At 65.6% G+C, this 56,560-nt stretch carries 49 protein-coding genes (2 of these 49 cut by a window edge); 18 read left to right on the top strand and 31 right to left on the bottom strand.

Features of this window, described 5'->3' with window-relative positions; translation table 11 throughout:
• The 3 genes from ACVWYP_RS22155 to ACVWYP_RS22145 form a co-directional block, all read left to right on the top strand.
• On the top strand, positions 1 to 1,477 hold the 3' portion of the coding sequence (locus ACVWYP_RS22155; protein ID WP_304499803.1) for a DHA2 family efflux MFS transporter permease subunit. Its footprint begins 11 nt before the window's first position; only the last 1,477 of its 1,488 coding nucleotides appear in the window; the start codon falls outside the window, past its left edge; the stop codon is at positions 1,475 to 1,477.
• A gap of 892 nt (positions 1,478 to 2,369) precedes the next feature.
• Entirely contained in the window at positions 2,370 to 2,756 is a 387-nt protein-coding gene (locus ACVWYP_RS22150; RefSeq protein WP_456684137.1) for a phasin, read from the top strand.
• Between the two features lie 121 nt (positions 2,757 to 2,877).
• Positions 2,878 to 3,075, top strand: coding sequence for a hypothetical protein (locus ACVWYP_RS22145; protein WP_304499801.1), 198 nt, complete (start codon positions 2,878 to 2,880; stop codon positions 3,073 to 3,075).
• 26 nt (positions 3,076 to 3,101) lie between these two features.
• Here ACVWYP_RS22145 and ACVWYP_RS22140 read toward each other — a convergent pair whose 3' ends face one another.
• The 3 genes from ACVWYP_RS22140 to ACVWYP_RS22130 all read right to left on the bottom strand — a co-directional run bounded on the left by ACVWYP_RS22140 (position 3,102) and on the right by ACVWYP_RS22130 (position 6,078).
• Positions 3,102 to 3,920 carry a Crp/Fnr family transcriptional regulator gene (locus ACVWYP_RS22140; RefSeq protein WP_304499800.1) on the bottom strand — a complete coding sequence of 273 codons (819 nt, stop codon included), beginning with the start codon at positions 3,918 to 3,920 and terminating at the stop codon, positions 3,102 to 3,104.
• A 247-nt stretch (positions 3,921 to 4,167) separates the two neighbouring features.
• Positions 4,168 to 4,869, bottom strand: a complete 702-nt coding sequence (locus ACVWYP_RS22135) for an RlmE family RNA methyltransferase (protein WP_304499799.1) — start codon at positions 4,867 to 4,869, stop codon at positions 4,168 to 4,170.
• 165 nt (positions 4,870 to 5,034) lie between these two features.
• Positions 5,035 to 6,078: a Ppx/GppA phosphatase family protein gene (locus tag ACVWYP_RS22130; protein WP_439711176.1), complete on the bottom strand. Its 1,044-nt coding sequence runs from the start codon at positions 6,076 to 6,078 to the stop codon at positions 5,035 to 5,037.
• Positions 6,079 to 6,297: 219 nt separating this feature from the next.
• Here ACVWYP_RS22130 and ACVWYP_RS22125 point away from each other — a divergent pair, with 219 nt between their 5' ends.
• Positions 6,298 to 8,670 carry a xanthine dehydrogenase family protein molybdopterin-binding subunit gene (locus tag ACVWYP_RS22125; protein WP_304499797.1) on the top strand — a complete coding sequence of 791 codons (2,373 nt, stop codon included), beginning with the start codon at positions 6,298 to 6,300 and terminating at the stop codon, positions 8,668 to 8,670.
• Positions 8,671 to 8,827: 157 nt separating this feature from the next.
• On the opposite strand, the gene ACVWYP_RS22120 is transcribed toward ACVWYP_RS22125, so the two are convergent.
• Complete coding sequence (locus ACVWYP_RS22120; RefSeq protein ID WP_304499796.1) at positions 8,828 to 9,631, bottom strand: hotdog family protein; 804 nt, start codon at positions 9,629 to 9,631, stop codon at positions 8,828 to 8,830.
• A gap of 135 nt (positions 9,632 to 9,766) precedes the next feature.
• On the opposite strand from ACVWYP_RS22120, the gene ACVWYP_RS22115 reads away from it, so the two are divergent.
• From ACVWYP_RS22115 to ACVWYP_RS22105, 3 genes are all read left to right on the top strand, one after another.
• Entirely contained in the window at positions 9,767 to 10,267 is a 501-nt protein-coding gene (locus ACVWYP_RS22115; protein ID WP_304499795.1) for a YaiI/YqxD family protein, read from the top strand.
• Between the two features lie 4 nt (positions 10,268 to 10,271).
• Positions 10,272 to 12,089: an ABC-F family ATP-binding cassette domain-containing protein gene (locus tag ACVWYP_RS22110; RefSeq protein ID WP_304499794.1), complete on the top strand. Its 1,818-nt coding sequence runs from the start codon at positions 10,272 to 10,274 to the stop codon at positions 12,087 to 12,089.
• A gap of 127 nt (positions 12,090 to 12,216) precedes the next feature.
• The gene (locus ACVWYP_RS22105) at positions 12,217 to 13,296 is read left to right on the top strand and encodes an alanine racemase (RefSeq protein WP_304499793.1); all 1,080 of its coding nucleotides are present in this window, start codon (positions 12,217 to 12,219) and stop codon (positions 13,294 to 13,296) included.
• A 106-nt stretch (positions 13,297 to 13,402) separates the two neighbouring features.
• Here the strand turns inward: ACVWYP_RS22105 and ACVWYP_RS22100 are convergent, their stop codons facing one another.
• Positions 13,403 to 14,305, bottom strand: coding sequence for a LysR family transcriptional regulator (locus ACVWYP_RS22100; RefSeq protein WP_304499792.1), 903 nt, complete (start codon positions 14,303 to 14,305; stop codon positions 13,403 to 13,405).
• Between the two features lie 93 nt (positions 14,306 to 14,398).
• Between ACVWYP_RS22100 and ACVWYP_RS22095 the strand changes: the two genes are divergently transcribed.
• A complete protein-coding gene (locus ACVWYP_RS22095) occupies positions 14,399 to 15,616 on the top strand; it encodes an MFS transporter (protein ID WP_304499791.1) in 1,218 nt (405 codons plus the stop codon).
• 99 nt (positions 15,617 to 15,715) lie between these two features.
• On the opposite strand, the gene ACVWYP_RS22090 is transcribed toward ACVWYP_RS22095, so the two are convergent.
• The 9 genes from ACVWYP_RS22090 to ACVWYP_RS22050 form a co-directional block, all read right to left on the bottom strand.
• Complete coding sequence (locus tag ACVWYP_RS22090) at positions 15,716 to 16,936, bottom strand: BaiN/RdsA family NAD(P)/FAD-dependent oxidoreductase (RefSeq protein WP_304499790.1); 1,221 nt, start codon at positions 16,934 to 16,936, stop codon at positions 15,716 to 15,718.
• A gap of 2 nt (positions 16,937 to 16,938) precedes the next feature.
• Positions 16,939 to 17,856 (bottom strand): SDR family NAD(P)-dependent oxidoreductase, encoded by a 918-nt coding sequence (locus ACVWYP_RS22085; RefSeq protein WP_028344663.1) that lies wholly within the window; start codon positions 17,854 to 17,856, stop codon positions 16,939 to 16,941.
• Positions 17,857 to 18,115: 259 nt separating this feature from the next.
• Positions 18,116 to 18,262, bottom strand: coding sequence for a hypothetical protein (locus ACVWYP_RS22080; RefSeq protein ID WP_225159189.1), 147 nt, complete (start codon positions 18,260 to 18,262; stop codon positions 18,116 to 18,118).
• A gap of 200 nt (positions 18,263 to 18,462) precedes the next feature.
• A complete protein-coding gene (locus tag ACVWYP_RS22075; protein WP_016846543.1) occupies positions 18,463 to 18,942 on the bottom strand; it encodes a MaoC family dehydratase in 480 nt (159 codons plus the stop codon).
• A gap of 13 nt (positions 18,943 to 18,955) precedes the next feature.
• Entirely contained in the window at positions 18,956 to 20,680 is a 1,725-nt protein-coding gene (locus tag ACVWYP_RS22070) for an AMP-binding protein (RefSeq protein ID WP_304499789.1), read from the bottom strand.
• 122 nt (positions 20,681 to 20,802) lie between these two features.
• A complete protein-coding gene (mmsB, locus tag ACVWYP_RS22065) occupies positions 20,803 to 21,690 on the bottom strand; it encodes a 3-hydroxyisobutyrate dehydrogenase (RefSeq protein WP_028344661.1) in 888 nt (295 codons plus the stop codon).
• Positions 21,691 to 21,715: 25 nt separating this feature from the next.
• On the bottom strand, positions 21,716 to 22,798 hold the full coding sequence (locus ACVWYP_RS22060) for an enoyl-CoA hydratase/isomerase family protein (protein ID WP_028344660.1): 1,083 nt from the start codon (positions 22,796 to 22,798) through the stop codon (positions 21,716 to 21,718).
• Positions 22,795 to 23,940, bottom strand: a complete 1,146-nt coding sequence (locus ACVWYP_RS22055; RefSeq protein ID WP_028344659.1) for an isobutyryl-CoA dehydrogenase — start codon at positions 23,938 to 23,940, stop codon at positions 22,795 to 22,797. Before ACVWYP_RS22055 ends, ACVWYP_RS22060 begins: the two co-directional genes overlap by 4 nt.
• A 21-nt stretch (positions 23,941 to 23,961) precedes the next feature.
• Positions 23,962 to 25,458 (bottom strand): CoA-acylating methylmalonate-semialdehyde dehydrogenase, encoded by a 1,497-nt coding sequence (locus ACVWYP_RS22050; RefSeq protein ID WP_304499788.1) that lies wholly within the window; start codon positions 25,456 to 25,458, stop codon positions 23,962 to 23,964.
• Between the two features lie 120 nt (positions 25,459 to 25,578).
• Here ACVWYP_RS22050 and ACVWYP_RS22045 point away from each other — a divergent pair, with 120 nt between their 5' ends.
• The gene (locus tag ACVWYP_RS22045) at positions 25,579 to 26,493 is read left to right on the top strand and encodes a LysR family transcriptional regulator (RefSeq protein ID WP_304499787.1); all 915 of its coding nucleotides are present in this window, start codon (positions 25,579 to 25,581) and stop codon (positions 26,491 to 26,493) included.
• Positions 26,494 to 26,640: 147 nt separating this feature from the next.
• Here ACVWYP_RS22045 and ACVWYP_RS22040 read toward each other — a convergent pair whose 3' ends face one another.
• Together ACVWYP_RS22040 and ACVWYP_RS22035 are read right to left on the bottom strand one after the other, a co-directional pair.
• A complete protein-coding gene (locus ACVWYP_RS22040; RefSeq protein WP_304499786.1) occupies positions 26,641 to 27,255 on the bottom strand; it encodes a TetR/AcrR family transcriptional regulator in 615 nt (204 codons plus the stop codon).
• 60 nt (positions 27,256 to 27,315) lie between these two features.
• A complete protein-coding gene (locus tag ACVWYP_RS22035) occupies positions 27,316 to 27,867 on the bottom strand; it encodes a PaaI family thioesterase (RefSeq protein ID WP_304499785.1) in 552 nt (183 codons plus the stop codon).
• Positions 27,868 to 28,107: 240 nt separating this feature from the next.
• Here ACVWYP_RS22035 and ACVWYP_RS22030 point away from each other — a divergent pair, with 240 nt between their 5' ends.
• Entirely contained in the window at positions 28,108 to 28,878 is a 771-nt protein-coding gene (locus ACVWYP_RS22030) for an enoyl-CoA hydratase (protein WP_304499784.1), read from the top strand.
• Positions 28,879 to 28,888: 10 nt separating this feature from the next.
• On the opposite strand, the gene ACVWYP_RS22025 is transcribed toward ACVWYP_RS22030, so the two are convergent.
• From ACVWYP_RS22025 to ACVWYP_RS22015, 3 genes are all read right to left on the bottom strand, one after another.
• Positions 28,889 to 30,301 (bottom strand): sensor histidine kinase, encoded by a 1,413-nt coding sequence (locus tag ACVWYP_RS22025; protein ID WP_304499783.1) that lies wholly within the window; start codon positions 30,299 to 30,301, stop codon positions 28,889 to 28,891.
• A gap of 141 nt (positions 30,302 to 30,442) precedes the next feature.
• Positions 30,443 to 31,699, bottom strand: a complete 1,257-nt coding sequence (locus ACVWYP_RS22020) for an MFS transporter (RefSeq protein ID WP_304499782.1) — start codon at positions 31,697 to 31,699, stop codon at positions 30,443 to 30,445.
• 229 nt (positions 31,700 to 31,928) lie between these two features.
• Entirely contained in the window at positions 31,929 to 32,573 is a 645-nt protein-coding gene (locus ACVWYP_RS22015; protein WP_304499781.1) for a hypothetical protein, read from the bottom strand.
• A 194-nt stretch (positions 32,574 to 32,767) separates the two neighbouring features.
• Between ACVWYP_RS22015 and ACVWYP_RS22010 the strand changes: the two genes are divergently transcribed.
• From ACVWYP_RS22010 to ACVWYP_RS22000, 3 genes are all read left to right on the top strand, one after another.
• A complete protein-coding gene (locus ACVWYP_RS22010) occupies positions 32,768 to 32,935 on the top strand; it encodes a hypothetical protein (RefSeq protein ID WP_162832415.1) in 168 nt (55 codons plus the stop codon).
• Between the two features lie 636 nt (positions 32,936 to 33,571).
• Positions 33,572 to 34,768 carry an acetyl-CoA C-acyltransferase gene (locus ACVWYP_RS22005; protein ID WP_304499780.1) on the top strand — a complete coding sequence of 399 codons (1,197 nt, stop codon included), beginning with the start codon at positions 33,572 to 33,574 and terminating at the stop codon, positions 34,766 to 34,768.
• A gap of 216 nt (positions 34,769 to 34,984) precedes the next feature.
• Positions 34,985 to 36,289 (top strand): MFS transporter, encoded by a 1,305-nt coding sequence (locus ACVWYP_RS22000; protein WP_304499779.1) that lies wholly within the window; start codon positions 34,985 to 34,987, stop codon positions 36,287 to 36,289.
• Between the two features lie 27 nt (positions 36,290 to 36,316).
• On the opposite strand, the gene ACVWYP_RS21995 is transcribed toward ACVWYP_RS22000, so the two are convergent.
• The 3 genes from ACVWYP_RS21995 to ACVWYP_RS21985 form a co-directional block, all read right to left on the bottom strand.
• Positions 36,317 to 37,633 carry a carbohydrate porin gene (locus ACVWYP_RS21995; protein WP_304500273.1) on the bottom strand — a complete coding sequence of 439 codons (1,317 nt, stop codon included), beginning with the start codon at positions 37,631 to 37,633 and terminating at the stop codon, positions 36,317 to 36,319.
• Between the two features lie 49 nt (positions 37,634 to 37,682).
• A complete protein-coding gene (locus ACVWYP_RS21990) occupies positions 37,683 to 38,702 on the bottom strand; it encodes a transporter (protein WP_304499778.1) in 1,020 nt (339 codons plus the stop codon).
• A gap of 142 nt (positions 38,703 to 38,844) precedes the next feature.
• On the bottom strand, positions 38,845 to 39,630 hold the full coding sequence (locus ACVWYP_RS21985; RefSeq protein ID WP_304499777.1) for an acetoacetate decarboxylase: 786 nt from the start codon (positions 39,628 to 39,630) through the stop codon (positions 38,845 to 38,847).
• 242 nt (positions 39,631 to 39,872) lie between these two features.
• On the opposite strand from ACVWYP_RS21985, the gene ACVWYP_RS21980 reads away from it, so the two are divergent.
• Positions 39,873 to 41,036: a patatin-like phospholipase family protein gene (locus ACVWYP_RS21980; protein ID WP_304499776.1), complete on the top strand. Its 1,164-nt coding sequence runs from the start codon at positions 39,873 to 39,875 to the stop codon at positions 41,034 to 41,036.
• Positions 41,037 to 41,152: 116 nt separating this feature from the next.
• On the opposite strand, the gene ACVWYP_RS21975 is transcribed toward ACVWYP_RS21980, so the two are convergent.
• Together ACVWYP_RS21975 and ACVWYP_RS21970 are read right to left on the bottom strand one after the other, a co-directional pair.
• The gene (locus ACVWYP_RS21975) at positions 41,153 to 42,712 is read right to left on the bottom strand and encodes an acyl-CoA carboxylase subunit beta (RefSeq protein WP_304499775.1); all 1,560 of its coding nucleotides are present in this window, start codon (positions 42,710 to 42,712) and stop codon (positions 41,153 to 41,155) included.
• Complete coding sequence (locus ACVWYP_RS21970) at positions 42,642 to 43,616, bottom strand: IclR family transcriptional regulator (RefSeq protein WP_057019748.1); 975 nt, start codon at positions 43,614 to 43,616, stop codon at positions 42,642 to 42,644. The genes ACVWYP_RS21975 and ACVWYP_RS21970 overlap by 71 nt, the downstream gene beginning before the upstream one ends.
• Positions 43,617 to 43,745: 129 nt before the next feature.
• Between ACVWYP_RS21970 and ACVWYP_RS21965 the strand changes: the two genes are divergently transcribed.
• The 4 genes from ACVWYP_RS21965 (at position 43,746) to glsA (ending at position 49,362) form a co-directional block, all read left to right on the top strand.
• Positions 43,746 to 43,967: an acetyl-CoA carboxylase biotin carboxyl carrier protein subunit gene (locus ACVWYP_RS21965; RefSeq protein WP_304499774.1), complete on the top strand. Its 222-nt coding sequence runs from the start codon at positions 43,746 to 43,748 to the stop codon at positions 43,965 to 43,967.
• Between the two features lie 153 nt (positions 43,968 to 44,120).
• On the top strand, positions 44,121 to 45,284 hold the full coding sequence (locus ACVWYP_RS21960; RefSeq protein ID WP_028344643.1) for a TAXI family TRAP transporter solute-binding subunit: 1,164 nt from the start codon (positions 44,121 to 44,123) through the stop codon (positions 45,282 to 45,284).
• 132 nt (positions 45,285 to 45,416) lie between these two features.
• On the top strand, positions 45,417 to 47,480 hold the full coding sequence (locus ACVWYP_RS21955; RefSeq protein ID WP_304499773.1) for a TRAP transporter permease: 2,064 nt from the start codon (positions 45,417 to 45,419) through the stop codon (positions 47,478 to 47,480).
• Between the two features lie 22 nt (positions 47,481 to 47,502).
• Positions 47,503 to 49,362, top strand: coding sequence for a glutaminase A (gene glsA, locus ACVWYP_RS21950; RefSeq protein ID WP_304499772.1), 1,860 nt, complete (start codon positions 47,503 to 47,505; stop codon positions 49,360 to 49,362).
• A 188-nt stretch (positions 49,363 to 49,550) separates the two neighbouring features.
• On the opposite strand, the gene ACVWYP_RS21945 is transcribed toward glsA, so the two are convergent.
• From ACVWYP_RS21945 to ACVWYP_RS21915, 7 genes are all read right to left on the bottom strand, one after another.
• Complete coding sequence (locus ACVWYP_RS21945; protein WP_038384111.1) at positions 49,551 to 50,078, bottom strand: carboxymuconolactone decarboxylase family protein; 528 nt, start codon at positions 50,076 to 50,078, stop codon at positions 49,551 to 49,553.
• A 580-nt stretch (positions 50,079 to 50,658) separates the two neighbouring features.
• Positions 50,659 to 51,018: a Zn-ribbon domain-containing OB-fold protein gene (locus ACVWYP_RS21940; protein ID WP_304499771.1), complete on the bottom strand. Its 360-nt coding sequence runs from the start codon at positions 51,016 to 51,018 to the stop codon at positions 50,659 to 50,661.
• A complete protein-coding gene (locus ACVWYP_RS21935) occupies positions 51,015 to 52,151 on the bottom strand; it encodes a thiolase family protein (protein WP_304499770.1) in 1,137 nt (378 codons plus the stop codon). Before ACVWYP_RS21935 ends, ACVWYP_RS21940 begins: the two co-directional genes overlap by 4 nt.
• Positions 52,152 to 52,314: 163 nt before the next feature.
• Positions 52,315 to 53,481, bottom strand: a complete 1,167-nt coding sequence (locus ACVWYP_RS21930) for an acyl-CoA dehydrogenase family protein (RefSeq protein ID WP_028344637.1) — start codon at positions 53,479 to 53,481, stop codon at positions 52,315 to 52,317.
• A gap of 11 nt (positions 53,482 to 53,492) precedes the next feature.
• Positions 53,493 to 54,692 (bottom strand): CaiB/BaiF CoA transferase family protein, encoded by a 1,200-nt coding sequence (locus tag ACVWYP_RS21925; RefSeq protein ID WP_304499769.1) that lies wholly within the window; start codon positions 54,690 to 54,692, stop codon positions 53,493 to 53,495.
• A 162-nt stretch (positions 54,693 to 54,854) separates the two neighbouring features.
• Complete coding sequence (locus ACVWYP_RS21920; protein ID WP_016847187.1) at positions 54,855 to 55,064, bottom strand: hypothetical protein; 210 nt, start codon at positions 55,062 to 55,064, stop codon at positions 54,855 to 54,857.
• A 143-nt stretch (positions 55,065 to 55,207) separates the two neighbouring features.
• Positions 55,208 to 56,560, bottom strand: the 3' portion of a protein-coding gene (locus ACVWYP_RS21915; RefSeq protein WP_304499768.1) for a class I adenylate-forming enzyme family protein. It continues 186 nt past the right edge of the window; the window shows 1,353 of its 1,539 coding nt (coding positions 187-1,539); its start codon lies beyond the right edge, outside the window; the stop codon is at positions 55,208 to 55,210.

Below are 56,560 nucleotides of genomic sequence, written 5' to 3'. Positions count from 1 at the left end.
ACGCCTGATCCCGCTCATCGTGGCCACCGCCCTGTTCATGGAGAACATGGACTCCACGGTGATCGCGACCTCGCTGCCCGCGATCGCCGCCGATATCGGCACCAGCCCGCTGACGCTGAAACTGGCGATCACCTCCTACCTGCTGTCGCTCGCGGTGTTCATCCCGGCGAGCGGCTGGACCGCGGACCGCTTCGGCGCCCGCATCGTGTTTGCCGGCGCCGTCGGCGTGTTCATGCTGGGCTCGATCGGCTGCGCACTGTCGTCCTCGGTGACCGATTTCGTGTTCGCCCGCATCCTGCAGGGCCTCGGCGGGGCGATGATGACCCCGGTCGGGCGGCTGGTGCTGCTGCGCTCGGTCGACAAGAGCGCGCTGGTCAACGCGATGGCCTGGGTGACGGTCCCGGCGCTGATCGGCCCGGTGATCGGGCCGCCGCTTGGCGGCTTCATCACCACCTATTTCTCCTGGCACTGGATCTTCCTGATCAACATCCCGATCGGGCTGCTCGGCATCTTCCTGGCGCTGAAATACATCGACCCGATCAAGAGCGAGGATCCCGAGCGCTTCGATCTCGTGGGACTGGTGCTGGCCGGGATCGGCCTCGCCGGCATCGCCTTCGGGCTGTCGGTGGCCGGGCTCAATTTGCTGCCGTGGCCGATCGTCGCCGCGCTGGTCGGGGTCGGCACGGTATCGATGACGCTATACGTCATCCACGCGCGGCGGACCGGTTCGCCGGTGCTCGATTTCGGCTTGCTGCGGCTGCCGACCATGCGCGCGTCGATCGTCGGCGGCTTCATGTTCCGGCTCGGCATCGGCGCGCTGCCGTTCCTGCTGCCGCTGTTGATGCAGGTCGGCTTCGGCCTGTCGCCGTTCCAGTCCGGTCTCGTCACCTTTGCGTCGGCGGTCGGCGCCATGGGGATGAAGACGCTGGCGGCGCGCATCATCCGCGCCTTCGGCTTCCGCAACATGATGACCGTCAACGCGGTGGTCAGTTCGGCCTTCCTCGCCGCCTGCGCCCTGTTCACGATCTCGACGCCGCTGATGCTGATCTTCACGATGCTGGTGGTCGGCGGCTTCTTCCGCTCGCTGCAATTCACCGCGATCAACACCGTGGCCTATGCCGAGGTCGAGGCACCGCAGATGAGCCGGGCCACCACCCTCGTCAGCGTCAACCAGCAGCTCGCGGTGTCCGCCGGCGTCGCGGTCGGCGCGTTCTCGGTTGAGACCACGCTGGCGCTGCATCACCAGACCGAGCTCTCCGCCGACGTGTTCGCGCCGGCCTTCATCGTGGTCTCGCTGATCTCGGCGGCCTCGGCCTGGTTCTTCTGGCAGATGCCGGCTGAGGCCGGCAACGAGATCGCCGGCCGCAAGGCGATCGACATATCGAGCCGCAAGGGCGCCGAGAAGCGCGCCGCGACCGAAGCCGTCAAGGTCGCCACCGAGGACACCCAGAACGCGCGCGATCAGCGGCTCGGCTAGTCGATCGAACGAGCCGTTCCCGAGGCACGGACACCGCGAGCCGTCGTCAGGTCACGACCAGGCCATCAGGGGTGGCCGGTCATTCCGCCTGGCTGTCCTCGATCCGGACGTTCGATAAGTTCGTATGTGGGAACGTGGGTCGCTTCCAGCCACGATTCCAACGCTGCTCCGCAGACCGTGCAGATCGCATCACCCGTATGCGGCACCAAGAACTTCTCTTCGGTGCGTCTGTACTCGGCGCCGCAATTGCATTGAACAATGGTCGCCATGTCAGAAATATGCGCCGACGGTATCCAATTTTCCAGTCCAGCACGAAACGGCCCCGGTGCGCGAAACTGACGCTGCACCAAGGCCGCCAACCCAGTTGGGGTTTTCTCTCCGGTGGGCTTGGGGGGCATTGGCCGGGAGCAACGGAATCGACTCCGGCCGCGCGTCGAGGTTCCAACCGGTCGCGCTGAAATGTCGTTGCTGCGAGCCTTCCGATCCATGATGACACCCGACCACGCACCCTCCTGACGCAAGCGGTCGGGATGTCCAGCCGCACCGGCTGCGCCACCGCCGCGATCGGTGGCTGAACGCCCTGCGGTGGCACGATACGACGGCCGTTTCGCCCCGGAAAAAAATCTCCGCGAGAGTCAGAAAGCGAACGGAAGCTACGCCGCCGATGCTGCATAGTCCGGCTCAAGCGGGCACGCGGTGACCCGGCATTCAGCAAAAAGCCATGTGGAAGGAAGCGCTCCAGGTGCGCTTCCCCAGCGTCCGTGCACCGCGAGGCGCGGATTTTCCTTGATCTGGTTTCGCTTGAAAGGATCAGAGCCAGTGAGTGACGTCCATACGAATGAAGTGAGCGACAATCCGAAAGCCGGCGGCTTTAGCCCCGCCCCTGTTTGCGTTGCCCCAGGCCTTTCAGGGTATCGCCGAACAGAATGCGAGGCGTGCCCGAGAACAGTTCGAGAAGGTCAAGGAAGCTTCGGAGGAAATCTCTGTCCTGCTCAAGGAAGCATACGCGGTCAACGCCAAGGGCGCCGCGGATTACGCAGCCAAAGTGATCGATATCTCGCATATCAACGCCAGTTCGGCCCTCGCTTTCATATCCGAACTCGCCGGCACTAGGTCGCTGTCGGAAGCCATCCAGCTTTCGGCCGATCACGGCCGCAAGGCTTTCGAAGTGACGACCGCGCAGAACAAGGAGCTCTGGGAGATCGCGAGGAAGGTCGCGACCGAGACCTCCGAGCCGATCAAGAAGAGCTTTGCAAAGGCCCTGAAAACACCTTCCTGAGGAGCCGCCCCCCCCCCCCCCGCTCCCAGGCCGGCTGGACCAAGCGTCTCCGATCAGAAGGGGCGCGGTCCAGCCGACGGTGCGCGGGACCAGCAATCCCTGACATTGGAGGAGGACCGAGGTGGGCGTCATCATGATCAAATGCCCGCGGACGGGACGTGCGATCAATACCGGCATGAAATCCGACCGCGAGACGTTCCGGCGCAGCGCCGTGTTCTTTTCGCGCAGCTATTGCACGGGCTGTCGGACCAATCACGAATGGTTCGCCAGGGAGGCGTGGGTCCACGAACCCGAGCAGGAATTGCGCAAGGCGTCCTGACACCTGCGTCTGCGTTGCAACCGCATTCAATGGCTTCGTGATCGCTCAGCACTCGCGCCGCGCGCATGTGCATGAACCTTGTCGCCATTGGTCCACGGCCGGGCGTGCGAACGCGGAGGTCCATGTGGCGGCGCGCCGCGACCGGACGACTTGATCCCTTCCGCGGATACGATGCGGTCGATCCTGCGGCGCATGATCTCGTAGCACTCGCAGGCCGCAGTTTCGAGCCGCGGCCTGTCGACCTCGATCGAGCTCCGCCGGTTGGAGCGGATTGCGCCCGAGGCGCGAAGCTTGTGCACGACGTGGGTCACAGTCGTTCGTCGCACACCCAGCAATTCCGACAGCGTCTCCTGCGTCAGCGGCAGCGTCTCGTCACCGATCTGATCGTGAACCTGCAACAGCCACCGGGCCAGGCGGGCTTCCACGGAATGGAGCGCATTGCACGCCGCGATATGCTGGAACTGGACCAGCAACGACCGCATATGGAGCTGCACCGCACCGGCAAGCGCGTGACTGTGCGCGAGTGCGGCGTGAAATCGTGCCGGCGAAATCTGCCACGTCGTGCCCGCGACGCGAACCACCGCGGTCATCGGCGAGCGTATCGACCTGAGTGTCGACAGGATGCCGACGGCGCCCTCGTTGCCGATCATAGTCGTCGCGACGGCCTGTCCGTTCGGCATGTCCATGACGAACGCGATCAATGACGTGCAGGGGAAATAGATCTGTTCGACGAGGTCGCCCGACCGCACCAGCACTGCGTCGCGTTCGAGCGACACCTTGCGGAGATGAGGCGCAAGCAAATCAAGATCGGCGGGCGGCAAGGCCGCCAAAAGGCGATTACCCATGCTCGACCTGCGTTCCATCACGGAAGAGCTCCGCAAGACGGAGGCGCGGCTCGCTGCACAACCCTGCCGTGGCGCCAGGCCGAAATACGCAACGAACTGACCGCGCCGGAAAGGTAGAATACGCCGTAACGAGAAGAGTTCCAATGGATTCAGGTCAGACCGCGACGCGCTCGCGTACCGGGGCGGCGCTCCCGCCGGCCCCTAATCATGGATTGCCTTCGCGGAGGCTTCGGCGAACGCGTCGTTGCTACTCCCCGCGCGATGACGGCTGTTGCTGTCCGCGGAATCCCGTCGCCAGCACGTAGCGCTCCGACGAATCCTGCCGGCTGGCGGCCGGCTTGACGTGGCGGACGGTGGCGAAATCGCGCTTCAGTTGCCCCACCAGCTCGGCGTCGGCGCCGCTCTGGAACACCTTTGCCAGGAACGTGCCGCCGGGATTGAGCACCTCGCCGGCAAAATGCGCGGCGGTCTCGACCAGGCCGATGATGCGCAGCTGATCGGTCTTGCGATGGCCAGTGGTGTTGGCGGCCATGTCGGACATCACGATATCCGCGCGGCCGCCCATCATCGCGATCAGTTTTTCCGGCGCGTCATGGTCGAGGAAGTCGAGCTGCGCGAAGGTGACGCCGGGGATCTCGCCCATCTCCAGCAGATCGATCGCGACCACCTTGCCCTTGCCGTCGGCGGCACCGGTGCGCTTCGCCGCGATCTGGCTCCAGCCGCCGGGCGCCGCACCAAGATCGACCACCGTCATGCCCGGCTTGAGCAGACGATATTTGTCGTCGATCTCGGTGAGCTTGAACGCCGCGCGCGAGCGGTAGCCCATCGCCTTGGCCTTGGCGACATAGGGATCGTTGAGCTGGCGCTCGAGCCAGAGTTTTGACGACAGCTTGCGCTTGCCGCCGCTCTTGACCGTGACGTGCAGCCGCCCGGTGGTGTCTTTCGCCATACTGCTTCTCTACTCCCTCGCCCCGCTCTTGCGGGGAGAGGGTTGGGGTGAGGGGCTGGTTCCGCAATGAAGGTGAGAGATGCGCTCGTGGAGAGTCCCCTCACCCGGATTGCATTGACATGCAATCCGGCCTCTCCCGGCAAGCGGGGCGAGGCAAGAGAAGCTCTAGCACGCCCGCAGCGCGCCGTCCTCGCGCATCATCTCGACCAGCATGCCCTCGCGCAGGCCGCGATCGGCGACGCGGAGCCGCGGCATCGGGAACGCATTGCGGATCGCATCGAGGATCGCGCAGCCGGCGAGCACCAGATCGGCGCGCTCGACGCTGATGCAGTTGTTGTTGACGCGCGCCTCATAGCTCATGCCGAGCAGCCTCTGGATCGTCGCGGTGACGTCGCAATCGTTCATCCAGATGCCGTCGATGCGGCGGCGGTCATAGCGCGACAGATTGAGGAACACGCCGGCGAGCGTGGTCACGGTACCCGATGTGCCGAGCATGTGCATGTCGCGCAGATCCTTGCCGTGCTCGGCCGCGAACGGCGCGACGTGCCGCGCGACCTCGTCGATCATCTGCGCATACAGATCCCGGGTGACGTTCCTGCCGCCGAAATGTTCGGCCAGCGTGACGACGCCGAGCGGGATCGACATCCACGCCTTGATGCGTGGCGGCGCGTCGGGCGCGTTGGGGTCGCGCTCGATCCGCACCAGCTCGGTCGAGCCGCCGCCGATATCGAACAGGATGGCGCCCCGCCCCTTCGGATCGAGCAGCGGCGAGCAGCCGATCACGGCGAGCGTCGCCTCGGTCTCGCGATCGATCACCTCGAGCTTGATGCCGGTCTCGGCCGCCACCCGCGCGCGAAAGCTCTCGGCGTTGCCGGCGGCGCGGCAGGCCTCGGTTGCGATCAGTCGCAGCCGGCGCGCCTTTCGATAGCGGATCTTGTCGCTGCAGATGGCGAGCGCGGCGATCGCACGCTCGATCGCGGCCTCGCTGATCGAGCCGGTGGCGGCGATGCCCTCGCCGAGCCGGATGATCCGCGAGAAGGAATCGACCACGCGGAACCCGTCGCCGGTGGGACAGGCGATCAACAGCCGGCAATTGTTGGTGCCAAGGTCGAGCGCGGCGTAGACGCCACTTTCCGCCGCTGCCGCAACCAACCCTGGCGGGGCTTCGCTGGCCGGGGGGCCGTCGCAAAGCCGCACATGGTCGTTCATCAAAACTTGTCTTTCCGCAGGACCCCAAGGTGGATCCAGGAGGATCCTTGGGCCCGCCGAATAATTGTCGTTCACGGAAACTTTAGCAGCGTCAAAGCCCTACGCAACTCCGTTCACATTGGGTCCATGCCCAATCGGGCGTTGTCGTTAAGGGGGGCGTGCGTTATCTCCTCAGCGCCCCCAAACTCCAGCAAATCCGGGCATTTCAGGTCATTTTCGATGCAAGATCACACGCCGCCTGCCTCCCTCGAAAACGCTATCGCACTGCAAAAATACGGTGTCGGACAGCCTGTTCGACGAAAGGAGGACGACACCCTGGTGCGCGGCAAGGGCAAATACACCGACGATTTCTCGCTGCCCGGCCAAGCCACTTGCTGGATGGTTCGCTCCTCCCATGCCCATGGACTCATCAAGGGCATCGATACGGCGGCGGCCAAGGCGATGCCGGGCGTGCTCGGGGTTTGGACCGGCGCCGACCTTGCGGCCGCCGGCTACAACCCCTTCACCTGCGGCCTGCCGCTAAAAAACCGTGACGGCTCGCCGCTCAAGCAGACCAACCGCCCCGCGCTCGTGACCGACAAGGTGCGCTTCGTCGGCGATCCCGTGGCCTTCGTGGTCGCGGAGACCGCGGCGCAGGCTCGCGACGCGGCCGAGGCCGTCGAGGTCGATATCGAGCCGCTGCCCGCGGTGACCGACGCGGCCGAAGCCGCCAAGCCGGGCGCGCCGCAGCTCTATGACGACATCCCCGATAACGTCGCGCTCGACTATCACTATGGCGACACCGCCAAGATCGAGGCGGCGTTCGCCGGCGCGGCGCACGTCACCAAGCTCGACATCGTCAACACCCGCGTCGCCGTGGTCTCGATGGAGCCGCGCGTCGCCCTCGCGCATTACGACAAGAAAACCGAACGCTTCACGCTGCAGGTACCGACCCAGGGCGTCTCGGGCAACAAGGCGATCCTGGCGCGCCTGCTCAACGTGCCCGCCGACAAGGTCCGCATCCTCACCGGCAATGTCGGCGGCTCGTTCGGGATGAAGAACCTCAACTATCCCGAATACACCTGCATCGCGCATGCGGCGCGCGAGCTCGGCCGCCCTGTGAAGTGGCTGGATGAGCGCTCGACCAGCTTCCTCTCCGACAGCCAGGGCCGCGCGCAGCTGATCCATGCCGAGCTCGCGCTCGATGCCGACGGCAAGTTCCTGGCGGTGCGGCTGTCCGGCTACGGCAATCTCGGCGCCTACATCACCGGCGTCGCGCCGGGCCCGCTGTCGCTCAACACCGGCAAGAACCTCGCCAGCGTCTATCGCACGCCGCTGCTCGGCGTCGACATCAAGACGGTCCTGACCAACACCACGCTGATGGGCGCCTATCGCGGCGCCGGCCGGCCCGAGGCCAATTACTACATGGAGCGGCTGATCGACGCCGCGGCCGACGAGATGGGCATCAACCGCTTCACGCTGCGCAAGCGCAACTTCATCAAGCCGTCGCAGCTGCCCTTCCCGGCGGCCTCCGGCGTCACCTATGACAGCGGCGATTTCGCCGGCGTGTTCCAGAAGGCGCTGGAGATCTCCGACTACGAGAACTTCGCCAAGCGCAAGAAGGAGAGCAAGAAGAGCGGCAAGCTGCGCGGCATCGCCGTCGGCTCCTATCTCGAAGTCACCGCGCCGCCGAGCGGCGAGCTCGGCAAGATCAGCTTCGAGCCCGACGGCTCGGTGAAGCTCACCACCGGCACGCTCGATTATGGCCAGGGCCACGCCACCCCGTTCGCGCAGGTGCTGTCCGACCAGCTCGGCGTGCCCTTCGAGAAGATCACGCTCGAACAGGGCGACAGCGATCTCGTCCGCTTCGGCAACGGCACCGGCGGCTCGCGCTCGATCACCGCAACCGGCCAGGCGATCGTCGAGGCTTCCGCGCTGGTGGTCGAGAAGGGCAAGAACGCCGCCGCGCATATGCTGGAAGCCTCCGAGGCCGACATCGAATTCGGCGCCGGCCGCTTCACCATCGCGGGCACCGACCGCTCGATCGGCATCATGGAGCTCGCCGAGCGGATGCGCGCCGGCAAGATGCCCGAGGGCACGCCGGAGACGCTCGACGTCGATCACGCCACCAAGGAGACGGCGTCGACCTTCCCGAACGGCTGCCACGTCGCCGAGGTCGAGATCGATCCCGACACCGGCGTGACGCGGATCGTGCGCTACTCCGCGGTCAACGATTTCGGCGTCGTGGTCAATCCGATGATCGTCGCGGGCCAGCTCCACGGCGGCGTCGCGCAGGGCATCGGCCAGGCGCTGATGGAGGAAGTCAGCTACGACGCCTCAGGCCAGCCGATCACCGGCTCGTTCATGGACTACGCGCTGCCGCGTGCCGGCGATGTGCCGTCGATGCTGGTCGGCGATCATCCCTCGCCGGCGAAATCCAACCCGCTCGGCACCAAGGGCTGCGGCGAAGCCGGCTGCGCCGGCAGCCTCGTCTGCATCGTCAACGCCGTGGTCGACGCGCTGTCGGAGTACGGCATCAAGCACATCAATATGCCGCTGACGCCGGAACGCGTCTGGCGCGCGATCCAGGATGCCAAGGCGAAGGCGGCGTAAGGCAACCTGCCACCACCACATCACTGTCATCACCCGCGAAAGCGGGTGATCCAGTATTCCAGAGACGCCAGCGATAGAGCCGAGAGGCCGCAGCGTACTGGATACCCCGCATGCGCGGGGTATGACACCTGTGGCGTGGAGACGACGTGCCCCTTCCCTAGGCCGCAGCCTGCTCGCGCGGCTGGGTGATCGCGATGTGCCAGCAATGTGCGAGCGGCACACCGTTGCCGAGCACCAGCGCATCGAGCTCGACGAAGCGGTGGCCCTTCTTGTCGTAATTGCCGGTCACCTTGGCGCGCGCGGTCAGCTCGTCGCCGATCTTGCCGGCCGACAGCAGCTGCACGCGGGTGCCGACATGGATCCAGGGCCCGAGGACCGCATTGTCGACCAGGACCTTGTTCATCACCCGCGGCAGCAGGCCGGGATGGCCGAGACCTTCGCGTAGATAGATCGGGTCGGTCTCCCTGATATCGGCGAGATACTCCTTCGCGGCATCGCCCGACCAGTCGCGCGGGATGGTGCCGAGCCACTTGCCCTCTTCATAGGACGACGCGCTGACCGGCTTGCGCTCGGCGACCGCGGCAACCTGTTTGTAGTCGTCGAGCACGAATTTCGGCGCGGATGCCGGCAGCGAGGCGGTGCCGGTGGCGCAGAGCTCGCCGCGGCTATGGAGCTCGATCATGAGCCCATTGCCGGTCTCCTGGCCCGTCAATTCCGCGACCTCGCCGTCATAGACCGGCTTCACGAAGCGCGCCTCGATCAGGCCGCGCGCGAGAAAGTCGCGGCCCCACTTCTCGACCGGCAGGTGCATCATGTAGGCCATCACATCGACACCGGGGACCAGCCCGCCGGAAAAACCGAACTTCCGCGCCACCGCGTCGTCGTGGATCTTGTTCTCCGACAGTTTCGAGGTGTTGTACGCCGAGACGCGGTAGGTCAGCGAAGCCGTCTTCGAATCCATGGGGTTTCCCCTTATTTCCGTTGTTTTTCTCAGACAATCGTAGTCGAACCGGGCAGCGTGACAAGCCTCTCGTTTTGCTCGCAATTTTCCGCCCGATGGAGTACACGCAGGCCGCGTCTGCCAACCCTGGAATCGATGACTGAAACCCCTGCCCCCACCCGCATCTATGTCGACGCCGACGCCTGCCCGGTGAAGGACGAGATCTATCGCGTCGCGATCCGGCACGGCGTGCCCGTCAGCGTGGTCGCGGGCAGTTTCATCCGCGTGCCGCAGGATCCGCTGATCGAGCGCATCGCCGCAGGTTCCGGCATGGATGCGGCCGACGACTGGATCGCGGAACGCGCGCGTGAGGGCGACATCGTGATAACAGCCGACATCCCGTTGGCGAGCCGCTGCGTCAAGGCCGGCGCCGACGTGATCGCGCCGAACGGCAAGCCGTTCACCGAACAGTCGATCGGCATGACGCTCGCGGTGCGCAATCTGATGACCGATCTGCGCTCGTCGGGCGAGATCACCGGCGGGCCGAAATCATACTCGCCGCGCGACCGCTCGACCTTCCTGTCGGCGCTCGACCAGACCATCCGCCGCATCCAGCGCCGTCGCGCCGAGCAGGCGCAGGCGAGCCAGCAGGGTTAGCACGATGGCTCCGCCTCCTCTCATCCAGCTCAAGGACATCAGCCTCACCTTCGGCGGCACGCCTCTGTTGACGGGCGTCGAGCTGTCGGTCTCCGCGGGCGAGCGCGTCTGCCTGATCGGCCGCAACGGCTCCGGCAAGTCGACGCTGCTGCGGATCGCGGCCGGCCTGGTCGAGCCGGACGCGGGCAGCCGCTTCGTGCAGCCCGGCGCCACCATCCGCTATCTGCCGCAAGAGCCGGACTTCGGCGACCACAAGACGACGCTGGCCTATGTCGAGGCCGGCCTCGGCCCCGGCGACGACCACTACCAGGCGCGCTATCTGCTCGAACAGCTCGGCCTCAGCGGCGAAGAGGATCCGGCGCATGTCTCCGGCGGCGAGGCGCGCCGTGCGGCGCTGGCCCGGGTGCTGGCGCCCTCGCCCGATATCCTGCTGCTGGACGAGCCGACCAACCATCTCGACCTGCCGACCATCGAATGGCTCGAGGGCGAACTGGAGAGCCGGCGCTGCGCGCTGGTGCTGATCAGCCACGACCGCCGCTTCCTCACCAATTTGTCGCGCGCCACGGCCTGGCTCGACCGCGGCCAGATCAGGCAGATCGAGCGCGGCTTCGGCGCCTTCGAGGCGTGGCGCGACGAGGTGCTGGCGGAGGAAGAGCGCGAGCAGCACAAGCTCGACCGCAAGATCGTCAACGAGGAGCACTGGCTGCGCTACGGCGTCTCCGGTCGCCGCAAGCGCAACGTCAAGCGGCTCGGCAATCTCTTCGCGCTGCGCGACCAGCGCCGCAACTATCGCGGCGCCACCGGCAATGCCACCCTCGCCGCTGCCGAAGCCGAAAAGTCCGGCCGGCTGGTGATCGAGGCCAAGAACATCGTGAAGGCCTATGGCGAGCGCACGATCGTCGACGGCTTCTCGACCCGGATCCAGCGCGGCGACCGGCTCGGCATCGTAGGTCCCAACGGCGCCGGCAAGACCACGCTGGTGCATTTGCTGATCGGCAACGATCCGCCCGACTCCGGTTCGGTGCGGCTCGGCGCCAACATCGAAATGGCAACCCTCGACCAGCATCGCGAAAGCCTCGACCCGAAGCTGACGCTGGCCGAGGCGCTGACCGGCGGCCGCGGCGATCACGTCATGGTCGGCGACAAGTCGAAGCATGTCATCGGCTACATGAAGGACTTCCTGTTCGCGCAGGAGCAGCGCGGCACGCCGCTGGAAGCGCTCTCCGGCGGCGAGCGCGGCCGCCTGATGCTGGCGCGCGCGCTGGCCAAGCCGTCGAACCTTTTGATCCTGGACGAGCCGACCAACGACCTCGACCTCGAAACCCTCGACGTGCTCGAGGACATGCTCGGCGATTACGAGGGCACGGTGATCCTGATCAGCCACGACCGTGATTTCCTCGACCGCGTGGTGACGTCGGTGATCGTGCCCGAAGGCCAGGGCCGCTGGATCGAATATGCCGGCGGCTATTCCGACATGCTGGCGCAGCGCGGCGCCGACGTGAAGCGCGAGACGGTGAAGGCGGAAGCCGCGACCGAAGAGAAGAAGGAAGCCAGGGCCGCGGCGCCCGAAGCGGCACCGAGGCGCCGGCTGAGCTTCAACGAGAAGCACGCATTGGAGACCTTGCCGAAGACCATCGACAAGCTGCACAACGAGATCGCGAAGCAGCAGAAGCTGCTCGACGATCCCGATCTCTATACGAAGGATCGCAAGACATTCGACGCCGCCTCGGCCGCGATCGCAAAGGCGCAGGAGGAGCTCGCCGCCGCCGAGGACCGCTGGCTCGAACTCGAAGTGCTGCGCGAAGAGATCGAACAGGCATGAACACAATGATTCTTGCCGTCATTGCGAGGAGCGGAGCGACGAAGCAATCCATGCATCTGCAAACGCGGGCAGATCGATTGCTTCGCTCCGCTCGCAATGACAGAAATTCTGCAATGGAGCCGCCCCGATGACCACGCCCCTCGCCGCCAAGATCGCCAAGGAATACGGCACGCCCTGCGCCGTGATCGACATGGACCGGGTCGAGCGCAACATCGCGCGCATCCAGAAGGCCTGCGACGAGGCCGGCGTCGCCAACCGTCCGCACATCAAGACCCACAAGAACCCGATGCTGGCGCAGCTGCAGATCAAGGCCGGCGCCAAAGGCATCACCTGCCAGAAGCTCGGCGAGGCCGAGATCATGGCGGACGCTGGCATCGACAACATCCTGATCAGCTACAATCTGCTCGGTGACGAGAAGATGGCACGGCTCGGCGCGCTGCAAGGCAAGGCCAACGTCACTGTCGCGGCCGACAATTCCGTCGTCGTCGGCGACCTGCCGAAGGCCGCAGCCGCCTCCGGCCGTCCGCTCTCGGTCGTGGTCGAATGCGACACCGGCCGCAAGCGCGCCGGTGTCGAGACCCCGGCCGAGGCGATCGCGCTGGCGCGCGAGATCGCGGCCTCCAAGGGCCTCGCCTTCGCGGGCTTCATGCTGTATCCGACCGAGACCGGCTGGGCCGAGGCGCAGAAATTCTACGACGAGGCGCTGGCCGGCGTGCGCGCCCACGGCCTCGACGCGACAATCGTCTCCACCGGCGGCACGCCGAACCTGAAAAATCTCGGCAAGCTGAGGGGCGGCACCGAGCACCGCTTCGGCACCTACATCTACAACGACCGCATGCAGGTCGCGGCCGGCGTTGCGACCTGGGACGATTGCGCGCTGCATATCTATTCCACCGTCGTCAGCCGCGCCGGCCCGGAGCGCGGCATCCTCGACGCCGGCTCCAAGACGCTGACCTCGGACACCGGCGGCCTCGAAGGCCACGGCCTGATCCTCGAACATCCCGAGGCCAGGATCGCGCGCTTCGCCGAGGAGCATGGCTTTCTCGACCTCTCCCGCAGCAACACGCGGCCCAATGTCGGCGACGTGGTGCGGGTCGTGCCCAATCATGTCTGCGTCGTCGTCAACATGATGGACGAGGTCGTGATGGTGCGCGGTGACGAGATCATCGGTGCGCTGCCGGTGACGGCGCGGGGCAAGCTGCGCTAGCCGCATCCCGCGACCTCGTAGGATGGGTAGAGCGCAGCGAAACCCATCATGCTTCCGCGCAGATGAAAGGTGATGGGTTTCGCTTCGCTCTTCCCATCCTACGCATTTACCCGTGCATCAGCGCCTGCAGTTCGCGGTCGAGCGCTGAGCGAAACACCTCGATCGGCCGCGCCAGGCGGCCGGCCGGCGGGCGATGCACGATCCAGGCGCGCACCGCGGGATTAAAATCCGCGATCTTCACGGCCTTGAGCCGGCTGCGGATCGGGCTTCGTTTCAGCGCCACCGGCGTCACGAGGCCGATGCCGAGCCCGCGCGCCACCAGCGACAGGCGCAGCTCGCTGTCGAGAGCCTCGACGGCGATGTTGAACGGCAGATGCGCCGCATCGAAATGGCGCTTCAGCGTCTGGCGGAAGCCGCAGCCGTCCTGGTTGATCACCCATCCGGTCCGCGACAGCCATTCGAGATCGACCGACTTCGGCGTCTTCATGTCGCGCGCGACGACGAACACCACCGGCTGCGCGCCGAGGTCGGAGGCCACGAGATCGTCGGGCGGCGCGGTGCCGTCAGGAAGGCAGATCGCCGCGGCATCGAGCTCGTTGCGGCTGACCCGCTCCATGTGGTTGGGCGACCAGCCCGAGACGACGCGCACCGCCAGCGCCGGAAATTCGCCGCGCACCGCGTCGAGCGGTCCGGTGAGCCCCGCCTCCGATAAAAACGGCGTCAGGCCGAGCCTGAACTCGCCGCGCACCACACCGTCATTGGCGACGCCTGACTTGAGGTCGTCGAGCATGCGCAGCAGCCGGCGGCCTTGCTCATAGGCCTCAATTCCCGCCGCCGTCGGCTTCAGCGGCTTGGAGAGCCGGTCGAGCAGCTGCGCGCCGAGCATCTCCTCGAGATTCTGGATCCGCCGCGTCACGCCGGGCTGGGTCAGGTTCAGCCGCGCCGAGGCCGCGACGATCGATCCGGTCTCGACCACGGCGACGAACGCCACGAGGTCATGGGTGTTCATAACAATCTCGCATATTCTTCATCATCTTATTTGAATTGTAGCATATTAGACCGATCCCTTAAAGGGGGCCTCGCCACTCCATCGCGAGGCCCCATGACCATCTCCGAAGCCACCAAACTCTCCCCGGCGCGCACCGTCGCCGTGCGTCCCCTGATCTGGATCGGGGCCATCACGACCGGCACCGTCGTCACCAATCTCTTTGCGCCGCAAATCCTCGTTGGCCTGATGGGCCGCTCGCTCGGCATGACTGCGCTGCAGGCCGGCCTGATCTCGACGCTGACCCTGCTCGGCTACGCGCTCGGGCTGCTGCTGCTGGTGCCGCTGGTCGACCTCGTCGAGAACAAGCGGCTGATCCTGCGGACGCTGGCCTGCGCCATCGTCGCCGCGATCGGCACCGCGATGGCGCCGACGCCGCTGATCTTGCTGGCCGCCACCTTCATCCTCGGCGCCTCCTGCGCCGCGATCCAGATGGTGGTGCCGCTGGTGGCGTCGATGGTGCCGCCGGAGCGCCGCGGACAGGCGATCGGCGACGTCATGAGCGGCCTGATGATCGGCATCCTGCTGTCGCGGCCGATGGCGAGCCTGATCGCGGACAGCTGGAACTGGCGCGGCTACTATGTCACCTCAGCCGTGCTGATGACGGTGCTCGCCGCAGCACTGGCGCGCACGCTGCCGACGCTGCAGCCGGCGGCGAAGGTCAGCTACGGCGCGCTGCTGCGTTCGTTCCCGACCCTGCTGCGCGAGGAGCCGGTGCTGCGCGTTCGCTCCTGGACCGCGGCGCTGGTGATGGCCTCGTTCACCGCGTTCTGGGCTGCCGTCGCGCTGCGCCTGCCGGATGCGCCGTTCAAGCTCGACGCCAGGGGGATCGCGCTGTTCGCGCTGATCGGCGTTGCCGGCGCTGTCGCGACACCGCTGGCCGGCCGCTGGGGCGACCGTGGCCTGGCACGGCCGATGCTGATCGGCTCGCACCTCCTGATATCGGCATCGCTCGCGCTCTGCGCTTGGGCCGGCGTGATCGAATCCCGAATCGCGGCGCTGGTCGTGCTGAGCCTCGGCACCATCCTGCTCGATCTCGGCATCACCACCGACCAGACACTCGGCCGCCGCGCCGTCAACCTGCTGCGCCCCGAGGCGCGCGGCCGGATCAACGGCCTGTTCGTGGCGCTGTTCTTCATCGGCGGCGCGGTCGGCGCGGCAGCGGCATCCGCGGCGTGGAGCATTGGTGGATGGACCGCGGTGTGTGCGGTGGCTGCGGTGTTCGGCGTGCTCGGCCTAATCACGGACATCGCGACGAAGACGGGATCGGAGTGAGCGGCATCGCGTAGGATGGGTAGAGCGCAGCGAAACCCATCATGTCTCCGCGCGGTAGAAAGTCGATGGGTTTCGCTGCGCTCTACCCATCCTACGAAGCTACGATTTCTGCACGAACCATCGTAACACTCCCTTCCCAGCTGCCACGCCCGTTGCAAACGACGCCTGCAACAGATAGCCGCCGGTCGGCGCTTCCCAATCGAGCATCTCACCGGCGGCGAAAACGCCGGGCAGCCGCCGCAGCATGAACTGCGCGTCGAGTTCGTCCAACCTGATGCCGCCGGCGCTCGAGATCGCGCGTACGATCGGCGCCACGCCTGACACCTTGATCGGCACCGCATTGATCAGCTCGGCCAATTCGGCCGGTGGCACCGCGGCCAGCGAACGGCCGGCGGCGACGGCCGCCTCCTGCAACAGCCCGATGCCGACCGGCGAGAGCTGCGCGGCCTTGCGCAGGAAATTGGACAAGGATTGCTTGCCCTTCGGCGCCGACAGACGCTCGACCAGTTCGTCGCGCGCGGCATCGGGCCGCAACGCCACCGTCAGTGTCGCCGTTCCCTTCGCGAGCACCGCCTCGCGCAATTCCGCCGACAGCGCATAGATGGCGCCGCCCTCGATGCCGGCGCGGGTGACGATCGCCTCGCCGCGCACCGTATCCGGACCAATCGTGAGCGCGACACCCTTGAGCGGCTGGCCCTCGAACCGGTCGCGGAAGATATTCGACCAGGCAACCGTGAAGCCGGAATTGGCTGGCTTGATCGGCGCCACGGCAACGCCCTTTGCGGCGAGGATATTCGCCCAGGCGCCGTCCGAGCCGAGCCGCGGCCAGCTCGCGCCGCCGAGTGCCAGCACGGTCGCATCGGCCTTGACCACGCGCGGGCCGTCCGGCGTCTCGAACAGCAGTGCGCCGCGCGCGTCCCATCCAACCCAGCGATGCCGGAATGCAAATTGCACGCCCGCGGCATCGAGCCGCCGCAGCCAGGCGCGCAGCAGGGGCGATGCCTTGAACGCCACGGGAAACACCCGGCCGCTGCTGCCGACAAATGTCGGCTGCCCCAGCGCCTCGCTCCAGGCCCGCAACGCGTCGGGCGGAAATGCCTCGACCGCAGCCTTCAGACGCGGCAGCGCCTCGCGATAGCGCGCAAGGAAATCCGGCAGCGGTTCGGAGTGGGTGAGATTGAGCCCGCCACGGCCGGCCATCAGGAATTTGCGGCCAGCCGACGGCATCGCGTCGTAGACGGTGACTTGTGCGCCACCTTGCGCGAGCACCTCCGCCGCCATCAGGCCGGCAGGTCCGGCTCCGATGACGGCGACGGTCATGCTCAGAGCTTGATCCCGGCCCGCGCGGCGGCCTGGGCGACATACTTCTGCGTCTGCTCGAACGCGCCCTGCAGCGCCTTCGCGGTCGACATGTCGCTGATCGCGTTGAAGTGCGCGGCGACGCCGTCCGGCGTCCATTCGGACTGCGGCAGGTTGACGCCTTCGGTCTCCAGCACGCGGATCACGGCAAACGAGCCGGCGCCGGCGCCCATGATGGTGCGGGTCGGTGCGTCCTCTGACAGCAGGAATTCGACCGCGGGCGTGATCGCTTCCGGCTTCATCAGCGCCAGCGCCTGCGGCGGCAGCAGTTCCTCGGTCATGCGGGTCGCAGCCGTCGGCGAGATGGTGTTGACCTTGATGTTGTTCTTGCGGCCCTCTTCGGCGAGCACGTTCATCAGGCCGACCATGCCGGCCTTCGCCGCGCCGTAATTGGCCTGGCCGAAATTGCCGAACAGGCCGGACGACGAGGTCGTCAGCACGATGCGGCCGTAATTGCGCTCGCGCATGCCGGCCCACACCGCTTTGCAGCAGTAGAAGGTGCCGGTGAGATGCACGTCGAGCACCTTGGCCCAGTCGGCAACCTCCAGCTTGGTGAACGACTTGTCGCGCAGGATGCCAGCATTGGCGCACAAGAGATCGACGCTGCCCCATTCCTTAGTGGCGCGCTCGACCATCGCGGTGACCTGCTCGAAGTTCGAGACGTCGGCGCCGTCGGCCATTGCGGTGCCGCCGGCTTTCCGGATCTCCTCGACCACGGTCTCGGCCGGCGACAGCGAACCGCCGGTGCCGTCGCGCGCGCCGCCGAAATCGTTGACCACGACCTTGGCGCCGCGGCTGGCGAGCCCCAGCGCATGCGCCCGTCCGAGACCATTGCCCGCGCCGGTGACGATAGCGACGCGTCCGTCAAACCTGATTGCCATGCTTGTCATTCCTGCTCTGACTTCCCTTCTCGCCTTGTGGGAGAAGGTGGCGCGCGCGAGCGCGCCGGATGAGGGGTTCTCTCCACGGATGAGCACGCGGAGAGAGACCCCTCACCCGGCTTCATCTCGCTCCGCTCGATTTCGCCACCCTCTCCCACAAGGGGAGAGGGTACATGCCCGAGCGGCATGAAAAGGTTGGGGACTTTTGAGCAGCGATGGATGGCCGGGTCAAGCCCGGCCGAGACGGCCAGCGGGCGCGCTAGACCGAAGGGGTCATCGACCCGCAGGGTTTCAGGCTTTTGAGCAGATGCCCGCTCCAGCACTCGTGATGCTCTTGAGCGTAGCTAATCGCGCCAATCACAATCAAAGCGACTACGACAATTCCGGCGACGATGTTTTGCACCATGGCTGCCACTCCCGGGACCGCACCGCCTAAAGCGGGCATCATGGACACCAGGGAACACAGCCGTCAATGCGCTACATTGGCCAGAGCAGCGCACCGCGTAAAAAACAGATCGGGGTGGCTCGCCCCACCTCCCCCCGCTTGGCTTGTGGGAGAGGTGGCGCAACCCTTCGCGGTTGCAACACAACCGCGTCTCGTGACCGTTAGCTGAAATAGATCAGGCCGAGCCAGTCGGCGACCAGCGCGGGCTTTTCCTCGCCTTCGATCTCGACCGTGACGTTGGTGCGCGACAACAACTCCTTCGGCTTGCGCAGCGTGGCTTCGGCCAGTACGAAGCGGCCGCGAACGCGTTTTCCGGAGCGCACCGGCGAGATGAAGCGCAGCTTGTCGAAGCCGTAGTTGACACCCATCGCGGTGCCCTCGAGCACCGGCATCACCTCGTAGGACATGATCGACATCAGCGACATCGTCAGGAAGCCATGGGCGATCGTGGTGCCGAAGGCGGTCTCCTTCCTGGCGCGCTCGGGATCGACATGGATGAACTGGTGATCCTCGATCACGTCGGCATAGGTGTCGATGCGGCCCTGATCGAGCAGGTGCCACGAGGACACGCCGATCTCCTTGCCGACCATGCCCTGGTAGGTTTCCAGCGACACCGGCGGCTTCTTCCAGACTTCGTTCATTGGCTAACCTCTGCTAACCGGAGGTCCGCAGCTTCTGCAGCTCCGGAAATTCTTCCTCGCGGAACTCGACACCGCGCAACGCATCGCTTCTGACATCGTCATGTTCGAGCCGGCGCAACTGCACGCGACGGATTTTTCCAGAAATCGTCTTGGGCAATTCGGTGACCAGCTCGATCTTGCGGATGCGTTTAAACGGTGCGAGCCGCGTGTGCAAATGTTGGAAGATCGACAGCGCCGTCTCCGGAGTGCGCTCGACACCCGACACCAGCAGCACATAGGCCTTGGGGACCGCGAGCCGGATCGGGTCCGGGCTCGGCACCACCGCGGCCTCGGCCACCGCGTCATGCTCCAGCAGCACGCTTTCCAGCTCGAACGGCGAGATGCGGTAGTCGGAGGACTTGAACACGTCGTCGGTGCGGCCGACGAAGGTCAGATAACCCTCGTCATCGGTGAACACGACGTCGCCGCTGCGATAGATCTCGCCGTCGGTGCCGATGAGCTTGCCGTCGTCGCCCTGATAGCCCTGCATCAGGCCGGCCGGCCGGGCGGCGCCGAGCAGCAAGGTCACCTCGCCCTCCTTCGCGGGGTGGCCGTCATTGTCGGTGACCTGCACGCGATAGCCCGGCAGCGGCCGGCCCATCGAGCCGACCTTCACCTTCTGTCCCGGCGAGTTGCCGGCCAGCGCGGTGGTTTCGGTCTGGCCGTAGCCGTCGCGGATAGTCAGCCCCCAGGCCGATTTGACCTGGTCGATGATCTCGGGATTGAGCGGCTCGCCGGCGCCGCACACCTCGCGCAGCGAGACCTTGAAGCTCGCGAGGTCTTCCTGGATGAACATCCGCCACACCGTCGGCGGCGCACACAGCGTGGTGACGCCGCAGCGGCCGATGATCGAAAGCAGTCCTTTCGCCTCGAAGCGTGGCTGGTTCGCGATAAAGATCGTTGCGCCGGCATTCCACGGCGCGAAGAAGCAGCTCCAGGCATGCTTGGCCCAGCCGGGCGAGGAGATGTTGAGATGGATGTCGCCGGGCTGCAGGCCGATCCAGTACATGGTCGAGAGATGGCCGACCGGATAGCTGCGCTGGCTGTGCCGCACCAGCTTCGGCTTTGCCGTGGTGCCCGAAGTGAAATAGAGCAGCATCGGGTCGTCGGCGTTGGTCGGGCCATCGGGCGTGAATGCGTCGGACTGCTTGGCGGCATCCTCGAACGGCAACCAGCCGTCCTGCGCCTGCGTCGCGCCGACCACGATGCGAACGAGGTTGTCGCTGCCGAGGCCTGCGAACTTCGCGACCTGATCCTGCGTGGCAACCACCGCCCTCGCCTTACCGCGGTCGAGCCGGTCGCGCAGTTCATCCGCAGTCAAGAGCGTGGTCGCGGGGATCACGACCACGCCGAGCTTCATCGCCGCCAGCATGGTCTCCCACAGCGGCACCACATTGCCGATCAGCAGCAACAGATGATCGCCACGCTTCAGCCCCTGCGCGCGCAGGAAATTTGCAACCTGGTTTGAGCGGCGCGACAGCTCGGCGAAGGAAAGCTTGGTCTCGTTGCCGCTGGCGGCATCGACGATCCACAGCGCCGGCCGGTCGCGGCTGTCGGCATTATCAGCCAGTTCGGCGTCGAACCAGTCGAGTGCCCAGTTGAACGGCACCGGATCGGGCCAGCGAAATCCCTTCACCGCGGCATCGTAGTCGGTGCGGTGCTCGAGCAGAAAGGCGCGTGCGTCCTGAAATGTGGTCATCCGGCTTCACCTGACGTCATCCTGAGGAGCCGCGCGAAGCGCGGCGTCTCGAAGGATGGCCATAGACACCGTCTTTCCATCCTTCGAGGCTCGCTCCGCTCGCACCTCAGGATGACGGCGATTTACTTCGGGGCAAGGGCCCTAACGTGCTGGATAATTCCGGAAAAGTCGACCCCGCCGTGGCCCGACGCGTCGAAGGTTTTATAGATCTCCTGCGCGTGCTTGCCGAGCGGCGTAACCGCGCCGGCCGCATTGGCGGCGTCCTGCGCCAAGGTCAGGTCCTTGACCATCAGGTTGGAAGCAAAGCCCGGCTTGTAGTCGTTGTTGGCCGGCGACGTCGGCACCGGGCCGGGAACCGGGCAATAGGTGGTCAGCGACCAGCACTGCCCCGACGAGGTCGAGGCGACGTCGAACAGCGCCTGGTGCGACAGGCCGAGCTTCTCGGCGAGCACGAAGGCCTCGCCGACCGCGATCATGGAAATGCCGAGGATCATGTTGTTGCAGATCTTGGCCGCCTGCCCCGCACCGCCCGCGCCGCAATGCACGATCTTCTTGCCCATGTTGGCGAGCATCGGCTGGGCCGCCGCGAAGGCTTTGTCCTCACCGCCGCACATGAAGGTCAGCGTCGCGCCCTTGGCGCCGCCGGTGCCGCCGGAGACCGGGGCATCGACCGAGGCCATGCCGTGCTTGGCGGCCAGCGCATGCGCCTGCTTGGCGCTTTCGACGTCGATGGTCGAGCAGTCGATGATCAGCGTGCCCTTGGCCATCGCCGGAAGCACCTCGTTCCAGACGCCGAGCACATGCTTGCCGGCCGGCAGCATGGTGATGACGACATCGGCGCCCTTCACCGCGCCGACGCCGCTCTCGGCGATCGCGGCACCGTCGCTCTTGGCCTGATCGCGGGATGCCGCGACCAGATCGAACGCGGTCACCTTGTGGCCGGCCTTGACCAGATTGGCCGCCATCGGCCCGCCCATATTGCCGAGCCCGATGAATGCAACGTTTGCCATGGGAAGTCCTCCGCTTGCGACGTTTCTATTTGCTGTCGGGAAATTTCAATTCGTCGGCGCCGATCTCGGCGAAGTAAGGCGCCACCATCTCAGGCGTCACCTGCTCGATCCGGGCCGGCGACCATGTCGGATTGCGATCCTTGTCGATGACGGCGGCGCGCACGCCCTCGCGGAAATCGTCGCTGGCGAACACTTCGAGCGCGGCGCGATATTCGCGCACCAGGCACTCTTCCAGCGTCGCGGTCGCGCGCGCCAGCCGCAGCAGTTTCAGCGTCACCACCATGCCGCGCGGCGACTTCTCGCCGAGCGTCTTCAGCGTGTCCTGTGCCATGTCGGATCCGTCGGCCGTCAGCGCGGCGACGACGTCCTCCATCCGGCCGCGTGCGAACCAGCCGTCGATCCTGGCCTGCATCGCGGCGACAGGGCCAGCCGTCTCGCCGGTGGCGAAGCCTCCGATCAGCCGGTCGATCTCGGCCGAATTCGTGCCCGGCGCAACCTTGGTTAGCGCCTCGCGCAACGCCGGCAGCTTCGCGCTCGGCACCACGGCGTCGGCGAAGTTGGCGTAGATTGCATCGGGACCGTTCATCGTGGTGCCGGTGAGCCCGAAATAGGTGCCGATCTCGCCGGGCGAGCGCGACAGCAGATAGGTGCCGCCGACGTCGGGGAAAAAGCCGAGCCCGACCTCGGGCATCGCGAGCTTGGTCCGCTCCGTCACCACGCGGTGGCGGCCATGCGCCGACAGCCCGACGCCGCCGCCCATCACGATGCCGTCCATGAAGGCGACATAGGGTTTTGGGAATTTCTTGATCCGCGCGTTGAGGATGTATTCGTCGCGCCACAGGATCTTGCCGAGATCGCCCTTGACCTTGGAGCTTTCCCAGAGCGCGCGGATATCGCCGCCGGCGCACAGGCCGCGGTCGCCGGCGCCCTCCAGCACGACGACGGCGACATCGCCATCGGCCTCGAACACATCGAGCGCCCTGTCGATGTCGTGGAACATCTCCAGCGTCACGGCATTGATCGCCTTCGGCCGGTTCAGTCGGATGATGCCGGCAGAACCTTCCTTGCGCGCGATCAGATCGCCCTCGGCTGCCGCCGCATCATTCATCGCGCGCCCTCGATCAACTTGCGCGACACGATCAGCCGCATGATTTCATTGGTGCCTTCGAGGATCTGGTGCACGCGCAGATCGCGCACGATCTTCTCGACGCCGTATTCGCTGAGATAGCCGTAGCCGCCATGCAGCTGCAGCGCCTGGTTGGCGACCTCGAAGCCGACATCGGTGCCGAACCGTTTTGCCATCGCGCACAGCATGGAAGCGTCAGAATCCTTGCGGTCGAGCGCGGCGGCCGCGCGCCACAGGAAGGTGCGCGCGGCCTCGAGCTCGGTCGCCATGTCGGCGATCTTGAACTGCAGCGCCTGGAACTCGTCGAGCCGCTTTCCAAAGGCCTTGCGGTCCTTCATGTAGGCCAGCGCCTTGTCGAGCGCCGCCTGCGCGCCGCCGAGCGAGCACGCCGCGATGTTGAGCCGGCCGCCGTCGAGCCCGGCCATCGCAATCTTGAAGCCGATGCCCTCCTCGCCGAGCCGGTTCGCGACCGGCACGCGCGCATTCTCGAACATGACAGCGCGGGTCGGCTGCGCATTCCAGCCCATCTTGCGCTCATTGTTGCCGAACGACACGCCCGGCGTGTTGCCGTCGACGACAAGCGTCGAGACGCCGCCGGGACCGTCGCCGCCGGTGCGCACCATCGCCACCAGCAGGTCGGTGCTGCCGGCACCGGAGATGAACTGCTTCTGGCCATTGAGCACATAGTGATCGCCGTCGAGCACCGCGCGGGTGCGCAGCGCGGCGGCGTCGGAGCCGGCGCCCGGCTCGGTCAGGCAGTAGCTGGCGATCAGCTCCATGGTGCAGAGCTTCGGCAGCCATTTGTGGCGCTGGGTGTCGTTGCCGTAGGCATCGATCATCCAGGACGCCATGTTGTGGATCGAGATGAAGGCCGACGTGGTCGGGCAGCCCGTCGCCAGCGCCTCGAAGATCAGCGCGGCGTCGAACCGCGTCATCGCCGAGCCGCCGACATCGTCCTTGATATAGATGCCGCCGATGCCGAGGTTTGCCGCCTCGCGCATCACGTCGACCGGAAAGTGCTTTGTCTCGTCCCATTCGAGCGCGTGCGGCGCGATCCTCTCCGCCGCAAACGCCCGCGCCATGTCGCGAACCGCGATCTGGTCCTCGTTGAGAGCGAACTGCATGCTTCGCCTCTAGGGACGAGTTTACTTCATCGTCGGGATCGAGAACTCCGCGCCTTCCTTGACGCCGGACGGCCAACGCGAGGTCACCGTCTTGGTCTTGGTGTAGAAGCGGATCGAGTCCGGACCGTGCTGGTTGAGGTCGCCGAAGCCGGACTTCTTCCAGCCGCCGAAGGTGTAGTAGGCGATCGGCACCGGGATCGGCACGTTGATGCCGACCATGCCGACATTGACCTTGGCGGCGAAGTCGCGCGCGGCGTCGCCGTCGCGGGTGAAGATCGCGACACCGTTGCCGTAGTCATGGTCGGACGGCAGCGCCAGCGCCTCGTGATAGTCGTGGGCGCGCACCACCGAGAGCACCGGGCCGAAGATCTCTTCCTTGTAGATCCGCATGTCCTTGGTGACGTTGTCGAACAGCGAACCGCCGAGATAGAAGCCCTTCTCGTAGCCCTGCATCTTGAAGCCGCGGCCGTCGACGGCGAGCGTCGCGCCTTCCTTGATGCCGATGTCGATGTAGCTCTTGACCTTCTCGACCGCCTCGCGGGTCACCAGCGGGCCGTAATCGGCCGACGGATCGACCGAGGTGCCGATCTTGAGCGACTCGACGCGCGGGATCAGCTTCTCCATCAGGCGGTCGGCGGTGGTCTTGCCGACCGGCACCGCGACCGACACGGCCATGCAGCGCTCGCCGGCGGAGCCGTAGCCGGCGCCGATCAGCGCATCGACGGTCTGGTCCATGTCGGCATCCGGCATCACGATGGCGTGGTTCTTGGCGCCGCCGAAGCACTGGCATCGCTTGCCGGTCTGCGCGGCGCGCTCGTAGATATACTGCGCGATCGGGGTCGAGCCGACGAAGCCGATCGCCTTGATATCGGGATCGTCGAGGATGGCGTCGACCGCCTCCTTGTCGCCGTTGACGACGTTGAGGATGCCGGCCGGCAGCCCGGCTTCGATCATCAGCTGGGCCAGCGCCATCGGCACGCCCGGATCGCGCTCCGACGGCTTGAGGATGAAGGCGTTGCCGCAGGCGATCGCCGGCGCAAACTTCCACATCGGGATCATCGCCGGGAAATTGAACGGCGTGATGCCGGCGACCACGCCGAGCGGCTGGCGCATCGAATAGATATCAATGCCGGGGCCGGCGCCCTCGGTGTATTCGCCCTTCATCAAATGCGGGATGCCGCAGGCGAACTCGGCGACCTCGAGGCCGCGCTGGATGTCGCCCTTGGCGTCGGGAACGGTCTTGCCGTGCTCGCGCGCCAATAGCTCCGCGAGCTTGTCGTAGTCGCGCTGCACCAGCTCGACGAACCGCATCATGACGCGGGCGCGGCGCTGCGGGTTGGTGGCGGCCCATTCCGGCTGCGCGGCCTTGGCGTTCTCGACCGCGGCGCGGAGCTCGGCCTTGGAGGCCAGCGCCACCTTGGCCTGGACCTCGCCGGTCATCGGCTCGAAGACGTCAGCCGTGCGGCCCGACGTGCCCTTGACCTCCTTGCCACCGATGAAATGTCCGATTGAGCGCATGGAAAACCTCCCTGAAGCACCTGAATCGCCGCTCCTCGCGGCGGGATCGCTTTACAAACCCTATTGACCCTGCATTTTATGGGATTCAAGTCCGATAAATTGCACCATAGATGTGCGGAAATGCTGGATCAAGGCGGCGGCACAATCGACTGGGACGACTTCCGTTTCGTGCTTGCCATCGTGCGCGGCGGGTCGGTTTCGGCTGCCGCCAAGCAGCTCGGCGTCGATCATGCCACAGTGATCCGCCGTGTCGACCGGCTGGAGCGCCACCTCTCCGCAAAACTGTTTGATCGCCGCAAGACCGGCTATCTCCTCACCGAGGCCGGCCAGCGCGTCGCCGACAGCGCGGAGGCGATGGAATCGACCATCGTCGCCAACCAGGAGGCGGTCGGCGGCTCGCGCGCCCATCTCACCGGCACGGTGCGGATCGGCGCGCCCGACGGCTTCGGCAGTCACTTTCTGGCCTCGCGGCTGGTCAAGTTCACCGAGCGGTATCCCGATCTCGATCTGCAGCTCGTCGCCACCGCGCGGCTGTTCTCGCTCTCCAAGCGCGAGGCCGACATCGCGATCAGCCTGACGATGCCGAAGGAAGGCCGCATCGTCGGCCGCAAGCTCCTGGACTACACGCTCGGGCTTTATGCCGCACCCAGCTATCTCGGCCAGGCGCCGGTCATTGCCGCACGCGCCGACCTGGCGCGGCATCGCTTCGTCGGCTACATCGAGGAGCTCTTGTTCACGCCGGAGCTCGACTATCTGCCGCAGGTCTCGCCAAAGATTTCCGCGAAATTCCGCAGCGCCAACCTGATCGCCCAGCTCAACGCCACCATCGCCGGCTTTGGCATCGCCGTGCTGCCGCACTTCATGGCGACCGCCCACCCCGAGTTGCAGCCGGTGCTGCCGGACGAGGTGCGGATCTCCCGCACCTTCTGGCTTTTGATGCACGCCGACAGCAAGGACCTCGCCCGCATCCGCGCGGTGGCGGATTACATCTACGAGACGGTGGAAGCCGAGCGCGCGCTGTTCAGCGGGGTGTAATCTCTCCGTCGTCCCGGCGAAGGCCGGGACCCATAACCACAGCATTGCGTTGTTGAAGCGCGCTGCGGCCCCAGCGCCGCGCCACCACGACCATTTGGGGTAATGGGTCCCGGCCTTCGCCGGGACGACGATGGGGAAAGATCGCGGCTAATTCACCCTGGCTTTCTTCGCCGGCGCCCTGGCCGCGGCGGCGCGTCCCAGCACCGCCTCGCGGCCCGCGCTCAGGATCTCGTCGGACATTTCGCCGCTGCCGGCGATGCGCGACATCACGATGGTGCCCATCATGGTCGCCAGCGTTGCCATAGCCTGCTTGCGGGCGGCCTTGCGCGGCACGTCGATGATCTGGTCGGCCATCATGTCGATCATCTGGTCGAGCTTGAGGGCAAACGCCTTGCGGGTCTTTGGGCTCTCGCGGGCGATCTCGGCGCCGAGCGCCGGGATCGCGCAGCCCTGGCCGGGATCGTCGCGGTGCACCGCCGAAAGATAGCCGTCGATGATGGTTGAAAGCCGCTTCTCCGGCGGCGTGTCCGCGGCGACCTTGCGCCAGCGCTCGATGGCGCGGTCCATCGCGTAGCTGAAGGCCTCGATCACCAGCGCCTCGCGCGAGTCGAAATGCGCATAGAAGCCGCCATGGGTCAGGCCCGCGTCCTTCATCAGGTCGGCGACGCCGATGCCGTGGGCGCCCCGCTCGCGCAGCCGCGTCGCGGCCTTCTTGACGATCCGCGCGTGGGTCTCCTGCTTGTGTTCTTTCGAATAGCGCATGCCAGTCTCATGGAATGTTTCTAATCATATAATAGCAGATTTGCGGCCGGAATGCTGCAGTTATTTCGCCTTGCCGGCCATTTTGGGTTCCCCGCCGAGCATCGAGAATGTCGCGGTCGCGTGCACCGCAAGATTGCCCCTGCCGTCGCGGACGAAGCCCTCGGTGTAGCTGGTCTGGCGCCCGAGCTTGATCACCTTGCCTTCGGCGCTGATGGTGCCCGAACGCGCCGACAGCGGCCGCAGAAAGGTCAGCTTGAGGTCAAGCGTCACCGAGGTCTGCCCCGCCGGCAGCATGGTCGAGATCGCACAGCCCATCGCGGTATCGAGCAGCGCCGCGGCGGTGGCGCCGTGCAGCAGGCCGATGGTGTTCTCGAGGCTCTCATGCGGCTCGAGTTCCATCACGATGCGGCCCTCGTCGACCACCGCCATGCGGAAGCCGATCAGCTTGGCCATCGGCGGCGGCGGCAACCGGCCGTCGCGGATCGCGCGCATCGCCTCGATTCCGGACATCGGCGCCGCCGCCTTCGCCACCGGTCCGGGCGCCTGCCATTCCACCACGCGCGTGCGCGTTAGATCGGGCGAATGAAGATCGATGCTTTCGGCGGCGGTCATGATGGCTCCATTTATATGATGAATATAATTCTATATGTCCGTACCGCGCCGCGCAACCGCAGGACTGGCGCTTGACAGCGACCTGCTTTGTCCGGGACATGGCCCAAGTCATTCCGGGGCTACGCAAGCGTCGAACCCCAATTCGCAATTGCGAATTGTGGAATCTCGAGATTCCGGGTCTGGTGCTTGCGCACCATCCCGCAATGACTTGTCGATCAATTCCTGCGCCGGGACCAACCCATGGACATGCTCAATCCCCACTGCGGCATCGACCGCGACTCCAGAGGCGTCGTCCGCCTCACGATCTGCAACGCCGGCAAGCTGAACATCGTGAGTTCAGCCGTCACCAACGGCGTGCGCGAGGGCTTTGAGCAGCTGGCCGCCGACCGCGGCATCCGCGTCGTGATCCTCGCCGGCGAAAGCAAGCGCAGCATGATCGGCGGCGCCGACATCAAGGAAATGGCGACGCTCGACCAGAAATCCGCTGAAGCATTCATCAGCCGGCTGCGCGACCTCTGCGAGGCCGTGCGCAAATTCCCGGCGCCGGTGATCGCCCGCCTGCCCGGCTGGTGCCTCGGCGGCGGCCTCGAGGTCGCGGCCGCCTGCGACGTCCGCGTTGCCGCACATGACGCGATGTTCGGCATGCCCGAGGTGCGCGTCGGCATCCCCTCGGTGATCCACGCCGCGCTGCTGCCGCGCCTGATCGGCTGGGGTCGCGCCCGCTGGCTGATGATGACCGCGGAGAACATCGACGCCCAAACCGCGCTCGCCTGGGGCCTGGTCGACACCGTGGCAAAGCCCGGCGGTCTCGACGACGCCGTCGAGCACACCGTCAAGGCGCTGCTGGAATGCGGCCCCGAGGCGCTGCGGATCCAGAAGGACCTGCTGCGGCAATGGGAAGAGCTGCCGCTGACCGAATCGGTCAACCTCAGCGTCGGCGTGTTCGGAAAGTCGTTCCAGACCGGCGAGCCGCAGCGGCTGCTGCAGGGGTTTTTGGATCGCAAGCGCTAGCCGCTAGCGCTCAGCTCGAGACGGGGATCTCGATCAGGACCAGCGTGCCGCGGCCCGGCTCGCTCTCCAGCGCGATCCGCCCGCTGAGCGACGACACCACGGTATTAAACGCGATGTGCAGGCCGAGCCCGATATTGCCCCGCTCCCGCCCGGTGGTGAAAAACGGATCGAACACCCGTGCCTGCAAATCCTCGCGGATGCCGACGCCTTGGTCGGCGCAAGCGATCCGGGCGAGCGCCTGATCCGGCTGCGTCACCGTCATGGTGAAGCGTCCGCCGCCGCCATCAGGATAGGCGTGCGCCGCCGCGTTGAACGCCAGGTTGCTGATCACCTGCGCCAGCGCGCCGGGATAGCTGTTGAGCATGATGCCTTGCGGGCACGTGACTTCGACGACCAATCCCTGACGGGACAACAGCGGCCCGAGCTTTGAGATCAGATCGGAGAGCCATCCGCCGAGTTCGAACGTGTGACGCTCCTCGTCGGCCTGATGGATGGCGACCTGCTTGAAGCTGTGCACCATCTCGGATGCCCGATGCAGGTTTTCCGAGGTCAATCGAAGGCCGTTCTCGATCCGTGCAATGCCCCTTGTCAGGTCGGAGCGCCGGACGGCGGTGCCGTTCAGCGCCTCGCTCATCGCGCGAAGATCCGCCTCCATGGTCGTCGACGTGGTCAGCGCCAGGCCAAGCGGCGTGCTGACCTCATGCGCGACACCGGCAACAAGCTGCCCGAGCGAGGCCAGCTTCTCGGCCTGCACGAGCTGCGATTGCGTCGCGTGCAAATCGCGCAACGAGGCTTCCGAACGCTCCTTTTCCTGCTTCAGCGCCTGCGCCGTTCGAAACTGCTGGCGCGCGCGGAACTCGCGGGCGGCGACGGCGTAAAGCGACAGCGCAAAGGCGTTGAGGACCAGGGAATGATTGATGAAGCGCAGCCCCGGCGGCAAAGCCGACCCGAGCGATTCAGCGGTGCATAGCGCAATCCATGTCGTGAGACAGAACACCGCCAGCGGCCCGATCCGCAGCGGCAGCATGGTCGAGACGAACAGGATCACCATCATCACGCCGGGTGCCGCATAGGTGAATCCCGAGGGCAGCACGAGGTAGACGCTCGGCAGCACGCAGCCTGGAATCACGCAATAGACGAGGAAGATCGTCTCGGCCCACGGCTTCATCGCGGGCACCGAGAGCAAGGCGGTGAGCGGCAGCAGGACCAGCACGGCGACCCCGCCGCGGATCGCCAGCGTGGTCGCCACGACGTCGGGATAGAGCACCCAATCCCAGAACGCATATCCGGCGTAGGTGAAGGCGCCGAGCAGCATCGCGACCTGCGTCCAGCCGATATTGCCCCGCACGTACTGGTCTACAAATCGGCGCTCCTCGACGATGTCGTCGAAGCGCAGTCCAAGGCGGGTCAAAAGACGGAGCATTACAATATCAAACGAAAAAGGCCTGGCACTGGAACTTGGCACTGGAAATGGGAGCGTGGAAAATGATCTACGACAGCTTGCCTGCGCTGTCGCGTCCTTTTGGCGCATCGCCGACCGCGGCGCGGCATCGCGCCGCGCCCCTCACCGCGCGTTCGCCGGGGCGTGGGTCGGCCAGAGGTCGGCGCGCCAGTGCAGCGCGATCGCCAGCATGGCGATGAATCCGGCTGCGGCGAGCAGCGTGCCGGTCGCGGTGTAGCCGATCAGGTCGATCAGGCTGCCGGCGGCGAGCAGCCCGAGCGGCAGGCCGTAGATCACCATCATGCGCACGCCCATGACGCGGCCGCGCAGATGCGCGCTGGCATTGCGCATCAGCATCACGGCGGCCGAGATCATCGACATGCTCTGCGCGATGCCGGCGAGCAGCAGGCAGGCCATCGCGACCGGCATGGTCCGGAGCTCGACGAACACCAGGAGCATGGCATACCAGGCGAGCGTCGCGCCGATCAGAAGCCGCGCGATCCGTACCCCGCCGGCCATGCTGAGCGTGATCGAGCCGATCAGCGAGCCCACCGCAAAGCTTGCCGAGAGATAGCCGAGCCCGGTCTGGTCGGTATGGAAGATGTCGCGCGCGACATAGGGCAAGAGCCCGTTGGTGAGCGGAAACGCGGTGAGGTTGGCGAGGAACGCAACGCAGAGCGCGGCGCGCATGCCCGGGCCGCTCCAGGCATAGACGATGCCCTCCTTGAGGTCGCGCAGCAGCTTTGAGCCCGGCGCGTCGGCCGCGAGATCGGTCGTGCCATGCGACTTCGGGCGGCTCATGCAGAGCATCAGGATGGCGGCGACGAAATAGAAGCCGGCGATCCCGACATAGACATAGCCGATGCCGAGCGCCGCGAACAATCCGGCCCCGGTCAGGGCTCCCGCGATACGCGCCGAGTCCTGCGTGGTGCGCGCCAGGCTGATGGCGCCGACCAGTTGCTCCGGCGGCATGATGTCGGCGAGCAGCGCCCCGCGCACGCCGAGATCCGACGGGCGGATCACGCCCATGATCGCGACGATGATCATGACGTTCAGCGGGGCGAGATGCCCGGTCAGCGCCAGCGTCATGATGGTGCCGGCAAGCGCCGTATAGGCAAAGCGCATCACGGCGAGGAGATCGCGGTGCCCCATACGGTCGCCGATCATACCGACAACCGGCGCGACCAGCGTGCCGACATATTGCAGCGACGCCAGCACGGTCAGCAGCAGCACCGAGCCGGTCTCGACCATGATGTACCAGCCGAGCACCAGCGTCTCGACCTCGAACGCCCAGGAGGTGAGCAGATCGGACGGCCATTGAAAGCGATAGCTGCGGATGCGAAATGGCGCGAGCGCGGAGGTCCGCGGGGTCCCGCTCAAGACGCGATGACGCGTGTCACGGCGTGTCCTGCCCTTTTTCGTTGTTCTTCTGGGTCTTGGTTCTTGGTCGTGCTCGCGGCGCTTTGAATCTGTCTTGAGTCGCTTGGGAAAATGCCCTGTTCCGGCAGCGTAGCGCCGAGGCGATGGGTGTCAATCGAAGCCGCCGCATGCGGCCATGCGCGATGGTATCCGCAGCGACGGGATGGCGCAGCCTCGCGAATCGCAGGCCCTACACCGGCGGCACGGCGCGCCGCAGCATGAAATGGGTGGGTACGAAAGCGAGCAGCGGCAGGCCGATCATCAGGCCGGCCAGCCACACCAGCGGCGGCACGAAGCCTTGCGCCGCCCTGTCGCTGGTGCCGAAGACGTAGTTGATGTTGACCGGAGTCATGCCCGGGTCCGGCCGCGGTCCCGGCATCACAAAGTAGCAGATCAGCAGCAGCGCCCACGCCAGCACGCTCCAGGCGATCAGCGCGCGCTGGTCATAACCGAGCCGCCAGACCAGGAACAGCAGCAGGAACGGCAGCCAGCCGTGGAAGCCCGACAGGAACCGCAGGAACAGCGAGAGATTCTGGTCGAACATGTAGTCGGTCATTCCGGTGAGCGAGTAGCCGGCGACATGGGCGAGAAAATCGATCACCCAAAATGTTTGCGGCACAAGGAGTCCGACGGCGCACATCGAAATCAACAGCGCGTTCTCGGTCCAGACCCCGATCAAGGTGAGGATCAGGCAGACGTCGCAGAAATACAGGAAGTTGGTCGGCCCGTAGCAGTAGGTGTACACCGGCACCAGGACCGCCATGAAGGCGCTGAAGCCGATCTTGACGGAGAGCGGAATGCGGGCGGACGGCTGCTCGACGGCGATCACGGACATTGCGGCGGGACTTTCCATTGCACGATCCGCCAGCCCTAGCGACTGATCGGTAAACAGACCCGTATTCCGCAACCTTGAATTGATCGGCGTTCGGAATTCGGTTAACGCCAACTCAGCGGCGCCGGTACAGTTTTAGCTGCCCGCGCGCGCGATGATCGTGCTAGCATGCCTGTTCCGAAGCCGCGGAGGACGACATGAACGCCTTCGAAGTTTTCGCGATCTACCTCACGCCCTTTGTGATCATCGCGATCGCAATCCGGCTGCTGATGAAGCGCCATGCCGTCGACCTGCCGGACGTGCAGAAACAAGCGGGCTCCGCGCCGAAGCGACGATTTCTGCTCGGCGCCTGGCGGTCGGATTAGGTCAGGTCGCAGACAAGCTCGGATGCGCCGCCGCCCGGCGAAATTCTCAATCACTGATTTGCCCGACTGCGCAAGGCCTCGCGACAAAAGCATTTCGCCTTATCCGAAGAGAAACTCGGTGTACGTTCGGGCGATTCATGCCGCGAGAATGCGGACGTGTGACTCGCAAGGGGCGCCAAACACTCGGTGTCGTCCCTGCGAAAGCAGGGACCCATAACCACCGATGTTGATGGTTGCGCGATGTTGGAACGACGAGTCTCTTCAACAAGCTCCGCCGCGGCGTATGGGTCCCTGCTTTCGCAGCGACGACACCGGTGGAGACTCGCGTGCTCTCATTCTCCCTGGTGTCATCATGAATCGAGGACCATCCTCATCGTCGTCCCGGCGAAAGCCAGGACCCATTGCCCAAATCTCCATTGCTGCGCGGCGCCGGGGCCACGATCCGGTTCATCACTGAAGGCGGTGGTTATGGGTCCTGGCTTTCGCCAGGACGACACTGGTGATTGTGGAGCATCCCAGCCCCAAACTCATGCGAACACGACATTTTGTCATGACAGCCACAGTTGCATTTTTTGCATTGCATCATATGATGACAATAATTCAATCAAATCCCCGACATAAAAAGGGACTCCTGCCATGGCAACCAGCACCGATCCCGTCGTCATCCTCTCCGCCGCCCGCACCCCGCTCGCCCGCTTCATGGGCGAGCTCGCGCCGCTGCCGGCGCACAAGCTCGGCTCGCATGTGATCGGGGCGGCGCTGGAGCGCGCAAGACTCGCGCCCGAACGCATCGACGAGGTGTTCATGGGCAACGTGCTGCCCGCCGGCCAGGGCCAGGCCCCTGCCCGCCAGGCCGCGCGCGGCGCCAAACTGCCGGATGCCACCGGCGCCACCACCGTCAACAAGGTCTGCGGCTCCGGCATGAAGGCGACCATGCTGGCCCACGACATCATCAAGGCCGGCTCGGCCGAGATCGTGCTGTCCGGCGGCATGGAGAGCATGAGCAATGCGCCGTATCTGTTGCAGAAGGCGCGCGGCGGCTATCGCGCCGGCCACGATCGCATCATCGACCACATGATGATGGACGGGCTCGAGGACGCCTACGAGACCGGCCGCTCGATGGGCGATTTCGGCGAGGCGACCGCGGAGGCCTATCAGTTCACCCGCGCCGACCAGGACGCGTTCGCGATGGAGACGCTGAGCCGTGCCCGCAAGGCGGTCGAGGGCGGCGCCTTCAAGGCCGAGATCGCGCCGATCACGCTCGCCGAGAAGGCCGGCCCGCGGATCGTCGCCAATGATGAGCACCCGCTGAAGGTCGATCCGGCGAAAATCCCCGGCCTGAAGCCGGCATTCCGCGCCGGCGGCACCATCACGCCGGCCGCCTCCTCCGCCAATGCCGACGGCGCCGCGGCGCTGATCCTCAGCCGGCGCTCGCTCGCCGATCGCGATGGACTGCCGGTTCTGGCCGAGATCAAGGGCCACGCCACCCACAGCCAGGAGCCGCAGTGGTTCACGACAGCGCCGATCCCGGCGATCAGAAAACTGCTCGACAAGGTCGGCTGGAGCGTCGGCGATGTCGACCTGTTCGAGATCAACGAGGCGTTTGCGGTAGTCGCGATGGCGGCGCAGCGCGACCTCGGCATTCCCAGGGACAGGCTGAACATCAACGGCGGCGCCTGCGCGCTCGGCCATCCGATCGGCGCCACCGGCGCACGGCTGATCGTGACGCTGCTGCACGCGCTGGAGGCGCAGAACCTGAAGCGCGGCGTTGCCGCGCTGTGCATCGGCGGCGGCGAAGCCACCGCCATCGCCGTGGAGCGGGTCGCGCGCTGATCCACTGCCTGCCCTCATGGTGAGGAGTGCGAAGCACGTCTCGAACCATGAGGCCCGGTTCCCGGCCTGCATCCTTCGAGACGCCCGCTCTGCGGGCTCCTCAGGATGAGGTTATACAGAGTCCTAAAACGAGGGAACTATGGCATTTTAGCCATGGCTGCCCCGTGCCATATTGCGCATCACGCAAAGCTTTCACCGCAATCGATCTGGAACACAATGATCTCGAACTGGCTTGCTTCCACCCTCGCCCGCCGCAACATCCATTACGGCTGGGTGATGGTCGCCGTGACCTTCCTGGCCGCGCTGATCTCGGCCGGCACCGTCGGCGCGCCCGGCGTGTTCATCGTGCCGCTGCAGAAGGAGTTCGGCTGGTCCACCGCCGAGATTTCCTCCGCGCTGTCGATCCGCTTCATCCTGTTCGGGCTGATGGCGCCGTTCGCCGCCGCGCTGATGAACCGCTACGGCCTGCGCAACGTGACGCTGGCGGCGCAGCTGATCGTGGTCGCCGGACTATTGGCCTCGCTCGCCATGACCCAGGTCTGGCAGCTCATCCTGCTGTGGGGCGTCGTGATCGGCATCGGCACCGGGATGACCGCGCTGGTGCTCGGGGCGACGATCGCGGCGCGCTGGTTCGTGGCGCGGCGCGGCCTCGTGGTCGGCATCCTCACCGCGAGCGTCGCGACGGGCCAACTGGCCTTCCTGCCGCTGCTCGCGACGCTGACCGAGCGCTACGGCTGGCGCGTCGCGCTCGGGCTGGTCTGCGTCATGCTCGGCGTCGCCGCCTTTGCCGTGCTGATGGTGATGCGCGACCGGCCGAGCGACGTCGGCCTGCGTCCGTTCGGCGACGAGGGCACCGCGCCGCTTCCCGCGCCGCCGCCGGCCAATGCACCGATCGTGGCCGCCGCGCTGGGCACGCTGCGCGACTCCGCGAAGTCGTCGGTGTTCTGGATCCTGTTCGCGACCTTCTTCGTCTGCGGCGCCTCGACCAACGGCCTGGTCCAGGTTCATTTGATCCCGATGTGCCTCGACTACGGCATCCCGCAGGTGCAGGCGGCAAGCCTGCTCGCCGCGATGGGGATCTTCGATTTCTTCGGCACCATCGTCTCGGGTTGGCTGTCGGACCGCTACGACAACCGCTATCTGCTGTTCTGGTACTACGGCCTGCGCGGGCTGTCGCTGCTGTTCCTGCCGTTCTCCGACTTCACATTCTACGGGTTGTCGCTGTTCGCGATGTTCTATGGCCTCGACTGGATCGCGACGGTGCCGCCGACGGTGCGGCTCACCGCGCAGCGCTTCGGCGCCGAGCGCGCCAATCTGGTGTTCGGATGGATCTTCGCCGGCCACCAGCTCGGCGCAGGCGCCGCCGCGTTCGGCGCCGGGCTGTCGCGCACGATCTATCAAAGCTACCTGCCGGCGTTCTTCATTGCCGGTGCGCTGTGCATCTTTGCCGCGCTGATCGCGCTCGCGATCGCGCGGCCGCAGCCGAAATCGGTGGCGGAGCCGAAGCCGGTCGCGGCCTGAGGCTGCTGCCTGCGCGACGAGCGCCGGTCAGTACGACAGGATGGTGCGCATCCCGAACACCACGCTGTCCTTGATCCGATGCGTTTGCGTCGGATCGTTGGGATCGACGGCGCCGCCGCCGGGATGGGCGATGTATTGAAACATCGGCTGCATGGTGAAATTCGGGTTCACCACGTGCTGGTAGGTGATCTCGAGGATCGCCTCGTAGTCGCGGATCGGATACGGCGTACCCGTGAAGATCTGGGTGTCGCGGTCGAGCGCGCGCGCGGCGTCCGAAATCCTGGCATAGATCGCGGCGATGCCGAATCGATCGTCCGGATACGTCTCGCTGAAGCCGGTGAACAGGAAGCCGCCGTCGACATAGGTGCTGATCAGATTGCGGTCCGACGGGCTGACCGAAGCGCGCATGAAGAACGCGACGCCCTTGTCTGCGTCCGGCCTGGCGCGCGCGAGCAGCTGCTCGTAGACCATGAAGATGCCGTTGTCCCGCCGCAGCCATCGCGTGTCGCCGGAGCTGTCGGGATCGGCGAGCGACAGCCCGTCGGCCGAGAAGCGCTGGTCGGCGAACGAGCCCATGTGATACCAGGCGCCGCCGGTGATGGTCGCCGGCAGCCTGCTCTCGCCGATCTCGAACTTGTATTTGAGCTGGCCGATCCACCACGGCGGATCGTTCACGCGAAAATTCAGCCCGTGGGCGTTCAAGATCTGCGGATCGTCCGTCCCCTGCGGCGGCGAAGCCGAACCGTCGAACAGCGCCAGATAGGCGGTGATGCGGTCGGACAGATTGGCCTTGAACCGGATGCCGGGCACGGCAAGTGGCGGCGACGGTCCGCCGGCCGGCAGAATGGTGCCGACAATGCCCGGCCAGCCCAGCGCCGAATTGATGAAGATGTCGTCGTACTGGCTGTCGATGAACTCGACGTCCGAGCCCTGCTGGCCGACGCGCACCGAGAGTTTGCCGCCGAGCAGCTTCTGCTCGATCCAGAATTCATAAAGCCGCGTCGCCGGCAGCGACTCGACGCCGGACACCAGGAACAGGTTGCCGACATAGCTCCGCGACAGCCCGTCGCCGTGGATCTGGTACATGTTGGCGTGGAAGGTCGCGCGGCTCCAGCCCATCGCCTTCTCGAGGTCGATGGTGGTGCCGAGATCGAGGCGGCCGGTATAGGCCGCGCCGTTGCTGACGCCGCCGGAGACGTTGGAAAACCCCTCCCCAATATAGGTCAGGCTGAACTGGTAGCCGGCCTCCTCGAGCGCAGCACGCGTATCCGCAATCCGGTCGGCCACGGGCTTGTCCTCCGCATGCACCGGCGCGCCGAGCGCGAGGGCCGCGGCCACCAACATCGCGCGGGAAAGAACTCTGCACATCGGGAATGCCGCGGTGCGAATCGCGCTATTTGACGATGCCGAGCCGCCGCATCAGCAGATAGGCCAGCAGCGCCGACCCGGCCAACAGGCCTGCGGCGACCAGAAATCCGCTGTCGACATCGGTCAGCGGCAATCCCTTGGTGTTCATGCCGAAGATGCCGGTGACGAGCGTCGGCGGCAGCAGCATCATGGTGACGACGGACAACGCGTGGAGGTGCTTGTTGCTCTCCTCCTCGAGCTTGAAGCGCAGCTCCTCCTCCAGCAGGCGGCTGCGCTCGTGCAGTTCGACGATGTCGTGGTCGAGACCGTCGAGCCGCTGCGCGAGCTTGCCGGCCTGCAGCCGCAGCGCCGGACTGAGATCGTCGGTGCTCTTCTGTTCGAGCCGGTGGAACAGCACGCGCAAGCCCGCGAGCTGGCGATGCAGGCGTACGCAGGTACGGCGCATCCGGCTCAGATTCTTGCGCAGCTCGGATCCGGTATCCTCGGCGAGCACCCGCTCCTCGATCGCATCGATATCGGTGCCGATCTTGTCCGCCATGCGGTCCATGGTGTCGGCGATCTCGTCAACGATCTTCTCCAGCAGCGCCGCGACGCTGCCGACGCGATGGCCGCCCTCGAGCACGCGGCGCGTCGCATCGGCGGAGCAGAGCGCCTGATGGCGGCCGCTGACCAGGAGGCGTTCGGTCATCGCAAAGCGCAGGAAGCCGGTCTCGCGGGTGGCGGCTTCAACATCCCGCACCAGGTCGGAGAACACGCCGTAGACGCAATTGTCGACGACGTGGATTTGCTGGAAATTGTCATTCGACAGCAAGAGGTCCCGCGCGAGCTGCGGGATGTGCATATTGGCGAGCCATGCCCGGGTGCGGACGTCGGTCAGGTTGAAGTGCAGCCACAGCCTTCCGTCGTGGCTCGGCTCGATCGGCGCATCGATCGGAAGCGCCTCGGCGCGGCCGTCGTGACGCAGGCGGAACGCCCAGACCAGACCTGGGACCGCCTCGCGGGTCAGCAGCGACCCGACCGGAGCGGGAGGCAGATCAGCCAGCATGGCCGGCCCCCAACGCAATCGATAACGCAACCGCGCGAAATGACATGTTCAAGACCTCGCCCACGCGCAACGCTGAGCAAGCGCGTCCCTTCGTCGCAACATAGGAGGACGCGCCTGTTACAGTTTTATGTCAGCGACCGCCCTACTCCGCGGCCAGGCCTGTCGGCGCCGCCGCCTCCGCGGTCTCCTTGTTGTAGTCGTGCACGACGCGACCGAACGGCAGCGTCAGATCGGCGAGGAAGTGATGCGCGCCGACAACACGCTTGACCGGGAAATCGGCGACCGGTGCGTTGACGTGGGGCACAAGATGCAGCCGGCCCGGTCCGATCCAGGAGCCCTTGACGACGATGTCGGTCAGGTTGATCGCGACCAGCTGGCAGACCTCGAGATGGCCGTCGACGCCGGGGATCATCTTCAGATTAACTTGCGTCTTCGACAGCGTGGCGCGCGTGACGTCGCCATTACCCGCCATGCTCTCGTGCTTGTAGCCCATCGTGCCCATCGCGACGAGCTGGCCAGCATATTCCAGCGTGCCGGTCAGCGTGTCCTTGACGATCTCGAGCTTGGGATGGGCGTATTTCTTCGGAAAGCCCCAGATCTCGCGGCCGGCCGCGATCGGCGGATCATCGTCGAGATACATCTGGCAGACGAAGTTGACCTCTTCGCCATGCAGGCGCGCGGGGATCACGAGGCCGGACTCGGTGTAGCTGCCGAAGCCGGAGCTGTCGGGCATCTTGATCCATTCGTAATGCACGATCGCCTGCTCGATCGGCTCCAGCGGCTCGGGCAAGCCGGCGCGGATCAACTCCGGATCGGTCTCATAGGTGATGACAAGGAATTCGCGATCGATGAAGCGATACGGACCGGCAGGATAGCTCGGGCCGGCGGCCGGCATCGACGGAAGCTTGAGCAGATCTTCCCTGCGCATCGCAATAACCCCCTGTTTGAAAAATTCGCCCGGAAGCTAACGGCCGAGATTGACAGCGATGTGAGGGATTTCCGTCAGGTGCATGACCTGCGGTTGCGCTTGCGTGACCCGCGTCGCGCTTCCGAGGCCAATGCTAACCATGCAGGCAGGCATGCCGGATCCGCCGAGCGTGGGCGCCGCAATTGTCATCACCGCGTCATCGGCGCGCTGAATTCTCGCCGCGAATTTTTGGAGTGTCTGATATGGACGCGCGAACCCCGCATTTCGACGACATCGATCACGCGACGCCGGGCTGGCGTCCCGAGGGCTGCGATCGCGTGGCCCTGGTCCTGCAGGGCGGCGGCGCACTCGGCGCCTATCAGGCCGGCGTCTATCAGGCGCTACATGAATCCAACATCGAGCCCGACTGGGTCTGCGGCGTCTCGATCGGCGCAATCAACTCGGCGATCATCGCCGGCAATCCGCCCGAAAAGCGGCTGGAGCGGCTGCACACATTCTGGGATCGCATCACCAGCCGCAAGATCTGGCACTACACGCCGGACGGCGACGTCTTCCGCAAGGCGCGCAATCTCACCAGCTCATGGCTGACGACGACGCTCGGGCAGCCCGGCTTCTTCACCCCGCATCAGACCAATCCGTGGTTCAGCCTGGCCGGCGCGCGTACCGCCACCAGCTACTACGACACCACGCCGCTGCGCGAGTCCTTGCTCGAGCTGGTCGATTTCGACCGCATCAATTCCAAGACAATGCGCTTCGCGGTCGGCGCGGTGAACGTGCTGTCCGGCAACTTCATCTATTTCGACAATGCCCATGACGAGATCATTCCCGAGCACATCATGGCGAGCGGTGCGCTGCCGCCGGCGCTGCCGATGGTGAAGGTCGGCACCGATCATTTCTGGGACGGCGGCATCGTCTCCAACACGCCGCTGCAGCATCTGCTCGACCAGGAAGACAACATGAACTCGCTGGTGTTCCAGGTCGACCTGTTCTCGGCGCGCGGCGCGCTGCCGCGCGACATCCAGGACGTGATGGCCCGGCACAAGGACATCATGTATTCGTCGCGCACCCGCTACAACACCGATGTCTATCGCAAGACCTACAATCTGCGCACCGCCCTGCACAACGCGCTGGGAAAAATCCCCGACGATCAGCTCTCGGACGAGGAGCGCCAGCTCAAGAAGGCGAACGCCCGGCTGCCCGGCATCACGCTGTTGCAGCTGATCTATCAGCAGAAGGCCTATGAGGGCGACGCCAAGGACCACGAATTCTCCGGCACCTCGATGCGCGAGCACTGGGTGAGCGGGCACGAGGACACCAAGCGCTCGCTGAAGCGGCGCGAATGGATCAAGATGCCCGAGAACGGCATGGGCATCGTGATCCACGACGTGCATCGGGAAGCCGAGTAGAGGCGCGGTCGCTCCTTCACCGTCATTGCGAGCGAAGCGAAGCAATCCATGTCACCGCTTGCGGAAGCGTGGATTGCTTCGTCGCTACGCTCCTCGCAATGACGGCTGGAGAGGCCTTACGGCCGCGTCGACATGTTGCTCGGCGGCCCGGCCTTGCGGATCGGTTCGGCGAGGCGGGCGAACTCGCAGAGCAGCGAGCGCGTCTTGCGCGGGTCGATCACCTCCTCGACCCAGAACTTCTCGGCCGAGCGGAACGGCGAGCGCAGCTTGTTGAGGCGATCCTCGATCTCGCGCAGCTTGGCGGCGGGATCGGCGGCCGCATCGATCTCGGCGCGATAGGCCGCCTCGATGCCGCCCTCGAGCGGCAGCGAGCCCCAATAGGCCGACGGCCACGCATAGCGCATCGAGAAGCGGTTGGCCGGCTGATGCACCACGCCGGCGACGCCGAAGGCGTTGCGGATGATGATGGTGCACCACGGCACCGTGCTCTGGTTGACCGCCGCCATCGCCCGCACGCCGTGGCGGATGGTCGCCGTCTTCTCCGCCTCGAGCCCGATCATGAAGCCGGGGCAGTCCATCAGATAGACCACCGGCAGATGGAAGGTCTCGGCGAAGTCGACCCAGCGCACCACCTTCTGGCAGGCGTCCGCGGTCCACGAGCCGCCATAGTGGAAGGGATCGCTGGCGAGCAGCAGCACCGCCCGGCCCTCGATCCGCGCCAATCCGGTGATGATCGGGCGGCCGAAATTGGTGCCGACCTCGAAGAACGAGCCCTTGTCGACGACGGCATCGATGATCGGCCGCATCTTGTAGACCTGCCGGCGGTTGCGCGGCACGGCGGTGAGCAGCGACTCCTCGGCGCGTTCAGGATCGTCGGTGCAGGGGACGGTCGGCGGCAGATCGTAGACCGACGACGGCAGATAGGACAGGAAGCGCCGCGCGTAGTCGAACGCCTCCTCTTCGGTCTCGACGGCCTGATCGATCGCGCCGGCGCGAGTCTGGATGTCGGCGCCGCCGAGCTCCTGCTTGGTCAGATCCTGCCCCAGGCGCTTCACCACCGGCGGGCCGGCGACGAACATCGCGGAGCTCTTGGTCATCACCGAGTAATGCGTGGCGGCGAGCCGCGCGGCACCAAGGCCCGCGACCGAGCCGAGCCCGAGACCGACCACCGGCACGCGCGCCAAATTGGCGGTCGTGTACCAGTACCAGCGCGTGCCGCCGACGCCGCCGGGAAGATTGGCCGCGCCCCTGGTCTCGATCGTCTTCACCGAGCCGCCGCCGCCGGAGCCCTCGATCACGCGCACGATCGGCAGGCGGAAGTCGTGCGCCATCTCCTCCGCCATCAACGGCTTGGCGGAAATCGATGCATCCGCCGAGCCGCCGCGCACGGTGAAGTCGTCGCCGACCACGACCACGGTGCGGCCGTCGACCCTGGCGCGGCCGAACACGCAGTTCGCCGGCGTCAGATGCTTGAGTTCGTTGCTCTCGTCATATTCGGCGATGCCGGAGATGGCACCGACCTCGTGGAAGCTGCTCTGGTCGACGAGCTTGTCGATGCGCTCACGAACCGTGAGCCGGCCCTGGTCGCGTTGCCGCTTGACCTTGTCAACGCCTCCCATCTCCCGCGCGAACGCTTCGCGGCGGGCGAGGTCGTCGAGTTCCGGCTTCCAGTTCATTCACTGCTCCCGTCTTGAGGATTTTGTTGTTGTTATGGGCGGTCACCGGAAGCGACTTGCGCTCGATCCGATTGCTGAAGATGTCGCCGTCGGCGCCTTCGAGCAGGCTGCCGAGCGCGGCGGCGAGTTCGACCATTTGCGGTGCGACCTCGCGATGCAGCCGCGCCTCGTCATACATCGCCGAGAGCAGGCCGATCGTGGTGACCACATAGGTCTGATACTGCGGCGACCACAGCGGCACCGCGACGCCGTTGATGTGCGGGCTCCACAGGCCGCAGGCGACGACGTAGCCGTGCTCCTGCAAATGCCGGCGGTTGGCCTCGATGCGCGGCGTCAGCATCTTGGCGCTGTCGGGCAGCTCGCCTTCCATCTCCGCGATCAGCGCGTCACCGACCGCGGGATCGAGTGCGGCCGTGTAGGCATGGCCGGCGGCGGTGGTCGCCATCGAGATGCGGCTGCCGGTGGCCTCATGCAGGCCGAGCGCGTTGGCCGCGCGGGCGAACTCCAGATAGACTAGGTGAAAGCGATCGGGGATGACGAAGCCCACCGTGCCGGGCAACTGATCGGCGACATCCTGCAGGCGCAGCCGGATCAGATTGCGCAGCTGCAGCCCCTTCATCATTGTGGTGCTCATCGCGACCGCGCTCGGGCCGATGCGATATTTCTGGTCGCGCGGCAGATAGACCAGCTGTCCCATCCGCGTCAGCGTGTGCGTCAATCGCGACACCGTCGAACGCGGCAGGCCGCAGCGGTTCGAGATCTCGAGATTGCCGAGCCGGGCTTCGTGTCCCTCGAAGCACCGCAACACGTCGAAGGCGCGCGACACCACCTGGATGACATCGCCATCGCCTGTCTCGCTGGCGAGCATTCCCTGCCTGCTAAGCCGTTCCGAGCGCCTTCCCATCTGCTTGGCTCCATTCCGTCCTGCGGAATAAAATTCCACTTGCAGAAGAAGCTACCTCAGGCAATCTGCCGCCACAACAAAAAGCCGTTCGCCGGATGAAATTTCCGCAAGACGGTATCGGAGAGTGGAATGCCAGAGATCAAGGTTGTGACCGAAGTTGCCGGGCGTGTTTGCGCGCTTCCTGTCGAGACCGGCAGCAGCATCGGCAATGGCGACGAGATTGCGTTCGTCGAAGCGATGAAGATGGAAATACCGGTCACGTCGACGGCAGCAGGCAAAATCAAGTCGATTCTGGTCAAGATCGACGATGTCATCGCCGAAGGCCAGCCAGTCGCGATCGTCGAGACCTGAGATCCCGTCCTTGCCGTCCGGCCGCGACAATCTGTCCGGTGATGCAGCGGCCGAAATCGCCGGCTTGCGCCGGAGGTAGCGTTGCCATCGCCGGATCACGATGCAATCATCCCGCCCGGAAAAGTTTCGCACAGCGAAACAAAGGGAGGAATTATGATCCATCGGCTGATGGCGCTCGCGCCTGCCGCTCTTGCCGGCATTTCGATCTTCGCTGCCCTGCCGGCCTCGGCCGAGGACATCAAGCTGCCGCCGACCATGGCGGTGACCGCCTACGACACCGGCACCGCCGGCTTCAACATCGCGGTCGGCGTCGGCAAGATGATGAAGGACAAATACGGCACCGACGTCCGCGTGCTGCCGGCCGGCAACGACGTCGCGCGGCTCGCGCCGTTGCGCGCCAAGCGCGCGGTCTCCTCGGCGATGGGATCGGGTACCTATTTCGCGCAGGAAGGCGTGTTCGAGTTCGGCGCCAAGGAATGGGGTCCACAGCCGCTGCAGCTCATGCTGTCGTCGGTGGACTGCAATTGCGGCGCGCTCGGCGTGGCAGCCGATGCCGGCGTCAAGGAAATGAAGGACCTTCGCGGCAAGCGCGTCGGCTTCGTGGTCGGCTCGCCGGCGCTGAACCAGAATTCGCTCGCGATGCTGGCGTTCGGCGGCCTCACCCAGAAGGACGTCAAGATCGTGGAGTTCGCGAGCTACGGCGCGATGTGGAAAGGCCTGATCAACAACGACACCGATGCCGCCTTCGGCACCACGATCACCGGCCCCGCCAAGGAAGCCGAGACCTCGCCGCGCGGCTTGATGTGGCCGCCGCTGCCCGCCGACGACAAGGAAGGCTGGGCACGGGTGAAGAAGGTCGGCTCGTTCTTCTTCCCGCAAACCGCGACATGCGGCGCCGGCATCTCGCCGGACAAGCCGATCCAGCTCGGCAATTACCCCTATCCGATCTTCGTCGCCTATGCCGCGCAGCCGGCCGATCAGATCTATGCGATCACCAAGGCGATGATCGTCAACTACGACGCCTACAAGGATTCGGCGCCCGGCGCCGCCGGGCTCGGCGCCGACCGGCAGACCAAGAACTGGGTCGTCCCCGTGCATCCCGGTGCGGTGAAGGCGCTCAAGGAAGCCGGCCACTGGAGCGACGATCAGGAGACGCACAACAACGCGCTTTACAAGCGCCAGGAGGTGCTGGCCGCCGCCTGGACCGATTACGGCAAGTCGAACCCGCCGTCGGACGACAAGGCCTTCCTCGATGGCTGGATGAAGGCACGCGCGGCCGCACTTGCGAAAGCCAATATGCCCAACGGCTTCGAGTGAGGCCCGCCAACGCGCGATGAGATCGGATTAATCGTCATCGCGCTTCAGCTCGTTTGAGCAAGACCGCTTCGCACTTTTGCGGATCATGCTCTAGGCTACGGGCAAAAACGGACAACATTTGGGGGATGCGTAATGCCCGAGAACGCCGCGGCTGCGCCTGCGAAAAGAATCGAGTTTGAAGATCCGCATGCCGGTCTCGACAATCTGCAGGAGGCCGAGGTCACGCGCGTGCGCACCCTGCGCGGCGTGTGGCGCTGGGCGCTGGTGGTCGCAACCGCCGCAACCATCCTGCTCTGCATCAACCAGCAATTCTCGCTGCGCTTCTTCATCGACTATACCCAGCTCAACACCGAATATTTCTATCTCTTGATCGCGCTGATGCTGCCCTTCACGTTCCTGATCTTCCCCGGATCGGAGCGCGCGCCGCTGAACCGCATTCCCTGGTATGATCTCGCGCTTGCCGGCGCGACCTTCGCCGCCTCGATCTGGCTGATGCTGAACGTGCGCAAGGCGGCGCAATATGGCTGGGAGTCCGACGGCGCCCCGCGGAACGTCATCATCGCCGGCCTCGTGATGTGGGTGATGCTGATGGAGGCGCTGCGCCGGACCGGCGGCTGGAGCCTCCTGCTCAGCGTGCTCCCCTTCACCGTCTATCCGCTGTTCGCCGAGGCCAGCTGGCTCGGCCCGTTCCGCGGCTCGCAGCTGACGCTCGACCAGACCACGGCCTACCACGTGCTGTCCGGCGAGAGCCTGCTCGGCATTCCGATCCAGGCCTTCGCCGACACCGTGATCGGCTTTTTGGTGTTCGGCACCGCGCTGATGATGACCGGCGCCGGAAAATTCTTCATCAACCTCGCCTTCGCGCTGTGCGGCACGTTCCGCGGCGGCGCCGCCAAGGTCTGCATCTTCGCCTCCGGCCTGCTCGGCATGATGTCAGGCTCGATCGTCTCCAACGTGCTGACCGCCGGCACCATGACGATCCCGGTCATGAAGAAGAGCGGCTTCCGTGCCTCCTATGCCGGCGCGATCGAGGCCTGCGCCTCCACCGGCGCCGTGCTGGCGCCGCCGGTGATGGGCGCCACCGCGTTCGTGATCGCGCAGTTCCTCAATATCAGCTACGCGGAGGTCGCGGTGGCCGCGATCATCCCTGCGGCGCTCTACTATGTCGGCCTGTTCATGCAGGTGGACTCCTACGCCGCACGCCACGGGCTGAAGGGCATTCCGCGCGCCGAGCTGCCGCGGGTGATGGATACGATCAAGAACGGCTGGTACTACGTCTTCGTGATCGCGCTATTGATCGTGATGCTGCTGTATTTCAAGCGCGAAAGCCACGCGCCGTTCTACGCCACCGCGCTGCTGCTGGTGCTCAACCAGATCTTCTCCAAGGAGACCCGCTGGACGTTCGGGACAATCGGAAAATTCCTCGAGGTCAACGGCCGCACCTTCGTCGAACTGGTCGGCATCCTCGCGGGTTGCGGTCTCCTGATCGGGGCGTTCTCGATGACCGGCGTGGTCTCGAGCCTTGCCAACGATCTGTTGACGCTTGCCGGCGACAACGCGTTCCTGCTGCTCGCGATGTGCGCCTTCACCAGCCTGATCCTCGGCCTCGGGCTGACCACCACCGCCTGCTACATCTTCCTCGCCATCCTGGTCGCGCCCGCGCTGGAGAAGCTCGGGCTCAACCGGATGGCGGTGCACATGTTCATTTTCTACTGGGGCATGCTGTCCTCGATCACGCCGCCGGTCGCGATCGCCTCCTTCGCCGCGGCCGGCATTGCCGGCTCGCCGGCGATGAAGACCGGTTGGGAATCGATGTGGGTCGGCAGCATCATCTATTTCATCCCGTTCTTCTTCGTGCTGAACCCGGCGCTGGTGATGCAGGGGCCGAGCCCCTATCTCGCCGGCCTCGGCCTGATGGCGCTCGCGGCGTGCGGCACCCTGTTCATCTGCGGCGGCATCCAGGGCTACCAGGCCTTCGTCGGCGACCTCCGCGGCGCCGGTGCCCTGGAATGGCCGCTCCGGGTGCTGCTGGTGATCGGCGGCTTCGTGCTCGCGACGCCCGGCGGCGGCATCAACCCGCTGTCGCAGCTGCAGGTGTCGCTGCTGGGGCTCGCGATCCTCGCCCCGACGGTGCTGATCGCCTTGCTGCTGGTCCGCCGTCAGGCGCTGGTTCCGAACCAGTTGCGCGCGCCCTGATTGCGTTGCACAACAGGAGGCGATGAAACGATCGCCTCCTCCCGTCACCGCCACCACCACGGCCTGGTCCAGCTCGAAGCCGCCGCTACTGCGGTTTCTGCACACTTGTTACGCAGACTTCCTGCCGGAGGCCGCCGGCGCGGTTGCCGACTACATCCCCGAGCTCGGCAAGGCCGACCCGGCCCATTTTGGCATCAGCCTGGCGACGCTCGACGGCCACGTCTACGAGGTCGGCGACACCAGGGTGCCGTTCACCATCCAGTCGATGTCAAAGCCGTTCGTGTTCGCGCTGGCGCTGGATACGCTGGGCGCCGAGCGGGTGGAAGGCGTGATCGGCGTCGAGCCGTCCGGCGACCCCTTCAATTCGATCCGGCTCAATGCCGAGAACCACCCGTTCAATGCGATGGTCAATGCCGGCGCGATTGCCTGCTCCGGCCTGCTCCACGCCGACAAGGGCGACGGCGCGTTCGACTATATCCGCCAGGCGCTCGGCCGCTTCGCCGGCCGTGAGCTCGATGTCGACGAGGCGGTCTATGCTTCCGAGCGCGCCACCGGCGACCGCAACCGGGCGATCGGTTATCTCCTGCGCACCAACAGCGTGATCACCGAGAACGTGCCTGCGGTGCTCGACGTCTATTTCCGGCAATGTTCTATCCTGGTCACCGCGCGCGACACCGCCGTGATGGCGGCGACGCTGGCCAATCGTGGCATCAACCCGCTGACCGAGGAGCAAGTCGTGACGCCCTACGCCATCGCGCGCACGTTGTCGGTGATGACCTCGTCGGGCATGTACGACTACGCCGGCGAATGGATCTACCGCGTCGGCATCCCCGCCAAGAGCGGCGTCGGCGGCGGCATTCTGGCGGCGCTGCCGGCGCGGCTCGGGCTCGGCAGCTATTCGCCAAAACTCGACAAGCACGGCAACAGCGTGCGCGGCATCAAGGTGTGCGAGACGCTGTCGGCGCATTACGACCTGCATATGCTGAACCGCAGCGACGACGCGCGCCACAGCATCATCGCCGACTACAATATCGGCAAGAACCCGTCACGGCGGGTGCGCCGGCCGCAGGAACAGGAGATTCTGGCAAGGCACTTCCAGGAGGTGCGCGTGATCGAGCTGGTCGGCACCCTGTCACTCTCCAATGTCGACTATGTCTCGCGCCGCCTCGCCGGCAGCCCGCGGCCGGAATTCGTGATTTTCGATTTGCGCCGCGTCACCGCGACGACCCGTGCGGGCGCGAGGCTGGTGGCCGAGGCCTTCCAGGAACTGGCCGAGCTCGGCGTCACCGTGATCCTTTCCGGCATCAAGCGGACCTCGCGCGAATGGGCGACGATCAGCGAGTGGACCAGGCGGCTCGGCAATATCAGGGATTTCTACCTGCTCGACACTGCGATCGAGTGGGCCGAGGACCAGATCGTCTACCGCTATGGCGGCTCGATCGACTTCCTCGAGACCACGGAGCTTGCCGAGCAGCCGCTGCTCGCCGGATTGAGCGAACAGGAGATCGCCGACCTCACCCCGCTCTGCACGGTCAGGACCTACCAGCCCAATGAGAAGATCATCGCCGCGGGCAGTGAGGCGACCTCACTGTACTTCCTGCGCAGTGGCGTGGTCCACGTCACCCTGCCCGACGGCATCCGGCTCGCGACGCTGACCGCCGGCATGGCGTTCGGCGAGATGGCGCTGTTGGAGCCGAAGCGGATCGCGGACGTGGTCGCCGACATGTCGGCGACCACCTACGAAGTGACGATCGAGGATTTCGAGCGCTTCCGCGAGCAACATCCGCGCGCCGGCGAGCGGATCATGCGCAACCTCGCGCAAATCCTCGCCGAACGGCTGATCCTGGCGAATGCCAAGGTCGATCTGCTGACGTCGGGGTAGGTCTCCTGTTCTCCCTCTCCCCGCCCTTCGCGGCGAGAGGGTCGGTGTGAGGAGCAGCATCCGCAATATGACTTCGAGTTAGACTCGCGGAGATTCCCCCTCACCCGGACCGCATTCCGCTTCGCTGCATGCGCTCCGGCCTCTCCCCGCAGGCGGGGCGAGGCGAAGGACTCCGCGACGCGATCCGTTCAGCTCACCACTTCCGTCACCGGCTGCATGTCGATCTCGAAGGTTTCGAGAAATTTCGACGTCATGATGTAGAATCCGACCGAGAGCTGCAGCTCGATCAGCGCGGCCGGCGTCAGCTTCGCCGCGATCGTCTTGAAGGTCGCGTCGGTCGGCTTCTTCAGCTTGACGATCTCGTCGGTGAAGGCGAGCGCCGCGCGCTGCACCTCGTTGAAGCAGGTTGCGGACTGCCAGTCCTCGAGCGCGGCGTTCTGCTCGTCGGTCACGCCGACATTCTTGCCGATGCGCTTGTGCGCGACGATCTCGTAAGGTGCCTCGCAGAGAATGCCGGTGCGCGTGATCGCAAGCTCGCGGACGACAGGATCGAGTTCGCCCTTGTGGCGGATCGCGCCGCCGAGCCGGCAGTACTGTTCAAAGTAACTTGGCGAATGCGCCATCATGCGAAAGATGTTGGCGTTGCGGTTCTTGTCGAGGATCTCGCGGGTACGCGGGCTTGCCTTCGCGGGATCGGAGTAGTCGATACGGGCCATTTCCTAACCTTGATCTTGCTGTCGTTTCTGTCGGGTTCCGAAACACTAGAGCCTTTTCCGTTCCGATGAAATCGGAACGGGGCTCTAGATCCTTGTTTTGACGCGTTTTCTTCACACGAACCGGTATCCACTTCGCTCGAAAACGCTCTGTACGGGCTGCTGTCGCAGGAGCAACACGCGCGAGTCAAATTGCCGCCGCATTCCCAGACAACCTTGTCACAGTCGATATTCGCTGAGTGGGGACTCGTCAAAAGCGAATGCTCGACGCGGGGTGTTCCGAGTAAAAAATCTGGCCGTCTTGCGCGCAATTCGCGCAACGATGAGTCACGCCCAAGTCTAGGGGAAACGCATGAAGGAAGCCACCAAGAGGGCGGCCTCGGAAGCGCTTGCGCAAATGCTGGCGGTGACGGCGATGCTCGTCATCGCCAGCTTCATCTTTTATTGGCACTGAGGCATGATCCGGAAAAGTGTGTAGCGGTTTTCCGAAAGATCATGCCCAAACAAGTTATCCGCAAACTATGAGGGGCAAGAGCGAACCAGTTCAGCTTGGTCTTGCGTTCTGACTGGATCGTTCAGCCCCTCATTTCGCCTTTGCGAAATACGGAACCAGCCGTCCCGCGAATTGCGTGAAGCGCGCCGCGACCTTGTCGCCGATGGCGAGGTCGTTGTCGCCATGGGCCATCATGCGAAAGCCCTCGTCGGCATCGACAAGCACGATGTTGTACGGCACATGCGCCCGCGTCTCCGGCGTCGCGGCGCGGCAGACCAGCGAGGTCGCATACACCGTCCCTGCCCCGCTCGCGCCATGCTCGGCAAGATCGGGCGAACCGCAGGCGGCGCAAAAGCTGCGGCGGAAATATTGCCGCGCGCCGCAGGCGTTGCAGGTCTGGTAGACGATGGCTTCAGTGCCCTGGGTCCAGTCCGCGATCGGTCCGCTCATCGCACGCGCTCCAGGAACATGCTGACATGCGACGACAGCACCCCGCCATCGCCGTGCAGCAGCGCCACCGAGGCGTCGCGCACCTGACGATTCTCGGCACGGCCGGTCATCTGCAGATGGGTTTCGACCAGATGCGCCATCGCACCGCCGACGCCGCAATGGCCGTAACTGAGCAGGCCGCCATGGGTATTGAGCGGCATCTCGCCATCCTGATTGAAATAGCCGGCGCGCACCCGCGCCGCCGCCTCGCCGCGTCCGGCGAGGCCGAGATCCTCCAGCAGCATCGCGAGCGTGATCGTGAAGCTGTCATAGACCGCGGCGTAGCGCACGTCCGGGATCGCGATGCCCGACACGTCCTTCGCCTTCGCGATCGAAATCTCGGCGCCGAGCTCGCTGAGCGCGGGCGCGGCGGTGATATGCTGATGGGTATGCGCCTGCGCACAGCCGCGGACGCGGACCCGCCGCTCGCCGGTCGGCTCGCGGCTGATCACGCACGCCGCACCGCCGTCCGACACCGGACAGCAATCGAGCAGCTTGAGCGGCATCGCCACGGGCTTGGAGGCCATCACGTCGGCAACCGTGATTGGGTCGTGGAATTGCGCGCCGGGATGCGTCAGCGCGTGCTTGCGCATCAGCACCGCGAACTCGGCAAGGTCTTCCTGCGTGAGGCCGTATTCATGCATGTAGCGCGTCGCGACCAGGCCGTAATAGGCCGGGATCGTCGGCCCCAGCGTCACCTCGTAATCCGGATGCCCGACCTGCGCCAGCGCCTGGATTGAGGTGTCGCGGCTCTGCCCGGTCAGCCGGTTCTCGCCGCCGACCACCAGCACGTGTTTTGCAACACCGGCGTCGACCAGATGATGCGCCAGCATGGTCATCGCAAGCCCGGTGGCGCCGCCGACCTGGACGGCGTGCGCGTATGACGGGCGAATGCCGAAGTGCTCGGCGAATACAGTGGCCAGCATGATGTGCGGCGAGACCGTGGAGTAGCCGCACAGGATGCCGTCGATGTCGGAGCGCTTCAGCCCGGCATCCGAGATCGCAAGCTCGGCCGCCCTGCTCATCAGGTCGAGCGAGGACAGGCCCTCATGTTTGCCGTAGGACGTGAGGCCGACGCCGGTGACGAAGCTCATCTGTTCACCTCCCCTTGCAAAGGGGAGGTCGGCTTGCGCAAGCAAGCCGGGTGGGGATCTGTCTCCACACCACCCGCTCTCGCCTGTGGCTGACCCCCACCCTGCCCTCCCCCTTTCAGGGGGAGGGAAAACACAACGACGTCTGTGCGCGAGCCCATTCTCATCAATACGACTTCGGAAGGCCGAGCACCTTCTCGCCGATGAAGCTGAGGATCAGCTGCGGGCTGATCGGCGCGATGCGGGGGATCAGCGATTCCCGCAAATAGCGCTCGACGTGATACTCCTTGGCGTAGCCGAAGCCGCCATGGGTCATCACCGCCTGCTCGCAGGCATGGAAGCCGGCTTCCGCCGCGAGATATTTTGCGGAGTTCGCCGCGGGACCGCAGGGCAGGTTCTGGTCATACTGCCAGCCCGCGCGCAGCACCATCAGCCAGGCAGCCTCGAGCTCCATCCAGCACTTCGCCAGCGGATGCTGGATCGCCTGGTTCATGCCGATCGGCCGGTTGAACACGATGCGGCCCTTGGCATATTCCGACGCCCGCTTCAGCGCGATCTGGCCGAGGCCGACAGCTTCAGCCGCGATCAGGATGCGTTCGGGATTCATGCCGTGCAGGATGTATTCGAAGCCGCGGCCCTCCTCGCCGATGCGGTCCTCGACCGGGATCTCGAAATTCTCGAAGAACAGCTCGTTGGAATCGACCGGCTTGCGGCCCATCTTCTCGATCTCGTGCACGGTGACGCGCTTGCGGTCGAAATCGGTGTAGAACAGGCTGAGGCCATGGGTCGGGCTTCGCACCTCCTCCAGCGGCGTGGTGCGCGCGAGCAGCAGTATCTTGTTGGCGACCTGCGCGGTCGAGATCCACACCTTCTGGCCGTTGACGATGTATTTGTCGCCCTGGCGCACCGCGCGGGTCTTGAGCTGCGTTGTGTTGAGGCCGGTGTTGGGCTCGGTCACCGCGAAGCAGGACTTGTCGCGACCGTCGATGATCGGCGGCAGCATGCGCTGGCATTGTTCCTTGGTGCCGAACACCACCACCGGATTGAGCCCGAACACGTTCATATGCACCGCGGACGCGCCGGACATGCCGGCGCCGGATTCGGAGATCGTGCGCATCATGATCGCGGCATCGGTGATGCCGAGCCCGGAGCCGCCATACTCCTCGGGAATGCAGATGCCGAGCCAGCCGGCATCGGCCAGCGCGCGGTGGAAGTCGGCCGGATAGCCGCCCTCCTTGTCCTTCTTCAGCCAGTAGGCCTCGTCAAAGCGCGAGCAGATCTTGGCGACGGCATCGCGGATCGATTCCTGGTTGGCGGAGAGTGCGAAATCCATCTGTCGTGCTCCTATGCCTGCACCGCTTTGGCCGCGCCGTCGCGCACCATCGCCGCAATCTCCTCGGTGGAGAAACCTGCCTCCTGCAAAATCTCCGCGCTGTGCTCGCCGAGCCGCGGCGCCAGCCGGCTCGGCTCAACTTTGGTCTCCGACCACCGCGCCGACGGCGTCATGCTGCGGATCCGGCCCTCGGTCGGGTGATTGACCACGGGGAAGACGCCGGTCGCGACCATATGCGGATCTTCCAGCAGGCTCTCGAGATCGTGCATAGGCATCACGGGCACGTCGGCCTTTTCGAGGATATCGTTCCACTCGGCCGTGGTCTTGGTCTGGAGAATACGCGCGAGCTCGGCGTAGACGACATCGATATTGGTGGCGCGGCCGGCGAAGGTCGCGAATTTCGGATCGCTGCGCAGATCGTCGCGACCGGTCGCCTTGAAGAAATTCTCCCACTGCTTGTCGTTGTAGACGATCACGCAGATATAGCCATCGAGCGTCTTGTACGGCCGCCGGTCCGGCGACAGATGCCGCGCATAGCCGCCCTTGTCGAGCGGCGGATCGTAGGTCAGGCCGCCCATGTGATCGCCCATGACGAAGCCGGCCATGGTCTCGAACATCGGAATGTCGACGCGCTGGCCCTGCCCGGTGCGATCGCGATGCACGAGGCTCGCACAGATCGCGCCGACCGCAGTGAGGCCGACGATGCGATCGACCAGCGCGTTCGGCACATAGCGCGGCACGCCGTCCGAGGTTTGCGCCATCAGCGCCGGCAGCGCGGTCGCGCCCTGGATCAGGTCGTCATAGGCGGGCTTGGCGGCATAAGGTCCCTCCTGGCCGAAGCCGAACACGCCGGCGTAGATCAGCCGCGGGTTGACCTTGGAAACGACGTCATAGCCGAGCTGCAGCCGCGCCATCGCCTGCGGGCGCACATTGTAGACCAGCACGTCGGCCTGCGCGATCAGCCGCAGCACCGCCTCGCGCCCCGCCGGCTTCTTCAGATCGAGGCAAACCGAGCGCTTGCTGCGGTTGGTGTTGAGGAACACCGGTCCCATGCCGGGATGCCGCGTCGGACCGATCTGCCGCGTCACGTCGCCATCGGGCGATTCCACCTTGATGACGTCGGCGCCGTAATCGCCAAGCATCTGCGTGGCGTAGGGTCCCATCAGCACGGTCGTCATGTCGACGACCTTGATACCCTGCAGTGGTCCCATCGTCCTGTTCGCTCCCGGATGTCGTGGTTATGGAGCTAGTAACGGGAGCTTTTCAAAGAGATCAAGCTGCGCCGGGCGTATGGGCGTATGCATGGCGGCGGCCGGAACGCTTCCGTACGGCGGAACGCGGATGGGCTAAACGAAGCGTATTCACCGCCGCCCTTATGCCGGCGACTGCCCCGTCATCACCTCGCGCGCCTTCAGGAGCCTTTCCAGTTCCGCATTCTGCTGCTCGAGCCGCTCGGCGATGCGCTCCTCGACTTCGGCGCCGGCTGCGCCCGCGGCCTGCTCGATCAGCTGCCTGATATTGTCCCGGAGGATCGCGATACGATCGTTCACTTCCGACAGCGACAGAGACGTCTCGATTCCCATGGTCCGTTCTCCCGGTGACAAGCACGGGCAGCTTAGCGCGGCGGGAGGTCCCGGCCTATCCCTTAACCGCTCTAGTGACCCCAATCCCTACTGTGCATGGGGTTGTTTTCGATATTTTCGATTCAACCCAGCCTCGCCGCGATTTAGCCCATGCCTTTGGCCAGCATCTCCCGCAGCGCGGTCTTCAGCACCTTGCCATAATTGTTCTTCGGCAGTGCATCGAGATAGACATAACGCTTCGGCCGCTTGAAGCGGGCGATCGAGGCAAGGCAATGCGCGTCGAGCCTGCCGTCGTCGGCGGTAGCGCCATCCGCCAGCACGACGCAGGCGACGACGATCTCGCCCCACTCCGGATCCGGCACGCCGATGGCCGAGACCTCGCGGACATCTGGATGGGTCAGCAGGGCTTCCTCGACCTCGCGCGGATAGATGTTGGTGCCGCCGGAGATGATCACGTCCTTGGAGCGGTCCGACAGCGTGAGGAAACCGTCGGCGTCGAGCCGGCCGACATCGCCGGTGCGCAGCCAGCCGTCCTTCAGCGTCTCGGCATTGGCCTTCGGATTGTTCCAGTAGCCGAGCATCACGGTCGCGCCCTTGACCTCGATCTCGCCGGTCTCCCCGGCTGGCAGCGGGTTGCCGTCCTTGTCGGTGATGCGCACGGTGACGACGCTCTGCGCCAGCCCGACCGAAGCCAGCCGTTCGAGATAGCGCGGATGATCGCTCCGGGCGTGCCAGCCGCGCGACAGCGCCGTGATGGTCATCGGCGACTCGCCCTGGCCATAGATCTGCACGAAGCGCTGGCCCATCGTCGCGATCGCATCGATGATGTCGGCCGTGTACATCGGACCGCCGCCATAGATGATGGTGCGCAGTCCCTCGCCGTTCTCGCCGCGCTTCTTGGCGGCATCGACCAGGCGGCGCACCATCGTGGGGGCCGCGAACATCACGACATTGTCGAGCTGGCGGCCGAAGTTGAGCACCTCGTCCGGATCGAAGCCGCCGGACTCCGGCACGACGTGGCGGCCGCCCATCCGGACGTGCGGGAAGTTGTAGAGGCCGGCGCCATGCGAGATCGGCGCGGCATAGAGCGAGGCATCGTGCGGCGTCGCCGGATCGACGTCGGCGAGATAGCACAGCGACATCGCGACCAGATTGCCGTGGCTGAGCATCACGCCTTTGGGACGGCCCGTGGTGCCCGATGTATAGAACAGCCAGGCGAGATCGTTGTTTTCGCGCGGCAGCGGCGCAGGCGTGCCCTCGCCGCTTCGCATGGTCTTGTAAGCGTCGCTGTCGACCGAAAGCGTGGTCATGCCGGCGGGGCAGTCGTCCTTCGCCTCGTTCAACGCACCGATCGTGTCATCGGAGACGAAGGCGAGCTTGGCGCCGCCATTGCCGCAGATCCACGCCGCCTCACGGCCGTGCAACTTGGCGTTGATCGGGATCGCGACGGCGCCGATCCACCAGATGCCGTAGAGGCATTCGAGATATTGCGTGCA

The organism is Bradyrhizobium sp. USDA 3262, from assembly GCF_054060035.1.
Note: the sequence above shows the minus strand (reverse complement) of the source record. Positions and strands in the feature narration are given on the sequence as shown.

Excerpts from the sequence above, each read along its gene's own strand:
- ACVWYP_RS22140 (WP_304499800.1), bottom strand. The coding sequence starts at position 3,920 with ATGGGTAATCGCCTTTTGGCGGCCTTGCCGCCCGCCGATCTTGATTTG.
- ACVWYP_RS22135 (WP_304499799.1), bottom strand. The coding sequence starts at position 4,869 with ATGGCGAAAGACACCACCGGGCGGCTGCACGTCACGGTCAAGAGCGGC.
- ACVWYP_RS22130 (WP_439711176.1), bottom strand. The coding sequence starts at position 6,078 with ATGAACGACCATGTGCGGCTTTGCGACGGCCCCCCGGCCAGCGAAGCC.
- ACVWYP_RS22125 (WP_304499797.1), top strand. The coding sequence starts at position 6,298 with ATGCAAGATCACACGCCGCCTGCCTCCCTCGAAAACGCTATCGCACTG.
- ACVWYP_RS22120 (WP_304499796.1), bottom strand. The coding sequence starts at position 9,631 with ATGGATTCGAAGACGGCTTCGCTGACCTACCGCGTCTCGGCGTACAAC.
- ACVWYP_RS22115 (WP_304499795.1), top strand. The coding sequence starts at position 9,767 with ATGACTGAAACCCCTGCCCCCACCCGCATCTATGTCGACGCCGACGCC.
- ACVWYP_RS22110 (WP_304499794.1), top strand. The coding sequence starts at position 10,272 with ATGGCTCCGCCTCCTCTCATCCAGCTCAAGGACATCAGCCTCACCTTC.
- ACVWYP_RS22105 (WP_304499793.1), top strand. The coding sequence starts at position 12,217 with ATGACCACGCCCCTCGCCGCCAAGATCGCCAAGGAATACGGCACGCCC.
- ACVWYP_RS22100 (WP_304499792.1), bottom strand. The coding sequence starts at position 14,305 with ATGAACACCCATGACCTCGTGGCGTTCGTCGCCGTGGTCGAGACCGGA.
- ACVWYP_RS22095 (WP_304499791.1), top strand. The coding sequence starts at position 14,399 with ATGACCATCTCCGAAGCCACCAAACTCTCCCCGGCGCGCACCGTCGCC.
- ACVWYP_RS22090 (WP_304499790.1), bottom strand. The coding sequence starts at position 16,936 with ATGACCGTCGCCGTCATCGGAGCCGGACCTGCCGGCCTGATGGCGGCG.
- ACVWYP_RS22085 (WP_028344663.1), bottom strand. The coding sequence starts at position 17,856 with ATGGCAATCAGGTTTGACGGACGCGTCGCTATCGTCACCGGCGCGGGC.
- ACVWYP_RS22080 (WP_225159189.1), bottom strand. The coding sequence starts at position 18,262 with ATGGTGCAAAACATCGTCGCCGGAATTGTCGTAGTCGCTTTGATTGTG.
- ACVWYP_RS22075 (WP_016846543.1), bottom strand. The coding sequence starts at position 18,942 with ATGAACGAAGTCTGGAAGAAGCCGCCGGTGTCGCTGGAAACCTACCAG.
- ACVWYP_RS22070 (WP_304499789.1), bottom strand. The coding sequence starts at position 20,680 with ATGACCACATTTCAGGACGCACGCGCCTTTCTGCTCGAGCACCGCACC.
- mmsB (WP_028344661.1), bottom strand. The coding sequence starts at position 21,690 with ATGGCAAACGTTGCATTCATCGGGCTCGGCAATATGGGCGGGCCGATG.
- ACVWYP_RS22060 (WP_028344660.1), bottom strand. The coding sequence starts at position 22,798 with ATGAATGATGCGGCGGCAGCCGAGGGCGATCTGATCGCGCGCAAGGAA.
- ACVWYP_RS22055 (WP_028344659.1), bottom strand. The coding sequence starts at position 23,940 with ATGCAGTTCGCTCTCAACGAGGACCAGATCGCGGTTCGCGACATGGCG.
- ACVWYP_RS22050 (WP_304499788.1), bottom strand. The coding sequence starts at position 25,458 with ATGCGCTCAATCGGACATTTCATCGGTGGCAAGGAGGTCAAGGGCACG.
- ACVWYP_RS22045 (WP_304499787.1), top strand. The coding sequence starts at position 25,579 with ATGCTGGATCAAGGCGGCGGCACAATCGACTGGGACGACTTCCGTTTC.
- ACVWYP_RS22040 (WP_304499786.1), bottom strand. The coding sequence starts at position 27,255 with ATGCGCTATTCGAAAGAACACAAGCAGGAGACCCACGCGCGGATCGTC.
- ACVWYP_RS22035 (WP_304499785.1), bottom strand. The coding sequence starts at position 27,867 with ATGACCGCCGCCGAAAGCATCGATCTTCATTCGCCCGATCTAACGCGC.
- ACVWYP_RS22030 (WP_304499784.1), top strand. The coding sequence starts at position 28,108 with ATGGACATGCTCAATCCCCACTGCGGCATCGACCGCGACTCCAGAGGC.
- ACVWYP_RS22025 (WP_304499783.1), bottom strand. The coding sequence starts at position 30,301 with ATGCTCCGTCTTTTGACCCGCCTTGGACTGCGCTTCGACGACATCGTC.
- ACVWYP_RS22015 (WP_304499781.1), bottom strand. The coding sequence starts at position 32,573 with ATGTCCGTGATCGCCGTCGAGCAGCCGTCCGCCCGCATTCCGCTCTCC.
- ACVWYP_RS22010 (WP_162832415.1), top strand. The coding sequence starts at position 32,768 with ATGAACGCCTTCGAAGTTTTCGCGATCTACCTCACGCCCTTTGTGATC.
- ACVWYP_RS22005 (WP_304499780.1), top strand. The coding sequence starts at position 33,572 with ATGGCAACCAGCACCGATCCCGTCGTCATCCTCTCCGCCGCCCGCACC.
- ACVWYP_RS22000 (WP_304499779.1), top strand. The coding sequence starts at position 34,985 with ATGATCTCGAACTGGCTTGCTTCCACCCTCGCCCGCCGCAACATCCAT.
- ACVWYP_RS21995 (WP_304500273.1), bottom strand. The coding sequence starts at position 37,633 with ATGTTGGTGGCCGCGGCCCTCGCGCTCGGCGCGCCGGTGCATGCGGAG.
- ACVWYP_RS21990 (WP_304499778.1), bottom strand. The coding sequence starts at position 38,702 with ATGCTGGCTGATCTGCCTCCCGCTCCGGTCGGGTCGCTGCTGACCCGC.
- ACVWYP_RS21985 (WP_304499777.1), bottom strand. The coding sequence starts at position 39,630 with ATGCGCAGGGAAGATCTGCTCAAGCTTCCGTCGATGCCGGCCGCCGGC.
- ACVWYP_RS21980 (WP_304499776.1), top strand. The coding sequence starts at position 39,873 with ATGGACGCGCGAACCCCGCATTTCGACGACATCGATCACGCGACGCCG.
- ACVWYP_RS21975 (WP_304499775.1), bottom strand. The coding sequence starts at position 42,712 with ATGAACTGGAAGCCGGAACTCGACGACCTCGCCCGCCGCGAAGCGTTC.
- ACVWYP_RS21970 (WP_057019748.1), bottom strand. The coding sequence starts at position 43,616 with ATGGGAAGGCGCTCGGAACGGCTTAGCAGGCAGGGAATGCTCGCCAGC.
- ACVWYP_RS21965 (WP_304499774.1), top strand. The coding sequence starts at position 43,746 with ATGCCAGAGATCAAGGTTGTGACCGAAGTTGCCGGGCGTGTTTGCGCG.
- ACVWYP_RS21960 (WP_028344643.1), top strand. The coding sequence starts at position 44,121 with ATGATCCATCGGCTGATGGCGCTCGCGCCTGCCGCTCTTGCCGGCATT.
- ACVWYP_RS21955 (WP_304499773.1), top strand. The coding sequence starts at position 45,417 with ATGCCCGAGAACGCCGCGGCTGCGCCTGCGAAAAGAATCGAGTTTGAA.
- glsA (WP_304499772.1), top strand. The coding sequence starts at position 47,503 with ATGAAACGATCGCCTCCTCCCGTCACCGCCACCACCACGGCCTGGTCC.
- ACVWYP_RS21945 (WP_038384111.1), bottom strand. The coding sequence starts at position 50,078 with ATGGCCCGTATCGACTACTCCGATCCCGCGAAGGCAAGCCCGCGTACC.
- ACVWYP_RS21940 (WP_304499771.1), bottom strand. The coding sequence starts at position 51,018 with ATGAGCGGACCGATCGCGGACTGGACCCAGGGCACTGAAGCCATCGTC.
- ACVWYP_RS21935 (WP_304499770.1), bottom strand. The coding sequence starts at position 52,151 with ATGAGCTTCGTCACCGGCGTCGGCCTCACGTCCTACGGCAAACATGAG.
- ACVWYP_RS21930 (WP_028344637.1), bottom strand. The coding sequence starts at position 53,481 with ATGGATTTCGCACTCTCCGCCAACCAGGAATCGATCCGCGATGCCGTC.
- ACVWYP_RS21925 (WP_304499769.1), bottom strand. The coding sequence starts at position 54,692 with ATGGGACCACTGCAGGGTATCAAGGTCGTCGACATGACGACCGTGCTG.
- ACVWYP_RS21920 (WP_016847187.1), bottom strand. The coding sequence starts at position 55,064 with ATGGGAATCGAGACGTCTCTGTCGCTGTCGGAAGTGAACGATCGTATC.